Origin of the sequence: Escherichia sp. MOD1-EC7011 (assembly GCF_002965005.1) — a bacterium.
Lineage (GTDB): Bacteria > Pseudomonadota > Gammaproteobacteria > Enterobacterales > Enterobacteriaceae > Escherichia > Escherichia ruysiae.
In genome coordinates this window covers 57672-113847 of sequence record NZ_PTRD01000036.1, presented here as the reverse complement: position 1 = coordinate 113847, position 56176 = coordinate 57672, and the positions used below count along the sequence as shown (strand labels likewise).

Here is a 56176-nt window from a genome sequence, read left to right as displayed (position 1 = left end):
GCAAGAATCATCAATGGCTTTCCGGCGTCTCAATCATTCGTTTCAGCCAGGGCACCATCATCAGCATCACTACTGCAACGCCCAGCGTGACCAGACCAATCTTACCAAACACGTTGGTGTAGACAGGTAACGTCTCAAGCGGATCGGTAATGTTGTCTGGCACTGCGGTAAATGTTGCCACATAGCCGCCGAGTAAGAACGCGGCAGCCTGCGTCAGAAACCACATTCCCAGAATAAAGCCCATCAAATGCTGTGGCACCAGAGCAGCAACCATCGCCAGACCCAGGGCGCTAATAAACAGTTCACCCAGGCTCTGGAACAAGTAAACCAGCACGATAAACCACGGCGATGTCAGCCCCTGCGCATCAGCAAACCACATTCCCGCAGCGGCGGCAGTCAGAAATCCCAGCGAGCACATAAACATGCCGAGAGTAAATTTCATCGGCATCGAGAGGTCTTTGCCTTTGTTACCCAGATGCGTGTAAATGCCCGCCAGTATTGGGCTGGCGAGTACCACCCAGAACGGGTTAAGCGCCTGGAAGCTGACCGGGTTGATGGAAAAACCGAGAATTTCATGATGTACGTTGTTGATGGCAAAGAAGTTCAGCGACGTTGGCATCTGGGCATAGAGGATGTAAAACACCACCGCTTCGAGCATCAGGACAAAGGCGACAAACATTTTATTGCGCCCGGTTTTATCCAGCTTGAATGCCTGACGGAAGAAGATAATGGTGACGACGATGGAGAGGGCGATCAGCACCAGATTGGCGACTTCTACGTTGTGCATCAGCCATGCACAGACGAAGATCATCACTACGCTGCCAATCAACACGTACAACAGTTTGCCGAAGTTCAGTGGTCGGAAGTCAGGATCTGAACCAATATCTTGCACCATCCCGCGACAGGCGATGTAGACCAGTAGCGCGACAATCAGACCTGCCCCGCACAGGTTATAGGTTACGGAATAACCAAATCTATCGGCAATCACGGGTGCCAGCGACAACGCCACCAATGAACCAATATTGATCGACATGTAAAACAGTGTGAAAGCACCATCCAGACGCGGATCTTTCGGTGGATAGCATTTAGAAAGCAGGCTTGCCGGGTTGGCTTTAAACAAGCCGTTACCGACGGCAATAGTCCCCAGGGCGATGAAAATCAGATCAGGCTTAAGTAGTGACATTCCGGTCATGAAGTAGCCAATCGCCAGCACAATCGCCCCAAGAACAATGGTGCGTTTAGTCCCAAGCAGGTGGTCGCCGACATAGCCGCCAATGGAGATAAGTCCATAGACCAGCGCAGCAAAAGCGCCAAAGGTAACAAAGGCCTGCTCTTGTGAGAATCTGAGCTGTTTAACGAAGAAAACCGCCAGCACGCCTTGCACGCCGTAGTAGCCGAATCGCTCCCATAATTCGACAAAAAAGATCATGAAAAATGGGCGAGGTTGTTGCAGCATCCCAGTGGGTGTTGTTGTATTCATATTTATTAACCTTCCAATACCATCCTGAAAAGTATGAACGCGTAAGTGGTTGCACGCGAAAGATTTTACAGATGTCTAAGATTTTTAATATTGATGTGGTAAATAGTTATATGCACTATTTCGACAGAAAGTAACCAGCTAATCATGCTGGTTGTTTGAAGTAAGATGGTTTTACATTCTGATTTTTGAGATGCTGAAAATTTGGATAGCCCTGGGTATCTATGAGCCTGCTGGCCGCATCTGGAAAACAGGAGAGCGCAAAAGCAGAACGCCCGCATAAGCGGGCGTCGGGGGCAAGTCGGGAGGGGATGATTATTCTTCTTCGTCGCGCAGCGGAACAATCAGCATATCAACGTGAACGGTGTTGATAAGTTGACGCGCGGAAGACATCAGTTTGCTCCAGAAGTCCTGGTGATGACCACAAACAACCAGATCCATATCGTATTTCTTGATTGCATCCACCAGAACCTGACCCAGATCGCCGCTGCCGCTCAGGGTTTCAGTGATTGGGTAACCTGCGTTGGTAGAGAGCTCGGTCAGCGCGTGATGCGTCTCTTCGGAGATGCGTTTCTGCATATCACCCAGATTCACATCAATAAGCCCGGTGTATAGGTCAGAGTAGTTTACATCTACGTGGATCAGAGAAACCTTCGCATTGTAGGGGCGAGCCATAGAGACTGCTTTCTCTACCAGAACTTTGCTTTCCGGGGAGAGATCGACCGCGATGAGAATGTGTTTATAAGCCATAGTGTTACTCCTTCCATAAAGTTGTCGATGACTGGCCAGCTAGCGTTTCTTGTGCCGTTACGTCACCCGCGTCCTGCGAACTACGTGCGCGGGGCTAACCCAGCCGTAAAGATTCAGTGTTAAGACCATCCTTACCTTATAGCGACCCGGATGATCCGTCAATCCGCCTTGCTTACCAATCAGATAATCAAATTTTCGAGATGAATATATTGATAGTGGTTAACCTTATGGAAAAAAAACAAGCTGATCTCCTACACTATCTATAGAGCCGCTCGGATGTGTGTCACGACAAAAGCGGTTTCTCCAGGACCTGGTGTTAACTGATTGGCAGCGTATCGGGAGCGGTAGCCCCGGAGTGGAACTCCGTGGGCAGGTCGCCGGGGAGGAGGTATGATAAGCACCGTCGCATTATTTTGGGCTTTATGTGTCGTTTGCATTGTTAACATGGCGCGCTATTTCTCATCTCTACGCGCGTTGTTAGTGGTACTGCGTAATTGCGATCCATTGCTCTATCAATATGTAGATGGAGGGGGCTTTTTTACCTCACATGGCCAACCTAACAAACAGGTGCGTCTCGTCTGGTATATCTATGCTCAGAGGTATCGCGATCATCACGATGATGAGTTTATTCGTCGCTGCGAGCGTGTGCGTCGGCAGTTTATTCTGACCAGCGCATTGTGTGGTCTGGTCGTGGTAAGCCTGATTGCATTGATGATCTGGCATTAAGAACCACAGCAATAACGCATAAAAAAAGCGGGTCAGAAAACTGACCCGCTCGTGACTTATGACAAACGCAAAATTGCCTGATGCGCTACGCTTATCAGGCCTACATGATCTCTGCAATTTATTGAATTTGCATGTTTTTGTAGGCCGGATAAGGCGTTCACGCCGCATCCGGCATGAACAAAGCGCACTATGTCAACAATCTGAAGCGGGTCATTCAGTTGACCCGCTCGTTTTTCTGCGTGCGATTACAGGAACTGCAAGGAGATCCAGTACAGCCCGCCGGAGAGCAGTATCGCAGCCGGGAGGGTAAACACCCACGCCATCAGAATGCTGGTTACTGTTTTACGCTGTAAGCCGCCGCCATCAACAACCATCGTCCCCGCTACGGAAGAGGAGAGTACGTGAGTGGTGGAAACCGGCATCCCGGTATAACTCGCCAGGCCGATAGACACCGCAGCCGTCATCTGGGCAGACATTCCCTGAGCGTAGGTCATGCCTTTCTTACCGATTTTCTCACCGATAGTCGTTGCCACACGACGCCAGCCAATCATCGTACCGATACCTAATGCCAGCGCGACCGCCATGATGATCCACACCGGAGCGTACTCGATGGTACTCAGCATATCGGACTTCAGTTTCTTCAACAGACGCTGATCATCTGCTGTGACGCCAGGCATTTTCACCACTTTGTCGATGGTGTCAGATACGCACAGCATAATGCGGCGCATCTGGCTACGTTGGTCAAGCGACAGCTTGTCGTAGCTTTCCACGTCAGCAGTCAACATGCCTTTCAGGCGATTGAGCGCGTTAATGGTATTCGACGGATGGCAATGGAACTCCGCAGGTTGTGTTGCGCCTGCTTCCGGAGTCGGTACTAACTGATCAGCACCGGTCGCCTGTTTCAGCAGTGCAGGGTGTTGCTCAAAGTAAGCTTCCACGTTGTTGATTGCATCACGGGTACGAGTGATTTCGTAGCCTGAGGCATTCATATTAACCACGAAGCCCGCTGGTGCGACGCCAATCAGCACCAGCATAACCAGACCAATGCCTTTCTGACCATCGTTCGCACCGTGAGAAAACGCCACGCCGACAGCGGAAAGGATCAGCGCGATACGCGTCCAGAACGGCGGCTTTTTCTTACCGTCTTTCTTTTCACGCTCCGCTGGGGTCAGGTGGATACGGGCGCGTTTCTTAGTGCCGCTCCAGTAGCGACGCAGCAAGAAAATCAGACCGCCAGCAAACACCAGGCCGACAATAGGGGAAACGATCAGAGATGCGAAAATACTTAATACTTTCGGGATATTGAGTGCATCCACCACTGACGTACCGGTCATCAACGCATTGGTTAAACCAATACCGATGATTGCGCCGATCAGCGTATGGGAGCTGGATGCAGGCAAACCAAAGTACCAGGTACCCAGGTTCCAGATAATCGCCGCCAGCAACATAGAGAACACCATGGCGAGACCATGGGACGATCCCATATTAAGCAGCAAGTCTGTCGGCAGCATATGCACAATGGCATAGGCAACACTAAGACCACCCAGCAAAACACCCAGGAAGTTGAACACTGCCGCCATAACCACTGCGAGCTGAGAACGCATCGCGCGGGTATAGATGACAGTTGCCACAGCGTTGGCTGTGTCATGGAAACCATTAATGGCTTCGTAGAACAGCACAAAAGCCAGTGCAAGCAATAATAACAGCCCGGTATGCAAATCCAGGCCAGCAAACAAATGTAGCATAGGACGTTACGCCATTTTGAGGACATGAACGCGGCGCATTATCAGTGACTTTCGCGGCGCGGGCAAAGTGAAATATAGATTTTTTTGATTTGCCTCCTGTATGATTTTCGCTCAAAAAATAATTATCTTATATAATTCAGGTAAATACTTCCCCTAAGTAATATTGATGCTGGTGCGACCACTGAGGAATCTTTACAATTCACGCCCGTTTTTTCTAAGAGGAGCGCAACGTGGAAAGGTTTGATGCCATTATTATAGGCGCTGGTGCGGCTGGTATGTTCTGTTCTGCGCTGGCAGGTCAGGCGGGACGCAGAGTTTTGCTGATTGATAATGGTAAAAAACCGGGGCGCAAAATCCTCATGTCTGGTGGTGGACGCTGCAACTTTACCAACCTTTATGTCGAGCCTGGCGCCTATCTGAGCCAGAATCCGCATTTTTGTAAGTCTGCACTCGCGCGTTTTACCCAGTGGGATTTCATTGATCTGGTCAATAAACACGGCATCGCCTGGCACGAGAAAACGTTAGGGCAACTCTTCTGTGATGACTCTGCACAGCAGATTGTCGACATGCTGGTGGATGAGTGTGAAAAGGGTAATGTGACCTTAAGATTGCGCAGCGAAGTGCTGAGTGTGGCAAAGGATGAAACGGGGTTTACGCTTGAACTGAACGGTATGACCGTCGGCTGCGATAAACTGGTCATTGCCACCGGAGGCCTCTCGATGCCTGGTCTGGGCGCATCGCCGTTCGGTTATAAGATTGCCGAACAATTTGGCCTCAACGTGTTGCCCACCCGCGCTGGCCTGGTGCCATTCACTCTGCATAAACCGTTGCTGGAAGAGTTACAGGTGCTGGCAGGCGTGGCGGTGCCTTCGGTGATCACCGCTGAAAACGGCACCGTATTCCGCGAGAACTTACTCTTCACTCATCGTGGCTTATCCGGCCCTGCGGTATTACAGATTTCCAGCTACTGGCAGCCGGGAGAATTTGTCAGCATCAATCTGCTACCGGATGTGGATCTCGAAACCTTCCTTAATGAGCAGCGTAACGCACATCCAAACCAGAGCCTGAAGAACACCCTGGCGGTTCATCTGCCGAAACGGTTGGTTGAACGGTTACAACAACTCGGGCAAATCCCGGATGTCTCGCTAAAACAGCTCAACGTGCGTGATCAACAGGCGCTGATTACCACGTTAACCGAATGGCGTGTGCAGCCCAACGGCACCGAAGGCTATCGCACCGCCGAAGTGACGCTCGGCGGAGTGGACACCAACGAACTCTCTTCACGGACAATGGAAGCGCGCAAAGTGCCGGGGCTGTACTTCATTGGTGAAGTGATGGACGTCACCGGCTGGCTGGGGGGCTATAACTTCCAGTGGGCATGGTCGAGTGCGTGGGCTTGTGCGCAGGATTTGGCGGCAGAATAAGAAGCAAAATGCCCCCTCGTTTTCGCGGTGTAACCAGGGGGGATTAACCTGAATAAAGCCCAGATAAGACATTCGACACCTTATCTAAAGCCTTTTCTATTATTTTTTCGCAGAACCCGCTTCTAATATAGAAACGATTGAAAACAGCGTAAAACACACTGCACCTAAGCCCACCAAAACTCGCGAGGGAATAAAGTAAGCCATATCGATTTGCGCAATTTCAGCAAGGAACGCCGCGAGGAACAGGCAAAACAGACAGGTAAATACCGGTATCATTGGTATTCTGTTGGTTAACGAACAGGTGCGTCTCCAGACTAACGCCAACAGCCACACTTTGGAGAAAATGCTGTAGCAGATCATCCCCAGACAAATGAGAATAATGCCGGGTGCCAGACGGGCGCTTGCATCTGAACTGATTAATACGTAGATGCCCTGAATAACGGTAAGTGAACCGAGAAAAATAACCCAATAACACCAGAGCCAATGTTCTTTCGCTGAGAATGTGTTCCGCGTTTGATGAACAATAGTGGCGACCAGGCCAATAAGACAAGCGCAAATTGCCGTTAGCCCCAGGAATACATGGCCTGCAACATAATGCGCTGGAATATCTGCACTACGCAAAAGCGCAACTGACCAGAGGAAACCAAAGAGAGTCAGAAGTAGTGGCACGGCAATTAAGCAATTACCAATAAGCGAAGAATAAGCCTGAAGCGGAGTTCCATCGCTTTTACTCCCTGCTGCGTTTTTCGGGATGAGCAGAAAATGCCCGGAAGATGCCGCGACGGTTGATACGCAGGCGGCAATCATCCCAACACCAAAAATAACGTGCCCGGCAACAAATTCATCCGCCATCACATTATCACTTGCCAGCAGAGACCATCCCCAAATCATCGTTGCAACGGAACCTGCATAACCAATAATAGGAAATAGCGTGTTGTAGAATTTATTCACACCATGAGTTAACTGAGAGATGATAATAAATGCAGTAGTGAACAACGCCAGGCATATTGCAGAAAGAGAAATTAAAACATGCCCTGCAACGAAATATTCACTTTGCCCAGAACCTGCTAATACAAAATCACCTAACGCGATGCATATTATACCCATTATCAAAGGGATTAATTTAAACAACCATCCGATATATATATTCATCTCAATCTCCATATGCGTTTCCGCTAATGTCAGAAAGCGTGTAAGTAGTATTTTTAGTCAATTAAATATAACAATGAGATACCACTAATTGTAAAAAGTAACTTTACTATAACCGGATTTATTGTTCTGAGTATTGAATTTTATAGGCGAGTTAATGCTGGCAAATAAATATTTATCCTACAGCTAATTCTGAATGAATATCTTTTCCTTATTTTTCATCGTTGCTTAAAACGCTGCTTTTTCTCATCCACCCTCTTTTCGCAAAAATACCTTATTACCTTTCGGTAAGATATTTGTACACAAGAGAATAATAACACTGCGTGATAGTCCCCGTTCCTGTTAAGGATATCTTTGGTTAAAAACGTAATCGAAATGTAGAACATCGTGATGTATCACAAGCTGATTGTAATCAAATAGACAACATGAATATAACTGTTAGTATTTAATTGATTTAACTTATGAGTATGCGTGTTTCATTTACGGCCAGGAATGCTGATGATGACAACATTACTACCCGTTTTCACTAAGCCTTCCCCGTTGGCGCTCATCTTGCGGCGCCCTGGTCGTATATGCCGTTTCCTTCTCATCCCGGATGGAAGAATCCGCTGAACATCGTTCGCGGCTGCTGTAACACGCGTCGTTTACTTACAGGGATTATGGCGGGTCGATTATGGATAAGATTAAGCGCCATCTGGCGTGGTGGGTTGTCGGGTTACTGGCGGTTGCTGCCGTCCTGGCGTGGTGGTTATTGCGCCCGGCAGGTGTACCGGAGGGTTTTGCCGTCAGTAATGGTCGCATTGAAGCGACGGAAGTGGATATCGCCAGTAAAATTGCCGGACGTATTGACACCATTCTGGTGAAAGAGGGGCAGTTTGTCCGTGAAGGTGAAGTGCTGGCGAAGATGGACACTCGCGTGTTGCAGGAGCAGCGACTGGAAGCCATCGCGCAAATCAAAGAGGCGCAAAGTGCCGTTGCCGCCGCGCAGGCTTTGCTGGAACAGCGGCAAAGTGAAACTCGTGCCGCGCAGTCATTGGTTAATCAACGGCAAGCTGAACTGGACTCCGTTGCCAAACGTCATACGCGTTCCCGCTCGCTCGCCCATCGTGGAGCTATTTCTGCGTAACAACTGGATGACGACCGCGCCGCCGCCGAAAGCGCCCGTGCTGCGCTGGAATCGGCAAAAGCCCAGGTTTCGGCTTCTAAAGCCGCTATAGAAGCGGCTCGTACCAATATCATTCAGGCACAAACGCGTGTAGAAGCTGCGCAAGCCACTGAACGGCGCATTGCCGCAGATATCGATGACAGTGAACTAAAAGCCCCGCGCGATGGACGCGTGCAGTATCGGGTTGCTGAGCCAGGCGAAGTGCTGGCGGCAGGCGGTCGGGTGCTGAATATGGTCGATCTGAGCGACGTTTATATGACCTTCTTCCTGCCAACCGAACAGGCGGGTACGCTGAAACTAGGCGGCGAAGCTCGGCTGATCCTCAATGCCGCGCCAGATCTGCGTATTCCTGCGACCATCAGTTTTGTCGCCAGCGTCGCCCAGTTCACGCCAAAAACCGTCGAAACCAGCGATGAACGGCTGAAACTGATGTTCCGCGTCAAAGCGCGTATCCCACCGGAATTACTCCAGCAACATCTGGAATATGTCAAAACCGGTTTGCCGGGCGTGGCGTGGGTGCGGGTGAACGAAGAACGTCCGTGGCCTGAAGACCTGGTGGTGAGGTTGCCGCAATGACGCATCTGGAACTGGTTCCCGTTCCGCCTGTCGCGCAACTGGCGGGCGTGAGCCAGCATTATGGAAAAACCGTTGCGCTGAACAATATCACTCTCGATATTCCGGCACGCTGCATGGTCGGGCTGATTGGCCCGGACGGCGTCGGGAAGTCGAGTTTGTTATCGCTGATTTCCGGTGCCCGCGTCATTGAGCAGGGCAACGTGATCGTGCTGGGCGGCGATATGCGCGACCCGAAGCATCGCCGCGACGTCTGCCCGCGTATCGCCTGGATGCCGCAGGGGCTGGGAAAAAATCTCTACCACACCTTGTCGGTGTATGAAAACGTCGATTTTTTCGCCCGCCTGTTTGGCCACGACAAAGCGGAGCGGGAAGTCCGAATTAATGAGCTGCTGACCAGCACCGGGTTAGCACCGTTTCGCGATCGTCCGGCGGGAAAGCTCTCCGGCGGGATGAAGCAAAAACTTGGACTATGCTGTGCGTTAATCCACGACCCGGAATTGTTGATTCTTGATGAGCCAACGACGGGGGTTGACCCGCTCTCTCGCGCTCAGTTCTGGGATCTCATCGACAGTATTCGCCAGCGGCAGAGCAATATGAGCGTGCTGGTCGCCACCGCCTATATGGAAGAGGCCGAACGCTTCGACTGGCTGGTGGCGATGAATGCCGGAGAAGTGCTGGCGACCGGTAGCGCCGAAGAACTGCGTCAGCAAACGCAAAGCGCCACGCTGGAAGAAGCATTTATTAATCTGTTACCGCAAGCGCAACACCAGGCGCATCAGGCGGTAGTGATCCCACCGTATCAACCTGAAAACGCAGAGATTGCCATCGAAGCGCGCGATCTGACCATGCGTTTTGGTTCCTTCGTTGCCGTTGATCACGTCAATTTCCGCATTCCACGCGGGGAGATTTTTGGCTTCCTCGGTTCGAACGGCTGCGGTAAATCCACCACCATGAAAATGCTTACTGGGCTGCTGCCCGCCAGCGAAGGTGAGGCGTGGCTGTTTGGGCAACCGGTTGATCCAAAAGATATCGATACTCGCCGTCGGGTGGGCTATATGTCGCAGGCGTTTTCGCTCTATAACGAACTCACCGTGCGGCAAAACCTGGAGTTACATGCTCGTTTGTTTCACATCCCGGAAGCGGAAATTCCTGCGCGAGTTGCTGAAATGAGCGAGCGTTTTAAGCTCAATGACGTTGAAGATGTGCTGCCGGAGTCATTGCCGCTCGGCATTCGCCAACGGCTTTCGCTGGCGGTAGCGGTGATTCATCGCCCGGAGATGTTAATCCTCGATGAGCCTACTTCTGGCGTCGATCCGGTGGCGAGGGATATGTTCTGGCAGTTGATGGTCGATCTCTCGCGCCAGGACAAAGTGACTATCTTCATCTCCACCCACTTTATGAACGAAGCGGAACGTTGCGACCGTATCTCACTGATGCACGCCGGAAAAGTGCTCGCCAGCGGTACACCGCAGGAACTGGTTGAGAAACGCGGAGCCGCCAGTCTGGAAGAGGCATTTATCGCCTGTTTGCAGGAGGCGGCGGGGCAGAGCAACGAAGCCGAAGCACCGCCCGTGGTGCGCAACGCTACCCATGCGCCGCGTCAGGGATTTAGCCTGCGCCGTCTGTTTAGCTACAGCCGCCGCGAAGCACTGGAACTGCGCCGCGATCCGGTGCGTTCGACACTGGCGCTGATGGGAACGGTGATCCTGATGCTGATAATGGGTTACGGCATTAGTATGGATGTGGAAAACCTGCGCTTTGCGGTGCTCGACCGCGACCAGACCGTCAGTAGCCAGGCGTGGACGCTCAATCTCTCCGGTTCCCGTTACTTTATCGAACAACCACCGCTCACCAGTTATGACGAGCTGGATCGCCGGATGCGTGCGGGCGATATCACGGTGGCAATTGAGATCCCGCCCAATTTCGGGCGCGATATCGCGCGTGGTACGCCTGTGGAACTCGGCGTCTGGATCGACGGTGCGATGCCCAGCCGCGCCGAAACGGTAAAAGGTTACGTGCAGGCAATGCACCAGAGTTGGTTACAGGATGTGGCGAGCCGGCAATCGACGCCCGCCAGCCAAAGCGGACTGATGAATATTGAGACGCGCTATCGCTATAACCCGGACGTAAAAAGCCTGCCAGCGATTGTTCCGGCGGTGATCCCGCTTCTGCTGATGATGATCCCGTCAATGCTAAGCGCCCTTAGCGTGGTGCGGGAAAAAGAGTTGGGGTCGATTATCAACCTTTACGTGACCCCCACCACGCGTAGCGAATTTTTGCTCGGCAAACAGCTACCGTACATCGCGCTGGGGATGCTGAACTTTTTCCTGCTCTGCGCCTTGTCGGTGTTTGTGTTTGGCGTGCCGCATAAAGGCAGCTTCCTGACGCTCACCCTGGCGGCGTTGCTGTATATCATCATTGCCACCGGAATGGGGCTGCTGATCTCCACTTTTATGAAGAGCCAGATTGCCGCCATTTTCGGTACGGCGATTATCACGTTGATTCCGGCGACGCAGTTTTCCGGGATGATCGATCCGGTGGCATCGCTGGAAGGGCCGGGGCGTTGGATCGGCGAGGTTTATCCTACCAGTCATTTTCTGACTATCGCGCGCGGGACGTTCTCGAAGTCGCTGGATCTGACGGACTTGTGGCAACTTTTTATCCCGTTGCTGATAGCCATACCGCTGGTAATGGGCTTAAGCATCCTGCTGCTGAAAAAACAGGAGGGATGATGCGCCATTTACGCAATATTTTTAATCTGGGTATCAAAGAGTTGCGCAGCCTGCTTGGTGATAAAGCAATGCTGACGCTGATTGTCTTCTCGTTTACGGTGTCGGTGTACTCGTCAGCGACCGTCACGCCAGGATCGTTAAACCTGGCGCCGATCGCCATTGCCGATATGGATCAATCGCAGTTGTCGAACCGGATCGTTAACAGTTTCTACCGCCCGTGGTTTTTGCCGCCGGAGATGATCACCGCCGATGAGATGGATGCCGGACTGGATGCCGGGCGCTATACCTTTGCGGTAAATATTCCGCCTAATTTTCAGCGTGATGTTCTCGCTGGACGCCAGCCGGATATTCAGGTGAACGTCGATGCCACGCGCATGAGCCAGGCATTCACTGGCAACGGGTATATCCAGAATATTATCAACGGTGAAGTGAACAGCTTTGTCGCGCGCTACCGTGATAACAGCGAACCGTTGGTATCGCTGGAAACCCGGATGCGCTTTAACCCGAACCTCGATCCTGCGTGGTTTGGCGGGGTGATGGCGATCATCAACAACATTACCATGCTGGCGATTGTTTTGACCGGATCGGCGCTGATCCGCGAGCGTGAGCACGGCACGGTGGAACATTTACTGGTGATGCCGATAACGCCGTTTGAGATCATGATGGCGAAGGTCTGGTCGATGGGGCTGGTGGTGCTGGTGGTATCGGGATTATCGCTGGTGCTGATGGTAAAAGGCGTGCTGGGCGTACCGATAGAAGGCTCGATCCCGCTGTTTATGCTTGGCGTGGCGCTCAGTCTGTTTGCCACCACGTCAATCGGCATTTTCATGGGGACGATAGCGCGTTCAATGCCGCAACTGGGGCTGCTGGTGATTCTGGTGCTGCTGCCGCTGCAAATGCTTTCCGGTGGTTCCACGCCGCGCGAAAGTATGCCGCAGATGGTGCAGGACATTATGCTGACCATGCCGACGACACACTTTGTTAGCCTCGCGCAGGCCATTCTCTACCGTGGTGCCGGATTCGAAATCGTCTGGCCGCAGTTCCTGACGCTGATGGCAATTGGCGGCGCGTTTTTCACCATCGCGCTGCTGCGATTCAGAAAGACGATTGGAACAATGGCATAAGGAAGGGAAACTTGACTTCATATTGTGATGTCATACTATTGATGTCATAAAGTGAAGTCATAAGGACATGCCATGAGAACACAGGTACAGGCTTTACGGAAGAAACAAAAAAATACATTGGATCAAATATTTAAATCTCCTGTTCCTCAAGGGATTAAGTGGTCTGATATAGAGTCACTGGTTAAAGCATTAGGCGGAGAAATTAAGGAAGGAAGAGGCTCGCGTTGTAAGTTCATACTAAATATGAGCGTTGCGTGTTTCCATCGGCCTCATCCGTCGCCAGATACCGATAAAGGCGCTGTAGAAAGCGTGCGTGACTGGTTACTAAGTATAGGGGTAAAACCATGATCAAACTGAAGACGCCAAATTCTATGGAGATTGCCGGGCAACCTGCTGTAATTACCTATGTGCCAGAACTGAATGCATTTCGTGGCAAATTCCTGGGCTTGTCAGGTTATTGTGATTTTGTCTCTGACAGCATTCAGGGGCTGCAAAAAGAGGGGGAACTTTCCCTGCGAGAGTATCTTGAGGATTGTAAAGCTGCGGGTATTGAGCCTTATGCGCGTACAGAAAAGATTAAGACCTTTACGTTACGCTATCCAGAATCGCTGAGTGAACGCCTTAATAATGCGGCTGCGCAGCAACAAGTCTCTGTTAATACCTATATTATTGAAACGCTGAATGAGCGTTTGAATCATTTATAAATTTTAGCGGCGTTCATTACGCAGAACATCTGCCTTTACAGGATCTATCTATGCAACTGAACTTAATTTTATAAATTAAGTTCAGTTAATATCTTTTCTTTCCGCGTTTCAGAAATAACTCAATCTTCCTTCGGCAGGCACTGTAAATGCCCGTGTCGCACGCCGCGCTGGGCGATAACGTCATCGGCAAAATGTTGCACGTCACCCATGTCACCTTTCAGCACGGCGATTTCCAGACAGTCGTCGTGGTTGATGTGCACATGCAGAGTAGCAACCGAGAGGTCGTGGTGATGATGCTGGGTGGAGACAATACGGCTGGCTAAGTCGCGTTTTTCGTGTTCATACACATACGACAGCACTGCGAAACCTTGTGTGCCGTGCTGCTGGGTGGCCTCCTGCGCCAGGGAGCTGCGCAGAATATCGCGGATAGCTTCGGAACGGTTGTTATAGCCACGACGCTGGCTCAGGCTGTCCAGCGTCTCCAGTAAATCGTCATCAAGCGTGATGGTGACTCGTTGCATTTGCGTTAAACCTTTTCAGTGGCGCGACGGCGCACGGGGAATGCGGGTAATACCGCGTTTTGTAGCACACGTCCGGCGTCAGAGGAAAAAGTTAATTTCTCTCCCACCACCTGGGTTTCGACGATTTGTCCGTTGTCCATCACCATCACCCGCTGGCAAAAGCGTTCCACCAGGCGTAAGTCGTGGGTGATGAACAGGCAGGCGGTGCCAAACTGTTGTTGTAGCTTTTTCAGTAGACGAATGACGCCCGCTTGTAACACGAGATCAAGGTTAGAAACGGCTTCATCCAGAATCAGCAGTTTCGGTTCGACCGCCAGCGCGCGCGCCAGGCAGACGCGCTGGAGCTGACCGCCGCTTAATTGCGGTGGGCGTTTGTCGAGCACGCTGTCATCGAGATCTACCGCCTTCAGCATTTCACTGGCGCGCGCCAGTTGTTCGGCTTTTTTCAGCGATAGCAGGTGGCGCATCGGTTCTCGCAGGATCTCGCGCACGGTTTTGCGTGGGTTAACGGCGCTGATGGAGTCCTGAAACACCATCTGAATATCACGGCGGAACGCTTTACGTTGCGCGCGATTGAGTTTCGCCAGCGGTTCGCCACGCCAGCTAATATTCCCTTGTGAGGGCGACTCTAAGCCTACCAGCAGCCGCGCGAGGGTGCTTTTTCCGCAGCCACTGCGTCCCAGCAGGGCGACGGTTTCACCGCTTTTCAGGGTCAGAGAAACGTTATTGAGTACCGCCTGATGCTGGTGCTTACCGCTGAATCCACCGTGCGCATAGTGATGTGAAAGGTTGGAGACGTGAAGTAAAGTCATGATGCCAGCTCCATACCGTAGAGGGCGAGATGAGCGGAAACCAGGCTGCGCGTCACCGTATGTTTGGGGGCGTTAAACAGCGTTTCTACATCGCCCTGTTCAACAATCTTGCCGTGAGACATTACCGCCACATCGTCCGCCAGACGCGCTACTACGCCCATATCATGGGTGACCAGCAGCATCCCCGGCGCTTGTTTTTGCATAATGCTTTCCAGTAGATCGAGGATGCGCGCTTGCGCTACTACATCAAGGTCGGTGGTTGGTTCATCGGCGATGATAAACGGCGATTCGCACAGCACCGCCATCGCAATCATCATGCGCTGCAACATACCGCCGCTCATCTCGAACGGGTACAGCTTCAATACACGCGTGGCGTTTTCCAGCCCCACCGCTTCTATGGCAGCGGTAAGCGTGGCGTCATCGGCGGGTTTCCCCAGCGCCAGGCAGGTTTCCCGCGCGTGGGTCTGCATGGTGTGTAGCGGATTAAAGGCGCTGCGCGGGTTCTGCATGATGGTGGCAATTTTGATACCGCGTAGCGCGCAGGGCGAAACCGGTTTGCCATCGGCTAAAATTTCTCCCGCCGTCTGGCGAACGCCTGCGGGCAGAATGCCCAGAGCCGCCGCGCAGGTTAATGATTTCCCGCTGCCGCTACCACCGACTAACGCCAGCACGCGCCCGCGTTGCAGAGTTAATGATACTCCGTGTACCAGCGGCTGAGCGGCCTGTAGCGCGATATCGCGCAGTTCAATCTGTTGTGGCATTAGTGTGCGTGCTCCGTCACCAGATGAGGGTCCAGATGATCGCGCAGTGCGTCACCCACCAGGTTAAAGGCCATCACGCTGATAAACAGCGCCAGCCCCGGCCAGAACATTTGCAGCGGCTGGGTCCAGATATACTGACGTGCGTCGTTAATCATCACGCCCCATTCGGCGGTCGGCGCGGTCACGCCGAGGCCGAGGAAGGACATCCCCGCGACGTGCAGCATCATATGGCCGATATCCAGCGTTGCCAGCACCAGCAGCGAGGGGATCACCGCACCTGCCAGATGATCAACAAACACCCGCACATGGCCCGCGCCAGAAAGCCGTGATGCCAGCACAAACTCGCGCTGGCGCAGTGAAATCACCAGGCTGCGCACCATGCGTGCATACCACGCCCAGTGCGACAGGGCGATGGCGATAATCACGTTAGTCAGCCCGGTGCCGAGCACGCCGACCATAAAGAATGACAGAATCGAGGTCGGGAAGGTCATAAACATATCCGCGACGCGCATGGTGGCCTGATCAACGCGCCCGCCAATCAGCCCCGCGCTGCCGCCAATGACCAGCCCTAATGTCAGCACCAGCAGCAGGCAGGCCATTACCGAGCCGAGCGACACGCGGGTCGCCGCCATCAGCCGCGAGAAAATATCACGCCCTAAGTGATCGGTGCCCAGCCAGTGCTGCGCATCCGGCGAGAGCAGGCGCGACGGCAGATCAATCGCCTGTGGGTCATACGGCAGCCACCACTGGCTGGTGAGCGCAATCAGCGCCAGCAGGGCGATAATGATCAGCGCCAGGCGTACCGACCAGCGGGAAGAGAGGAAAAAGTTCACGCGTGCGCTCCTTCATGACGACGAATACGCGGGTCCAGCGCGGCGTTGAGTAAATCAACAATCAAATTACAGACCACAAAAACCACCACCATCATCAGCGTAAAGCATTGAATCACCGGATAGTCACGGTTAAAAATCGCCGACACCGCATAGCGTCCGACCCCCGGCCAGGCAAAGATGTTTTCGATAATCATCGTCCCGCCGATCAGTTCGCCGATGTGCATCCCCACGGCGGTGATCATCGGCAACGAGGCATTGCGCAGGATGTGACGGCGTTCGGTCTGTTTAGCGTTAAGCCCGCGCAGCCGTGCCCAGGTCACGTGACGCTGACCGGCGACGTCCAGCATACTGGCGCGCAGCAGTCGCGCGTTAATCGCCAGCGACATAAAGGCGATGGAAACCGCCGGCAAAATGATGTGCTGCCAGCCGCCGTAGCCCATCGCGGGTAGCCATTGCAGATACACCGAAAACGCCATCACCAGTAAAAACGCCAGCCAGAAGTTAGGCATTGAGACGCCAAGAAACGCGATGAAACGCACGGCGAAATCCGGCAGGCGGTCGCGATGGCGCGCCGCCCAGATACCGAGCGGCACGGAAGTGAGCAGAATTAACACCAGCGCCGCTCCTGCCAGTTCCAATGTTGCGGGCAGGAAGTTCAGCATATCGTCGAGCACCGGGCGTTGGCTGGCGAATGAGATACCAAAGTCAAGATGCAGCGCCTTCCACAACCAGGTGCCGTACTGGACGTACAGCGGCTGATCCAGTCCCAGCATGGTGCGGGTAGAGGCCAGCATCTCCGGCGTCGGCGGCAGGTTAGATAAACGCAAATAGTCGAGCGCCGGGTCGCCGGTGCCGAGGCGCAACATCAGAAAAATGATCACCGAGGCGGCGAGCACCATCGGGATCAGCAGCAGAAAGCGGCGTAATACGTAACGCAACATTAAGGTTTCACCGGTTTAATCTGTTCGAACGGAATTTCGGTGGCGATCGGCGCGTAGGGGATGTTGCCCAGTTCCGGTTTCGATACCACCATCATTGAGATGTAGCTGATAGGCAGGTAAACCGCCTCGTCATGCAGACGGGTCAGAATGTCGCGATACAGCGCCTGACGTTGCGTTTCGTCGTGGGTCGCCAGCACTTCGCCGATCTCTTTATCAATCAGCGGCTTGTCGGCTAAACCTTGCTGTGCCTGGAAGTCAGCGTGCGACGGTACGCGCATTGAACTCAGGAAGGCGTGTGGATCGTATGGCGCGCCCCAGGTGCGGTGGAAAATCATGCCAAAACGACCGTCGCGCTGACGAGCATAGATACTGCTCTCTTCTTCGCCAATCAGCGAGACATCTGCGCCAATCTGGCGCATATCAGCCTGAATGATTTCCGCCATCGATTTGCTTAACGCATCGGTGCCGATGAACGACAGTTCAATGCGCAGCGGCTGACCATTTTTCTCGCGGATGTCTTTGCCCGCAGGCAGCGTCCAGCCTGCTTTTTCCAGCAACTCTTTCGCTTTCTGCGGATCGTACTGGCGCGGTTTCAGACCGAGGTTGGCGTAGGGCACAGAAGGGGCAAACAGGGTGTCGGCGACCTGCTGGGTGCCATACAACGCGTTATCAATCAGCGATTTTTTGTTCACCGCGTAATTAAGAGCTTCACGTACTGCCAGCTCGTTGGTGGGGGCTTTGGCGGTATTGAGCGCCAGCATCACGGTTTCGATCGGCTGTGACAGTTGGGTGTGGTAAGCCGGGTTCTGGCTAAAGCGGGCGAAGGTATCGAGCGGTAATAACCCTTCGTTTCCGTACAGCAGGTCGATATCACCGGTTTCGAAAGCTACTGCGCGAGTGGTCGGATCCGGGATCACGTTGAAGGTGATCTTTTTAATCGCCGGCTTTTCGCCCCAGTAGTTTTCATTACGGACGAAGACATCGTACTGATTCAGTTTCGATTCCTGCAAAACCCACGGCCCGGTGCCAATTGCCGCTTTAATCCCGTTCATGGTTTCATGGTTTTTAAACTGCGAGGGGGCGATAAAGCGGAAAGGGCGGGGCAGAGCCAGTTCTTGCAGGAAAGGATAGTAGGCGCTTTTCAGGGTGATTTGCAGCTCCGTTTTACTGAGTGCTTTAACATCAACAATCTGGTTTGCCAGCTCCAGCCAGGCGTGACGTTGGCGGTTATCGAGCACTGCGCGGAAGTTTTCTGCCGCCGCCTCTGCATCAAATGGTTCACCGTTAGAGAATTTCACGTCATCGCGCAGGGTGAAGGTCCAGGTTTTGCCATCTTCCGAATGGATCCAGCTTTTTGCCAGCCACGGCATCACCGAACCATCTGCCTGGTATTTCACCAGCGGTTCATAAACCATGCTCTGGGCGAACATCTGGTTAGGCGTGTAAAGGTGCGGGTTTAGTGGCCCGACATTCACCGGCCAGGCGGTGGTGATTTCATCTGGCGCGGCAGCATGGACGATAAAAGACGCACAAGCCAGCAGCGTAAATAGAGTGCGGCGGAGTGTGGAGAACATAGTAGCCCCAATGGATAAATAGTTGGCGAAATAAGTATGGCGACGATTCGCTATGTTGAAATCTGGTAGTGACTCTGCATATGCGGTCTGGGTGCGGCCTGTTCCCCTCACCCTAACCCTCTCCCCAAAGGGGCGAGGGGATGGTCCGTGCGCTTTTGTGGCTGCAACTGCAATCGCCAATCATTGCACGGTGTGCCTCCTCTACCCGAAGGGCGAGGGGACGATCCGTGCGCTTTTGTGACTGCAACTGCAATCGCCACTCATTGCACGGTGTGCCCCCTCTCCCCAGAGGGGCGAGGGGATGGTCCGTGCGCTTTTGTGACTGCAACTGCAATCGCCAATCATTGCACGGTGTGCCCCCTCTACCCGAAGGGGCGAGGGGACGAGCCGTACGCTTTTGTGACTGCAACTGCAATCGCCAATCATTGCACGGTGTGCCTCCTCTACCCGAAGGGGCGAGGGGACGAGCCGTACGCTTTTGTGGCTGCAACTGCAATCGCCAATCATTGCACGGTGTGCCTCCTCTCCCCAAAGGGGCGAGGGGATGGTCCGTGCGCTTTTGTGACTGCAACTGCAATCGCCAATCATTGCACGGTGTGCCCCCTCTCCCTTTCAGGGAGAGGGTTGGGGTGAGGGTAAAATACGGTGATAATCCCACTACCTTCCCTAAAAACGGGGAAAACTGCGCCCGCTCATGTTGAGTCATCGATTTCAAGTATGACGATTTTAAGTATTCGTCATACTGATAACCTGTTCTGGATCAATAGATGGGCAGTCGGATGGGCGGATCAGTTAAGCGAATCGACCCATTGCACCGCGTCGGTGGTGAGCGTAAAGGGGGTAGGGGTGCAGATCGCCAGACTTAAATTTTCAAGCTGACAATGGCTGACAGACAGCGAGGACTGATAGGTGCTGTCTACGCTGACGATTTGCCAGGCGCTGCCGCCACGCTGTTTAACGATGGCTTCTTTGCGTGTCCAGATGCGCCAGAACATTTCCAGTTGCTGATCAGGATGCACGGCGTCCATTTCGGCATGTTCCCCGAGGCTAAACACCGTGTTTGCCAGCCAGTGCCAGTTGGCGCGCGGGCGAATCACTTCGATATCGCAGCCAACTTCGCCTTCATCGCTCAATAGCAGGGCGATATCGTCACCGCTATGACTTAAGTTGAACCATAGCGGGGTTTCCGGCGCGAATGCGGGTTTGCCCTGTTCACCGTAGATGATGTCCGGTAGCGGAGAAAGCACGTGTGAAAGCAATGCACGTCCCGCCAGCCAGCGTTCGCGTCGTGGACCTTGCGGTGCTTGATCGCGTAAAGCCGGTGGCAGTGGAACTGCGCTTAAGGTCGAAACTTTCCCCAGAACTATCCGATACATATCAGAGCCAACGTTTAATGGAAAAGGAAAGTGCGTATCGTATCACTTGTCGCCTCATCCCGGTAACCGACTTTTCGGTCGTCCCGGTCCCAGTAAAATCGCCAGTTTGCTGCCGCCTTTGGTGGTTTCCATCCAGATTTTACAGACGCTGGTTAATGGCACCGAAAGCAACATACCCACCGGACCGAGTAACCATCCCCAGACCAACAAAGAAAGAAATACCACCAGAGTGGACATTCCCAGTCGATGCCCCATCATCCGTGGCTCTAAAATATTGCCGATGACCATATGGACAACTAAAAACAGTGCACCGACCAGAATACATTCGTAAACGCCATTAAACAGCAACACCTGAATCATTGGCGGTACGGCGGAGATCACCGCGCCAATATTGGGAACGTAGTTGAGCAAAAACGCCAGTACCGCCCACATCAGCGCAAACTGTACGCCCATTAGCGCCAACCCCAGCCAGACGATGACGCCTGTCCATAAACTGAGCAGCGTCTTCAATGCAAGATAGTGCGAAACACCTTTTAAGGCGCGGTGTAGTCCGGCGATGTGAATCTGTGGATTATTCAACGCAAAACGCATTTTGTAAGGCACGTGGCGCACTTCAAACAGCATGAAAACTACGGTCATCACCAGCAGAAGCACGCTCGCCATTGCGCCGGAAAGCCCGGTCATCAGCGCCGTGGTGAAGGCGACAACTTTTTCCGAATCCATCCGCTGAAGCATTCGTTCGGGCGACATATGCAGATTAAGAAACGGTAACATCTCTTGTAATTTAAACAGCTTACGGGTCAGTTCCTTATTAAACTTCGGCAGCATAGAGATAAATTCGTTAAACGATGCCGCTAGTACGCCGACCAGCGCAGTAAGTGCTATCAGCATCACCACCACCACAATGGTAATGGCAACGGGGCGTTGTACTCCACGACGAATAAACCAGGTGACCAGCGGATTGAGGACAATGGCGAAAAAGAGCGCCAGTAGCAGTTGCACAATGATATCTGCCGCTGCGTGAATGCCGGCGAGAATCACTACCAGCGAGGCCAGCTTGAGCAGAATATGCATTCCTGTTTTATCCGGTTGAAGGGTTTCCATTGGGGCTTCCTTGTGACTTTTTGTATTAAGTGTAGCGGGAGTCACGCCAGCAATATTCTGATTCTTACTGCTGATTTTCACGCCAGCCCGTGGTAAAAATGAAACACTGTTGTAAAAATGTGGTGATCCTCATGCCCGAACCCGTTGCCGAACCCGCGCTAAACGGATTGCGTCTTAACCTGCGCATTGTCTCCATTGTCATGTTTAACTTCGCCAGCTACCTCACCATCGGGTTGCCGCTCGCCGTATTGCCGGGCTATGTCCATGATGTGATGGGATTTAGTGCCTTCTGGGCGGGTTTAGTTATCAGCCTGCAATATTTCGCTACTTTGCTGAGTCGTCCACATGCCGGGCGTTACGCCGATTTGCTGGGATCCAAAAAGATAGTCGTCTTCGGGTTGTGCGGCTGCTTTTTGAGCGGGCTGGGGTATCTGACAGCAGGATTAACCGCCAGCCTGCCCGTCATCAGTCTGTTATTACTTTGCCTGGGGCGCGTGATCCTCGGCATTGGGCAAAGTTTTGCCGGAACCGGATCGACACTGTGGGGCGTTGGCGTGGTTGGCTCGCTGCATATCGGGCGGGTAATTTCGTGGAACGGCATTGTCACTTACGGGGCGATGGCGATGGGCGCGCCGTTGGGCGTGCTGTTTTATCACTGGGGCGGGTTGCAGACGCTGGCATTAATCATTATGGCCGTGGCGCTGGTGGCCATTTTGTTGGCGATCCCGCGTCCGTCGGTGAAAGCCAGCAAAGGCAAGCCACTGCCGTTTCGCGCGGTGCTTGGGCGCGTCTGGCTGTACGGCATGGCGCTGGCACTGGCTTCTGCCGGGTTTGGCGTCATCGCCACCTTTATCACACTGTTTTATGATGCTAAGGGCTGGGACGGTGCGGCTTTCGCGTTGACGCTGTTTAGTTGTGCGTTTGTCGGTACGCGACTGTTATTCCCTAACGGCATTAATCGTATCGGCGGCTTAAACGTGGCGATGATCTGCTTTAGCGTTGAGATAATCGGCCTGTTATTGGTTGGCGTAGCTACCGTACCGTGGATGGCGAAAATCGGCGTCTTACTGGCGGGGGCGGGTTTTTCGCTTGTGTTCCCGGCACTGGGCGTGGTGGCGGTAAAAGCGGTGCCGCAGCAGAATCAGGGGGCGGCGCTGGCAACCTATACCGTTTTTATGGATTTATCGCTGGGTGTGACCGGGCCGCTGGCAGGGCTGGTAATGAGTTGGGCTGGCGTGCCGGTGATTTATCTGGCTGCGGCGGGGTTGGTAGCAATCGCGTTATTGCTGACGTGGCGATTAAAAAAACGGCCTCCGGAACACGTTCCTGAGACCGTCTCATCATCTTAAAACTTACTGAATAACCAGCGTATTAATGATGTTTTCTGCGGTGGTCTGCGCTTTTTGCTGATCGTCAGCAGGCAGCGTGATTTGCATGGTCAGCAGTTGATTACCCACGTTACCCAGAATGACGGAAGAGTACGCCGTCTGGCCTTTCGCGGAGATAATGCTGTCTAACTGCTGCATTTTGTGACCTTTCAGCTCAATAGATTTGTTGGTCACCACTTGCAGTTGCGGATCGCGGCTACGTTGCTGATCTTCCAGACGCTTCGCCAGCACACCCAGATCTTCTTTCGGGTCATCGCCCATGATGACGATGACTGCTTTCTGCCCGGTGGCGTCGGACCAGACGTGCATATTATTGGCTTGCGTCCCTAGCTTACCGCTCTGGTCGGTCATATCCGCTGGCAGCGAGAAACTTAGCTTGCCATCAAGCAGGTTGACGGGATTTGCGGCAGCGTTACTTTCCGCGACAGTGCCTTCCGCCGTAGCGTTAGTGTCTTTATCATCACAGGCCGCAAGCCCCATAACCAGCAGGCCAATTCCGACATATTTAACCAGATTGCGCATTGACTTCTTCCTTATCGATAAACGGCCATAACGGCTCATTCATCCATCTTATCACAACTCTGATAACGAACCTTTAACTGGCCTGCAAAGCGTTGATTTCGGATTTATCTGCCAGTCTTTTCAATAGCATATTGAGTAATACGCCATACATTGGCAGGAAGAAAACGATGCTGATTAACACTTTGAAACAGTAATCAACCAGCGCGATTTCCATCCAGTGCTCGGCCATAAAAGCATCCGGGCTGCGCCAGAAAGCAATGAAGAAGAAGGCCAGCGTATCGCTGACGTTACCAAACAGTGTGGAAGCCGTCGGAGCCAGCCACCAGCGATGACTCTGACGCAGGCGGTTAAAAACGTGCACGTCGAGGATCTGCCCCAGCGCGTAGGCCATAAAGCTGGCGGTAGCGATACGGGCGACAAACAGGTTGAAATGGGCGAGAACGCCGAATCCCTGCCATGAACCCATATAAAACAGTGATGAGATGACGTAGGAGATCAGCAACGCGGGGATCATCACCGCAAAGATGATGCGACGAGCCAGCGGTGCGCCAAAAATACGCACGGTCAGGTCGGTAGCAAGAAAAATAAACGGAAAGCTAAACGCGCCCCAGGTGGTATGAAAACCGAAAATAGAGACCGGAAGCTGTACCAGATAGTTACTGGAGGTGATCACCAACAGGTGAAATAACGATAACCAGAACAACGCCTTATAGCGTTGAGTTTGTGAGAAAACGTTCATATTGTACCTTTTTGATTAGCCATTGGGGTGAGGGAACCCAATACGTACGACACGTTATTTTATAGTGAGATAATAACGTGCTTACCCTTTTTTCGAGCCGCCGCATGATACTGCTTTGGCTTGACAATGCAATGGTTAATTTTCACGCAATCGTTAACCTGGTTTGCTAACGGACTCACAGGGCGTAAACTAGCGCCGTTTTTTTATGTGATGAGAAGAAAATGACCGATCTCTTTTCCAGCCCTGACCACACACTCGACGCACTTGGCCTGCGCTGCCCGGAACCGGTGATGATGGTGCGCAAAACGGTGCGCAATATGCAGCCAGGCGAAACGTTGCTGATTATTGCCGATGATCCGGCCACGACCCGCGATATTCCTGGGTTTTGTACCTTTATGGAACATGAACTGGTCGCCAAAGAGACGGATGGACTGCCTTATCGTTATTTGATTCGTAAAGGCGGTTAATGGGGGAAGATTGGCTTCGATGCCGCCTTTTCCCCTCACCCTCTCCCCAGAGGAGCGAGGGGATCGATCGCGTCCAATTTTGCGATCGGTTTGCAGGCTGTCCCCATTACTTTCTGCGCAACAATCTTAACGCATTCGCCGTCACCAGCACCGTTGCTCCCGTATCTGCCAGCACAGCCAGCCACAGGCCGGTTATTCCTAAAAGCGTGGTGACAAGGAAGATCCCTTTCAGCCCCAGCGCAATGGTGATGTTCTGGCGGATATTAGCGTGAGTGGCGCGTGCCAGTTCAATCATTTGCACCAGGCCGCGCAGGTGGTTATGGGTTAATGCTGCGTCGGCGGTTTCCAGCGCCACGTCTGTGCCACTGCCCATTGCAATCCCAATAGCTGCTGCTTTCATTGCTGGCGCGTCGTTAATACCGTCACCGACCATCGCCAGCGGCGCGTGTTGGTTCAGCTCGGTCACCGCTTTGACTTTATCTTCCGGTAGTAATCCGGCTTTAAATTCCAGCCCCAGGTCACCGGCAATCGCTGCCGCTGCGCGTGGATTATCGCCGGTGAGGATCACCCCTTTGACGCCCAGCGTGTTCAGTTCACTGATGGCAGTGGCGGCATCGGCGCGCAGGGTATCCTGCAACGCAATGACACCCAGCACGTCATCGTTACGCACTACCAGCACTACCGTTTGCCCGGCGCTTTCCAGTTCGTTAATCAAACCGGCAAATGCCTCGGCTGGATGTTTCCCGGCAGCGCATATCAGCACCCGCTCTCCGTTAACCAGTGCTTCAATGCCAGAGCCAACCAGCGCCCGCTGTGACTGGGCGGTGGGAATTGCGAGTTCAGCAACCTGTGCTTCGCGCACAATGGCCTGCGCCAGTGGATGCGTCGCGCCTTGCTCGACCGCCGCCGCCAGTGTCAGCAGTTCAGATTCGCTAACGCCCGTTGCCGGATGAATCGCGGTAACGCGCGGTTTACCGACGGTCAGCGTACCGGTTTTATCAAATGCGACCTGGGTGACACGACCTAACTGCTCCAGCGCCGCACCACCTTTAATTAACGCTCCACGACGTGCCGCTGCTGCCAGTCCGGAGGTAATCGCCGCAGGCGTGGAGATAACTAACGCACACGGGCAACCAATCAGCAGCAGCGTCAGGCCTTTATAAATCCACTCCTGCCAGCTTGCGGCAAATAGCAGTGGTGGCACCAGCGTTACCAGCAGGGCGACGGCCATAATTGCGGGTGTGTAGTTACGGCTAAAACGGTCGATAAATCGCTCAATGGGTGCGCGGCGTTCTTCAGCCTCTTCGATCAGCTTCAGAATGCGGTCAATGGCGCTGGCACCCGGTTCTGACAGCACTTCCAGCGTCACCAGACGGTCTACGCTGGTGGCGCCTGCAGGAACTTTATCGCCCGTTGCGCGCTCCACCGGAATGGATTCGCCGGTCAGGGCGCTTTCATCAAAACTGGCAAACGGTGAGAGCAGTTTACCGTCGGCAGGCAAACGCCCACCTGCCGCAACTTCAATCACATCGCCAGGGCGCAGGCTATTGATCGCCACTTCTTCCCGCTCACCGTTACGCAGGCGCGTGGCGGTTTCTGGCTTCAGCGCCATTAACGCGCTGACCCCTTGACGTGCGCGGCTGGCGGCCCAGCCTTCCAGTCGTTCGCCAATCAAAAACAGCAGCAACACCATCGCAGCTTCTGCCGTTGCGCCAATAAACAGCGCGCCAATGGCGGCTACGCTCATTAAGGTTTCAATGGCGAAGTAGCTGCCGGATTTGATCAGCCGTAATGCCTGACGAGCAATCGGGTACAGACCAACCAGCGTGGTCGCGATAAACGCCAGTTGACCGAACGGATGATTAAATTGCTCCAGCCCCCAACTGATTACCATCATCACAATAAGCGTAATCAGCGGCAGATTCTCTTTCAGGCGTGATTCTTGTGGTTCGTCGGTGGCCTGTTCATCGCGCAGGGAATAGCCTGCTTTTTGCACCGCCGATTCAACTTGCGCACGGATGTCATTGTCAGCATCCACCACCAGTTTTTCGGTGGCGAACAACACCTGCACCTGATTCACACCTGCAAGCTGGCGCACGGCATTTTCCACTTTGCGTGCGCAGGCGGCACAGTCCATGCCGCTGACTTTCCAGCTATAGCGGGTGCCGGAGACGTTTTCAGAGAGTGTTGGCGTGCTGGAACATGCGCCGTCGCAGCAACAGTCGTTGGCATTCTGTGCCGGGGTTAGCGGTTTGAACGCGGCAAATTGAGGGACTTTTTTGCCGTGATTGTCGGGAGTCGACATGGCATCCTCCGGTTAAGTTTTTTCTCATTAACCGAAGGATACACTCTGGAGTCGACTCCAGAGTCAAGTTTTATCAGAGATACAGCGAGCGGACGATGAGGAAGTGTCCTGCAAAGTAGCAAGCCGCAGCAATGGCGTTATCCGCACGGAAGCGGCGGCGATAGTGGCTACCCAGCCAGACAAAGTTACTGATAAACAGCAACGAAGCGCCCATAAAGGCCGAGAGTGCCGGAGCCGTCGGGCGGAAGAACCACAATTCACCTGCCAGCCACACCATCACCAGCGTCATACCGATAAAAGTACAGACAGGCCAACGGAACTCCTCCAGACGCGTCCAGATAATGGCCAGCAATAGCGCGCCCAGAACCAGCAGTACCAGTGGCAGAGGCCAGAAGAAAGAGAGCGTCATCTGGCTGGCGAAATAGATGGTGTACAACAGGTGTGAGAGGAAAAATGCGCCGATAGCGTACATCAGACGCTGACGTGGCAATAGCGTTAGTGCATCGCCCAGCAGTGAGGCACACAGCCCCGCCAGCACCAGATAGCTAATAGCGTCGAACATCGGCGCTTGCCACGCCAGCAATAGCAGGAGAAGAAGGGTTAACGGTTTAAATACCCAGCGTTGCCAGGTTGGCCCACGGTACGATGCATCCACAGATAGCCATGCGGAAAGACAGACAGCGATAAACGACCAAAGCATCTTAGTTCCTTGAATTCGTTATTTTTTCGTAAGCGGAATGCCTACGGTCTTGCTATTCAGTTTAGTGGCGAGGATGGACGGATGACAACACCATAACTGGCAGGGTATGCTTATTTCCGCATTTTCCGATGAGGGATAAAGATGAGCAAACCACCTCTTTTCTTTATTGTTATCATTGGCTTAATTATCGTCGCCGCATCGTTTCGTTTTATGCAACAGCGGCGGGAAAAAGCTGATAATGATATGGCACCGCTCCAGCAAAAGCTGGTGGTGGTGAGTAACAAGCGGGAAAAACCGATTAACGATCGACGTTCGCGCCAGCAGGAAGTGACTCCGGCAGGCACCAGTATGCGCTATGAGGCGAGCTTCAAACCGCAAAGCGGCGGACTGGAGCAGACGTTCCGCCTCGACGCCCAGCAGTACCATGCCCTGACAGTGGGCGATAAAGGTACACTGAGCTATAAAGGAACGCGCTTTGTCAGCTTTGTTGGCGACAAATAAGATTATTTTTTAACTTTAAATTTCTTCTGCCAGACCAGCAGTTCAAACACGCCGAAAAGGAAAATACGCACCTTTTCGGCGGTGGTCATCTGCGGGCCATCTTTCGGCAAGGTCGATTTTAACAGCGCCAGTTGCATACCATGCATCAGCACGGTAAAAATCAGCGCCACGTTAACGAAAATATTCAGCGGGCGTGGGAATGGTTGAAAAAGATTGAGGATCAAAAATCCCCAAACGTAGAGCATTAACAAACGTCCAATATTAATCAGCATCACTTTCTCCTTGTGTTTCACGCTGATACAGCCGATAAGCGACCTGACCAGCCACTTTTTCGCGATATAACGACCAGTTGGCAGGAACGGCGGGCAGGCCATTTTCTACTTCACTTTCAACATATACCCAGGCTTCATCAGCCAGCCAACCGTTGTTTTCCAGTAAATTAATGGTTTCTTCCAGCAAGCCACGGCGGAACGGAGGGTCAACAAACACAATATTATGCGGCGTTCCTTTTTGCATTAGAAAAGACATCGCATTGGTGTTCACGACTCGCGCATTGCCCGCTTTCAGCGTCGCGAGATTCTTGGTTAATTGCTGAGATACCGTGCGATCCATCTCAACCAGCGTAGCTTCCGCAGCGTAGCGTGACAAGGCTTCCAGCCCCAGCGCACCGCTACCTGCGAAGCAGTCCAGGCATTGCGCATCAACAATGACCGGCGCCAGCCAGTTAAACAGCGTTTCGCGCACGCGATCGGTGGTAGGACGTAGACCTGGGCTATCAGGAACCGGGAGTTTACGGCCTCGCCACTGCCCACCAATAATGCGGATTTGACCGCTGCCGGAATGATTCGGTTTTTTCATGGTAAATTGCTCAATCCGCCAGATAACACATACTTGCAGGCGGTGATGTGGATTAAGTTAAGTGGTAGACTATTTCATCATTTTTTTAGCTGCTATGTACATAGCGTTAACGCTGTGCCATGAAGCAACAGCGAGGAGTGTAGTCGCAGATGGCGAAAGAAAAAAAACGTGGCTTTTTTTCCTGGCTGGGCTTTGGTCAAAAAGAGCAGACCCCGGAAAAAGAGACAGAAACCCAAAACGAACAACCGGTTGTAGAAGAAATCGTCCAGGCGCAAGAGCCTGCGAAAGTTGCTGAACAACCCGTTGAAGAACAGCCACAGGCGCATACTGAAGCTGAGGCGGAAACTTTTGCTGCCGACGTTGTGGAAGTCACTGAACAGGTTGTTGAAAGTGAAAAAGCGCAACCTGAAGCGGTTGTCGAGCCGGAAGTTATTGCAGAACCGGAGCCGATAGTTGAAGAAACGCCAGCGTCGGTAGTTGAACCTGAAGTCACGCCAGAGCCAGTGGCTATCGAGCGTGAAGAGCTGCCGCTGCCAGAAGACGTTAAAGTCGAAGAAGTTTCGCCAGAAGAGTGGCAGGCCGAAGCGGAAACCGTGGAGATTGTCGAAGCGGCGGAAGAACAAGCAGCGAAAGAAGAAATCACCGACGAAGAGCTGGAAGCACAGGCGCTGGCTGCTGAAGCGGCAGAAGAGGCGGTGATGGTCGTTCCTCCGGCAGAAGAAGATCAGCCGGTGGAAGAGGTAGCCCAGGAGCAGGAAAAACCAACCAAAGAAGGTTTCTTCGCTCGCCTGAAACGCAGCCTTCTGAAAACTAAAGAAAACCTCGGTTCCGGATTTATCAGCCTGTTCCGTGGTAAAAAAATCGACGATGATCTGTTTGAAGAGCTGGAAGAGCAATTGCTCATCGCCGATGTGGGCGTGGAAACCACGCGCAAAATCATCACCAATCTGACTGAAGGCGCGACCCGCAAACAGCTTCGCGATGCTGAGGCGCTCTACGGTCTGCTGAAAGAAGAGATGGGTGAGATTCTGGCGAAGGTCGATGAACCGCTGAATGTCGAAGGTAAAACACCGTTCGTGATTCTGATGGTAGGCGTCAATGGCGTGGGTAAAACCACGACTATCGGTAAGCTGGCGCGTCAGTTTGAACAACAAGGTAAATCGGTCATGCTGGCGGCGGGCGATACTTTCCGTGCAGCAGCGGTTGAACAGCTTCAGGTCTGGGGGCAGCGCAACAATATTCCGGTGATTGCCCAGCATACCGGCGCGGATTCCGCCTCAGTTATCTTCGACGCTATTCAGGCCGCTAAGGCGCGTAATGTTGATGTCCTGATTGCCGATACCGCCGGACGCTTGCAGAACAAATCGCACCTGATGGAAGAGCTGAAGAAAATCGTCCGTGTGATGAAGAAACTCGACGTTGAAGCGCCGCATGAAGTTATGCTGACTATCGATGCCAGCACCGGGCAGAATGCGGTAAGCCAGGCCAAACTGTTCCATGAAGCCGTCGGCTTAACCGGCATCACGTTAACTAAACTGGACGGCACGGCGAAAGGCGGAGTAATTTTCTCGGTGGCTGACCAGTTTGGTATTCCTATTCGCTATATTGGTGTCGGCGAACGTATTGAGGATTTGCGTCCGTTTAAGGCGGACGACTTTATAGAGGCACTTTTTGCCCGAGAGGATTAACAATGATTCGCTTTGAACATGTCAGCAAGGCTTATCTCGGTGGGAGACAGGCGCTGCAGGGCGTTACGTTCCATATGCAGCCGGGTGAGATGGCGTTTCTGACCGGTCATTCCGGTGCAGGGAAAAGTACCCTCCTGAAGCTGATCTGTGGGATTGAGCGGCCCAGCGCCGGGAAAATCTGGTTTAGCGGCCATGACATCACGCGTCTGAAAAACCGTGAAGTTCCGTTTCTGCGCCGCCAGATTGGCATGATTTTCCAGGATCACCATCTACTGATGGATCGTACTGTCTACGATAATGTGGCGATCCCGTTGATTATCGCCGGTGCCAGCGGTGACGATATTCGTCGTCGTGTATCGGCGGCGCTGGATAAAGTCGGGCTACTGGACAAAGCGAAGAACTTTCCGATTCAGCTTTCTGGCGGTGAACAACAACGCGTTGGCATTGCCCGCGCGGTGGTTAACAAACCAGCGGTACTGCTGGCGGACGAACCGACCGGTAACCTTGACGACGCGCTGTCGGAAGGGATTTTACGTCTGTTTGAAGAGTTTAACCGCGTTGGGGTAACGGTATTGATGGCAACGCACGACATCAACCTGATTTCGCGGCGTTCCTATCGTATGCTCACCCTGAGCGATGGTCACTTGCATGGAGGCGTGGGCCATGAATAAGCGCGATGCAATCAATCATATCCGGCAGTTTGGCGGACGTCTGGATCGCTTCCGTAAATCGGTCGGCGGCTCTGGCGACGGCGGTCGTAACGCGCCGAAACGCGCGAAATCCTCGCCAAAACCGGTAAATCGCAAAACCAACGTTTTCAACGAACAGGTGCGCTATGCCTTCCACGGCGCATTGCAGGATCTGAAAAGCAAACCGTTCGCCACATTTTTAACGGTGATGGTTATCGCCATCTCCCTGACGCTGCCCAGCGTCTGTTATATGGTGTACAAAAACGTTAATCAGGCGGCGACGCAGTATTATCCGTCACCGCAAATCACCGTTTACCTGCAAAAAACGCTGGACGATGACGCCGCTGCGGGCGTGGTGGCACAGTTGCAGGCCGAACAGGGCGTGGAGAAAGTGAACTATCTTTCTCGTGAGGACGCGTTGGGCGAGTTCCGTAACTGGTCTGGTTTTGGCGGCGCGCTGGACATGCTGGAGGAAAACCCGCTTCCGGCTGTGGCGGTGGTGATCCCAAAACTCGATTTTCAGGGGACGGAGTCGCTGAATACGTTGCGTGATCGCATCACGCAAATTAACGGCATCGATGAAGTACGAATGGACGATAGCTGGTTTGCCCGTCTGACTGCACTGACTGGGCTGGTAGGGCGTGTTTCGGCGATGATCGGCGTGCTGATGGTGGCGGCAGTGTTCCTGGTTATCGGCAACAGCGTGCGTCTGAGCATATTTGCCCGCCGCGACTCCATCAACGTGCAGAAACTGATTGGCGCGACGGATGGTTTCATACTTCGCCCGTTCCTGTATGGTGGCGCGCTGCTGGGATTTTCTGGCGCATTACTGTCATTAATTTTGTCAGAAATTCTGGTGCTGCGTTTGTCATCGGCGGTTGCGGAAGTGGCGCAGGTATTCGGAACGAAGTTTGATATCAATGGTTTATCGTTCGATGAATGCCTGCTGCTGCTGCTGGTGTGTTCGATGATTGGCTGGGTGGCAGCATGGCTTGCCACGGTACAACATTTACGGCACTTTACGCCGGAATAATAAAATCGTGTTATACTCTTTCCCTGCAATGGGTTCCGTAGCAGGGAAAGAGACCCCGTTGTCTCTTCCCGGTATTTCATCTCTATGTCACATTTTGTGCGTAATTTATTCACAAGACAGCATTGAACTTGTGGATAAAATCACGGTCTGATAAAACTGTGAATGATAATCTCGTTGCTCTTAAGCTCTGGCACAGTTGTTGCTACCACTGAAGCGCCAGAAGATATCGATTGAGAGGATTTGAATGACTGACAAAATGCAAAGTTTAGCTTTAGCCCCTGTTGGCAACCTGGATTCTTACATCCGGGCAGCTAACGCGTGGCCGATGTTGTCGGCTGACGAGGAGCGGGCGCTGGCTGAAAAGCTGCATTACCATGGCGATCTGGAAGCAGCTAAAACGCTGATCCTGTCTCACCTGCGGTTTGTTGTTCATATTGCTCGTAATTATGCGGGCTATGGCCTGCCACAGGCGGATTTGATTCAGGAAGGTAACATCGGCCTGATGAAAGCAGTGCGCCGTTTCAACCCGGAAGTGGGTGTGCGCCTGGTCTCCTTCGCCGTTCACTGGATCAAAGCAGAGATCCACGAATACGTTTTGCGTAACTGGCGTATCGTCAAAGTTGCGACCACCAAAGCGCAGCGCAAACTGTTTTTTAATCTGCGTAAAACCAAGCAGCGTCTGGGCTGGTTTAACCAGGATGAAGTCGAAATGGTGGCTCGCGAACTGGGCGTAACCAGCAAAGACGTCCGTGAGATGGAATCGCGTATGGCGGCACAGGACATGACTTTTGACATGTCTTCCGACGACGATTCAGACAGCCAGCCGATGGCTCCGGTGCTCTATCTGCAGGATAAATCATCTAACTTTGCAGACGGCATTGAAGATGATAACTGGGAAGAGCAGGCGGCAAACCGTCTGACCGACGCGATGCAGGGTCTGGACGAGCGTAGCCAGGATATCATCCGCGCGCGCTGGCTGGACGAAGATAACAAATCTACGTTGCAGGAACTGGCTGACCGTTACGGCGTTTCCGCTGAACGTGTACGTCAGCTGGAAAAGAACGCGATGAAAAAACTTCGCGCTGCCATTGAAGCGTAATTTCCGCTATTAAGCAGAGAACCCTGGATGAGAGTCCGGGGTTTTTGTTTTTTGGGCCTCTACAATAATCAATTCCCCCCTCCGGCAAAACGCCAATCCCCACGCAGATTGTTAATAAACTGTCAAAATAGCTATTCCAATATCATAAAAATCGGGTATGTTTTAGCAGAGTATGCTGCTAAAGCACGGGTAGTCATGCATAAAACGAAATAAAGTGCTGAAAAACAACATCACAACACACGTAATAACCAGAAGAATGGGGATTCTCAGGATGAACATAAAGGGTAAAGCGTTACTGGCAGGATGTATCGCGCTGGCATTCAGCAATATGGCTCTGGCAGAAGATATTAAAGTCGCGGTCGTGGGCGCAATGTCTGGTCCGGTGGCACAGTATGGTGACCAGGAGTTTACTGGCGCAGAACAGGCGGTTGCGGATATCAACGCCAAAGGCGGCGTTAAAGGCAACAAACTGCAAATCGTAAAATATGACGATGCCTGTGACCCGAAACAGGCCGTCGCGGTGGCGAACAAAGTGGTTAACGACGGCATTAAATATGTCATTGGTCACCTCTGTTCTTCATCAACACAGCCAGCGTCTGACATTTATGAAGACGAAGGCATTTTAATGATCACCCCAGCGGCAACCGCGCCAGAGCTGACTGCCCGTGGCTATCAGCTGATCCTGCGCACCACCGGTCTGGACTCCGACCAGGGGCCGACGGCGGCAAAATATATTCTTGAGAAAGTGAAACCGCAGCGTATTGCTATCGTTCACGACAAACAACAGTACGGCGAAGGTCTGGCGCGTGCGGTGCAGGACGGCCTGAAGAAAGGCAATGCTAACGTAGTGTTCTTTGATGGCATCACCGCCGGGGAAAAAGATTTCTCGACGCTGGTGGCACGCCTGAAGAAAGAGAATATCGACTTCGTTTACTACGGCGGTTATCACCCGGAAATGGGGCAGATCCTGCGTCAGGCGCGCGCGGCGGGGCTGAAAACTCAGTTTATGGGGCCGGAAGGTGTGGCTAACGTCTCGCTGTCTAATATCGCGGGCGAGTCAGCGGAAGGACTGCTGGTGACCAAGCCGAAGAACTACGATCAGGTTCCGGCGAACAAACCGATTGTTGACGCGATCAAAGCGAAAAAACAGGATCCAAGCGGCGCATTCGTCTGGACCACCTACGCGGCGTTGCAATCTTTGCAGGCGGGGCTGAATCAGTCTGACGATCCGGCGGAGATCGCCAAATACCTGAAAGCGAACTCGGTTGATACGGTGATGGGGCCACTGACCTGGGATGAGAAAGGTGACCTGAAAGGCTTTGAGTTCGGTGTGTTTGACTGGCACGCCAACGGCACGGCGACCGGTGCGAAGTAACAGATAGATAAATGAAAATGCCCGATGAGCTGAACCGCCATCGGGTTTTTTTGTGTTTGTCGAAATGGTTGTAGAAAGATTAAACAATCCAGGATATGCTTAATGTACGGTAGAATTCCGTACATATTTATAAGTAGCAGGAGAGTTTACATGTCTGCTGTTAAAAAGCAGCGTATCGATCTGCGTTTAACTGACGATGACAAAAGTCTAATTGAGGAAGCGGCGGCGATATCTAATCAGTCCGTCAGCCAATTTATGTTGAATAGTGCCTCGCAGCGGGCTACAGAAGTGATTGAACAGCATCGGCGAGTGATCCTTAATGAGGAGTCCTGGACGCGGGTGATGGATGCGCTGAGTAATCCGCCGTCACCAGGTGAAAAGTTAAAACGTGCGGCAAAACGTCTTCAGGGAATGTAATAATTTATGGATGATCTGACGATAGAGATTCTGACCTATGATGCAGATTATGATCTACAGCGATTCGACTGCGGCGAGGAAGCCTTAAATCTCTTTCTGACGACACATCTGGTTCGTCAGCATCGCAATAAAATTCTGCGAGCGTACATCCTTCGTGCCAACACGCCAGAACGTCAGGTCCTGGGATATTACACATTATCCGGCAGTTGTTTTGAACGAGCCGCATTGCCCTCGAAATCGAAACAGAAAAAAATTCCCTACAAAAATATTCCCAGCGTCACTCTTGGGCGTCTGGCAATTGATCGTTCAATACAGGGGCAGGGATGGGGAGCAACACTGGTTGCTCATGCCATGAAAGTCGTCTGGTCAGCCTCTTTAGCGGTAGGTATTCACGGTCTTTTTGTCGAGGCGCTGAATGAAAAAGCCCATACGTTTTATCAGTCGCTGGGCTTTATCCCGTTGGTCGGAGAAAACGAAAATGCGTTATTTTTCCCAACCAAATCCATAGAACTGCTTTTTACACAGAGCGATTAACGCTTCTCCCAACCGCCCTGCTGTGCCGTAAACCCCTGTGCTTGCATAAACGCTGTCATCACGCCGCGATCTTCCACGCCAGCATCCGCCATCCACCAGTATGAAACGCCGGGATTATCACGTAACACTTCTTCCAGCAGATATTGCCCTACGCCGCGTCGGCGGGTGACTTCCCGTACACGCAGGGAATCCATCGCTCCCTCGGTGCCGCTTAAGGTTACTCGCACGGCAGCGAGCAGGCGCTCGTTAAAACGCGCGGCGTAAATACGGTGGGAATCGTCAACCTGTAAAGAGGAAGGAGAATACTCCGGCCAGATCTTTTGCAGGTCAATTCGATCCTGGTCGCTAAAGTTTTCTAATCGAATGATGGTCAGCTTCATGGGGAACCCGTACAAATCACAAAAGTGGAACCAGTGTAGCGAAATAATTTAATCGGAGGCTTTCTCTTTTTTATTTCTTTTGGCAGGTGATTAATTTTTTTTCAGCAATAATTACAAATTAAAAACATTATAGAATGAAAATTGTCCAGCATAATCCCCTGAATGGTAGTGAATTATTCCGCCCTTTGTACCGTTATTTTATGCTGACAACGGCGCTTTTTTCTGTTTATCTATCAATTAATTCAGAATATTATCTGTTCTTAATCGACTGAAAAATAGAGATTTTAATCGATATCATCACAAAAAACTGCGCTAAACCCTTAATCGGACAGGCAAAAACAGCGCAGTATAAAAAAGAACAGTCTGATTTGTTAACACATAAAAAACAAAGCAACACAACATTACGAGTGGGGATTTTTGACTATGAAACGGAATGCGAAAACTATCATCGCAGGGATGATTGCACTGGCAATTTCACACACTGCTTTAGCCGACGATATTAAAGTTGCCGTTGTCGGCGCGATGTCCGGCCCGATTGCCCAGTGGGGTGATATGGAATTTAACGGCGCGCGTCAGGCGATTAAAGACATTAATGCCAAAGAGGGAATTAAGGGCGATAAGTTGGTTGGCGTGGAATATGACGACGCCTGCGACCCAAAACAAGCCGTTGCGGTCGCCAACAAAATCGTTAACGACGGCATTAAATACGTTATTGGCCATCTGTGTTCCTCTTCTACCCAACCTGCGTCAGATATCTATGAAGATGAAGGTATCCTGATGATCTCGCCGGGGGCGACTAACCCGGAGCTGACTCAACGCGGTTATCAACACATCATGCGTACTGCCGGGCTGGACTCTTCCCAGGGGCCAACGGCGGCAAAATACATTGTTGAGACGGTGAAGCCTCAGCGCATCGCCATCATTCACGACAAACAACAGTATGGCGAAGGGCTGGCGCGTTCGGTGCAGGACGGGCTGAAAGCGGCTAACGCCAACGTCGTCTTCTTCGACGGCATTACCGCTGGCGAGAAAGATTTCTCCGCGCTGATCGCCCGCCTGAAAAAAGAAAACATCGACTTTGTTTACTACGGTGGTTACTACCCGGAAATGGGGCAGATGCTGCGCCAGGCGCGTTCCGTTGGCCTGAATACTCAGTTTATGGGGCCGGAAGGTGTAGGTAATGCGTCGCTGTCGAACATTGCCGGCGATGCCGCCGAAGGCATGTTGGTCACCATGCCAAAACGCTATGACCAGGATCCGGCAAACAAAGGCATCGTTGATGCGCTGAAAGCGGACAAGAAAGATCCGTCTGGGCCTTATGTCTGGATCACCTACGCGGCGGTGCAATCTCTGGCAACTGCCCTTGAGCGTACCGGCAGCGATGAGCCGCTGACACTGGTGAAAGATTTAAAAGCTAACGGTGCAAACACCGTGATTGGGCCGCTGAACTGGGATGAAAAAGGCGATCTGAAGGGATTTGATTTTGGTGTCTTCCAGTGGCACGCCGACGGTTCATCCACGGCAGCCAAGTGATCATCCCACCGTCCGTGAAATGCGGGCGGGTTTAGAAAGGTTACCTTATGTCTGAGCAGTTTTTGTATTTCTTACAGCAGATGTTTAACGGCGTCACGCTGGGCAGTACCTACGCGCTGATAGCCATCGGCTACACCATGGTTTACGGCATTATCGGCATGATCAACTTCGCCCACGGCGAGGTTTACATGATTGGCAGCTACGTCTCCTTTATGATCATCGCTGCACTGATGATGATGGGCATTGATACCGGCTGGCTACTGGTAGCGGCGGGATTTGTCGGCGCAATCGTCATTGCCAGCGCCTACGGCTGGAGTATCGAACGGGTGGCTTACCGCCCGGTGCGCAACTCTAAGCGCCTGATTGCCCTCATTTCTGCAATCGGCATGTCCATCTTCCTGCAAAACTACGTCAGCCTGACCGAAGGTTCGCGCGACGTGGCGCTGCCCAGCCTGTTTAACGGTCAGTGGGTGGTGGGGCATAGCGAAAACTTCTCTGCCTCTATTACTACCATGCAGGCGGTGATCTGGATTGTTACCTTCCTCGCCATGCTGGCGCTGACGATTTTCATTCGCTATTCCCGCATGGGGCGCGCGTGTCGTGCCTGCGCGGAAGATCTGAAAATGGCGAGCCTGCTTGGCATCAACACCGACCGGGTGATTGCGCTGACTTTTGTGATTGGCGCGGCGATGGCGGCGGTGGCGGGCGTTCTGCTCGGTCAGTTCTACGGCGTGATTAACCCCTATATCGGCTTTATGGCCGGGATGAAAGCCTTTACCGCAGCGGTGCTCGGTGGGATTGGCAGTATTCCGGGGGCGATGATTGGCGGGTTGATTCTGGGGATTGCGGAGGCGCTCTCTTCGGCTTATTTGAGTACGGAATATAAAGATGTGGTCTCATTTGCCTTATTGATTCTGGTTCTGCTGGTGATGCCGACAGGTATTCTGGGTCGCCCGGAGGTAGAGAAAGTATGAAACCGATGCATATTGCAATGGCGCTGCTTTCTGCCGCTATGTTCTTTGTTCTGGCGGGCATCTTTATGGGCGTGCAACTGGAACTGGATGGCACCAAACTGGTGGTTGACAGTGCTTCAGACATCCGTTGGCAGTGGGTATTTATCGGCACGGCGGTGGTCTTTTTCTTCCAGCTTGTGCGACCCGCTTTCCAGAAAGGGCTAAAAAGCGTTTCAGGGCCGAAGTTTATTCTGCCAGCGATTGATGGTTCCACGGTGAAGCAAAAGCTGTTCCTCGTGGCGCTGCTGGTGCTTGCGGTAGCGTGGCCGTTTATGGTGTCACGTGGGACGGTGGATATTGCCACTCTGACCATGATCTACATTATCCTCGGCCTCGGGCTGAACGTGGTGGTAGGGCTTTCTGGTTTGCTGGTGCTCGGTTACGGCGGCTTTTACGCCATCGGCGCTTACACCTTTGCGCTGCTCAATCACTATTACGGTCTTGGCTTCTGGACTTGCCTGCCGATTGCCGGATTAATGGCAGCGGCGGCGGGCTTCCTGCTCGGTTTTCCGGTGCTGCGTCTGCGCGGTGACTATCTGGCGATCGTTACCCTCGGTTTCGGCGAAATTGTGCGCATATTGCTGCTCAATAACACCGAAATTACCGGTGGTCCGAACGGTATCAGCCAGATCCCTAAACCGACCTTCTTCGGCCTTGAGTTCAGCCGTACCGCCCGCGAAGGCGGCTGGGATACGTTCAGTAATTTCTTTGGCCTGAAATACGATCCCTCCGATCGCGTCATCTTCCTCTACCTGGTGGCCTTGCTGCTGGTAGTGTTCTCTTTGTTCGTCATTAACCGCCTGCTGCGGATGCCGCTGGGGCGTGCGTGGGAAGCGTTGCGTGAAGACGAGATCGCCTGCCGTTCGCTGGGCTTAAGCCCACGTCGTATCAAGCTGACCGCCTTTACCATCAGCGCCGCGTTTGCGGGTTTTGCCGGAACGCTGTTTGCTGCGCGCCAGGGCTTTGTCAGCCCGGAATCCTTCACCTTTGCCGAATCGGCATTTGTGCTGGCGATAGTGGTGCTCGGTGGCATGGGGTCGCAGTTCGCGGTGATCCTGGCGGCAATTTTGCTGGTGGTGTCGCGCGAGTTGATGCGTGATTTCAACGAATACAGCATGTTAATGCTCGGTGGTTTGATGGTGCTGATGATGATCTGGCGTCCGCAGGGCTTGCTGCCCATGACGCGCCCGCAACTGAAGCTGAAAAACGGCGAAACGAAAGGAGAGCAGGCATGAATCAGCCATTATTATCTGTTAACGGCCTGATGATGCGCTTCGGCGGCCTGCTGGCGGTGAATAACGTCAATCTCGAACTGTACCCGCAGGAGATCGTCTCGTTAATCGGCCCTAACGGTGCCGGAAAAACCACGGTCTTTAACTGCCTGACCGGATTCTACAAACCCACTGGCGGCGCCATTTTACTGCGCGATCAGCATCTGGAAGGTTTGGCGGGTCAGCAAATCGCCCGTATGGGGGTGGTGCGTACTTTTCAGCACGTGCGTCTGTTCCGCGAAATGACGGTGATTGAAAACCTGTTGGTGGCGCAGCATCAGCAACTGAAAACCGGGCTGTTCTCTGGCCTGTTGAAAACGCCTTCTTTCCGTCGCGCCCAAAGTGAGGCGCTCGATCGAGCCGCAACCTGGCTTGAGCGCATTGGTTTGCTGGAACACGCTAACCGTCAGGCGAGTAACCTGGCCTACGGTGACCAGCGTCGCCTGGAGATTGCCCGCTGCATGGTGACGCAGCCGGAGATTTTAATGCTCGACGAACCGGCGGCAGGTCTTAATCCGAAAGAGACCAAAGAGCTGGATGAGTTGATTGCCGAACTGCGTAACCATCACAACACCACTATCTTGTTGATTGAACACGATATGAAGCTGGTGATGGGGATTTCAGACAGAATTTACGTGGTCAATCAGGGGACGCCGCTGGCAAACGGCACGCCGGAGCAAATCCGTAATAACCCGGACGTGATCCGTGCCTATTTAGGTGAGGCATAAGATGGAAAAAGTCATGTTGTCCTTTGACAAAGTCAGCGCCCACTACGGCAAAATCCAGGCGCTGCATGAGGTGAGCCTGCATATCAATCAGGGCGAGATTGTCACCCTCATTGGCGCGAACGGGGCGGGGAAAACCACCTTGCTCGGCACATTATGCGGCGACCCGCGCGCCACCAGCGGGCGAATTGTGTTTGATGATAAAGACATTACCGACTGGCAGACGGCGAAAATCATGCGTGAAGCGGTAGCGATTGTCCCGGAAGGGCGTCGTGTCTTCTCACGAATGACGGTGGAAGAGAACCTGGCAATGGGCGGCTTCTTTGCCGAACGCGACCAGTTTCAGGAGCGTATAAAGTGGGTGTATGAGCTGTTCCCGCGTCTGCATGAGCGCCGTATTCAGCGGGCGGGCACCATGTCCGGCGGTGAACAGCAGATGCTGGCGATTGGTCGTGCGCTGATGAGCAACCCGCGTTTGTTGTTGCTTGATGAGCCATCGCTCGGCCTTGCGCCGATTATCATCCAGCAAATTTTCGACACCATCGAGCAGCTGCGCGAGCAGGGGATGACTATCTTCCTCGTCGAGCAGAACGCCAACCAGGCGCTAAAGCTGGCGGATCGCGGCTACGTGCTGGAAAACGGCCATGTGGTGCTCTCCGATACCGGCGACGCGCTGCTGGCGAACGAAGCGGTGAGAAGCGCGTATTTAGGCGGGTAATAACACGTTGATTGATAAGGAGTCAAAAGACTCCTTTGAGACAGCTGACAAATGTAAAAATGCCTGATGCGCTGCGCTTATCAGGCCTACTGGGTGAGTGGCAATATGTTGAATTTGCACGAGCTTGTAGGCCTGATAAGGCGTTTACGCTGCATCCGGCATGAAACGATGAGCAATCTGTAGAGTTTGATTCAGACCTTCTATATTTTCCCGCTTATCCGTGTCCCATCTCCCATTTTCCCTCACCCGCGCCGTCACTGCCTTGTCATCTTTCTGACACCTTACTATCTTACAAATGTAACAAAAAAGTTATTTTTCTGTAATTCGAGCATGTCATGTTACCCCGCGAGCATAAAACGCGTGAATTCGCGCATTCGGTACAACAAGAGAGATAAACGATGAAACCGTTACATTATACAGCTTCAGCACTGGCGCTCGGACTGGCGTTAATGGGGAATGCACAGGCAGTGACGACCATTCCGTTCTGGCATTCTATGGAAGGGGAACTGGGTAAAGAGGTGGATTCTCTGGCTCAACGTTTTAACGCCGAAAACCCGGATTACAAAATTGTACCGACCTACAAAGGCAACTACGAACAGAATTTAAGCGCGGGGATTGCCGCATTTCGTACCGGCAACGCGCCGGCTATTTTGCAGGTTTATGAAGTTGGCACCGCTACCATGATGGCGTCGAAAGCCATTAAACCGGTATATGACGTGTTTAAAGAGGCGGGGATTAACTTCGATGAGTCGCAGTTTGTGCCGACGGTTTCAGGTTACTACTCCGACAGCAAAACCGGCCACTTACTCTCCCAGCCGTTCAACAGCTCGACTCCCGTTCTCTATTACAACAAAGACGCTTTCAAGAAAGCGGGGTTAGACCCGGAACAGCCGCCGAAAACCTGGCAGGATCTGGCGGACTATGCCGCGAAACTGAAAGCCTCCGGTATGAAGTGCGGCTACGCCAGCGGCTGGCAGGGCTGGATCCAACTGGAAAATTTTAGCGCCTGGAACGGTCTACCGTTTGCCAGCAAAAACAACGGCTTTGACGGCATAGATGCGGTGCTGGAGTTCAACAAGCCGGAGCAGGTGAAACACATCGCCATGCTCGAGGAGATGAACAAGAAGGGCGACTTCAGCTATGTCGGGCGTAAGGATGAATCCACCGAGAAGTTCTATAACGGTGATTGCGCGATGACCACCGCCTCTTCCGGTTCTCTTGCCAACATTCGCGAGTACGCCAAATTCAACTACGGCGTAGGCATGATGCCTTACGACGCCGATGCGAAAGATGCGCCACAAAATGCCATTATCGGCGGAGCCAGCCTGTGGGTGATGCAGGGCAAAGATAAAGAAACGTATACCGGCGTGGCGAAGTTCCTCGACTTCCTCGCGAAGCCAGAAAACGCTGCTGAATGGCATCAGAAAACCGGTTATCTGCCGATCACCAAAGCGGCGTATGACCTGACCCGTGAGCAGGGCTTTTACGAGAAAAACCCAGGGGCGGATACCGCGACGCGTCAGATGCTGAACAAACCGCCGTTGCCGTTCACCAAAGGGCTGCGTCTGGGCAACATGCCGCAGATCCGCGTGATTGTGGATGAAGAGCTGGAGAGCGTGTGGACCGGCAAGAAGACGCCACAGCAGGCGCTGGATACTGCCGTTGAGCGTGGGAATCAGTTACTGCGCCGCTTTGAGCAGTCTACGAAGTCTTAATTCTCTTACCCTCACCCTAACCCTCTCCCTAAGGGAGAGGGGACCGATCGGCGTGGTGGAAAAGTGCCGTGTCGGTTTGTCACTTCGTACTGAAGGCGAAGGGAACCACCCGGCGTGGTAGAGCGAAGTTGACTCAATGGCAAAACGCCGCACCGCCTTTCTCCCTCGCCCCTTTGGGGAGAGGGTCGGGGTGAGGGGAACACAACACGAAGAGTTTATTTATGTCATCATCCCGTCCGGTGTTCCGCTCGCGCTGGCTGCCCTATCTGCTGGTCGCGCCGCAGCTCATCATCACCGTTATCTTTTTTATCTGGCCTGCGGGCGAAGCGTTGTGGTACTCGCTACAAAGCGTCGATCCGTTTGGTTTCTCCAGCCAGTTTGTCGGTCTGGATAACTTCGTCACGCTGTTTCATGACAGCTACTATCTCGACTCCTTCTGGACGACGATAAAATTCAGCACCTTTGTCACCGTCAGTGGTTTGCTGGTGTCGCTGTTCTTTGCGGCGTTGGTGGAGTACATCGTGCGCGGCAGCCGTTTCTATCAAACCTTAATGCTGCTGCCTTACGCTGTGGCACCCGCCGTTGCCGCCGTATTGTGGATCTTCCTGTTTAACCCCGGTCGCGGGCTGATTACCCATTTTCTCGCCGAGTTCGGCTACGACTGGAACCACGCGCAAAACAGCGGTCAGGCGATGTTCCTGGTGGTGTTTGCCTCGGTGTGGAAGCAAATCAGCTACAACTTTCTGTTCTTCTATGCCGCGCTGCAATCCATTCCCCGTTCGTTGATCGAAGCCGCAGCCATCGACGGTGCAGGGCCGATTCGCCGCTTCTTTAAGATTGCTCTGCCGCTTATCGCTCCGGTGAGTTTCTTCCTGCTGGTGGTGAACCTGGTGTACGCCTTCTTCGACACCTTCCCGGTGATCGACGCCGCCACGTCCGGCGGGCCGGTTCAGGCTACCACGACGCTGATTTATAAGATCTACCGCGAAGGCTTTACCGGGCTGGATCTGGCTTCGTCTGCCGCGCAGTCGGTGGTGTTGATGTTCCTCGTCATCGTGCTGACGGTGGTGCAGTTCCGCTATGTTGAAAGCAAGGTGCGTTACCAATGATTGAGAACCGTCCGTGGCTGACGATATTCAGCCATACCATGCTGATCCTCGGGATCGCGGTGATCCTCTTCCCGCTGTACGTGGCGTTTGTCGCGGCAACGCTGGATAAACAAGCCGTCTACGCCGCGCCGATGACGCTAATTCCTGGCACACATCTGCTGGAAAACATCCACAACATCTGGGTGAACGGGGTAGGCACGAATAGCGCGCCGTTCTGGCGGATGTTGCTTAACAGCTTCGTGATGGCGTTCAGCATTACGCTCGGCAAAATTACCGTCTCGATGCTTTCGGCATTTGCTATTGTCTGGTTTCGTTTTCCGCTGCGTAACCTCTTCTTCTGGATGATTTTTATCACCCTGATGCTGCCGGTTGAAGTGCGTATTTTCCCGACGGTAGAAGTCATTGCCAATCTGAAGATGCTCGACAGCTATGCAGGTTTAACGCTGCCGCTGATGGCCTCGGCGACCGCCACCTTCCTGTTCCGCCAGTTCTTTATGACGCTGCCGGATGAGCTGGTGGAAGCCGCGCGGATCGACGGCGCGTCGCCAATGCGCTTCTTTTGCGACATTGTTTTTCCGTTGTCGAAAACCAATCTGGCGGCGCTGTTTGTGATCACCTTTATCTACGGCTGGAACCAGTATCTGTGGCCGCTGCTGATTATTACCGACGTTGATCTCGGCACTACCGTTGCAGGGATCAAAGGGATGATTGCCACAGGCGAAGGCACCACGGAATGGAACTCGGTGATGGCGGCGATGTTGTTAACTCTGATCCCACCAGTAGTGATTGTTTTAGTGATGCAGCGTGCCTTCGTGCGCGGCCTGGTCGATAGTGAGAAATAAGATGGCAGGACTGAAATTACAGGCAGTAACCAAAAGCTGGGATGGCAAAACCCAGGTCATTAAACCGCTGACCCTTGATGTGGCGGATGGCGAATTTATCGTGATGGTCGGGCCGTCTGGCTGCGGGAAATCCACGCTGCTGCGCATGGTTGCCGGGCTGGAGCGGGTAACGGAAGGCGATATCTGGATCAACAATGAGCGTGTGACCGAAATGGAGCCGAAAGATCGTGGGATTGCGATGGTGTTCCAGAACTACGCGCTTTATCCGCATATGAGCGTCGAAGAAAACATGGCGTGGGGGCTGAAAATTCGCGGCATGGGCAAGCAGCAAATTGCCGAGCGCGTTCAAGAAGCGGCACGCATTCTGGAACTGGACGGCCTGCTTAAGCGCCGCCCGCGTGAGCTTTCCGGCGGGCAGCGCCAGCGCGTGGCAATGGGGCGCGCGATTGTGCGCGATCCGGCGGTATTTTTGTTTGATGAGCCGCTCTCGAACCTTGATGCCAAGCTGCGCGTGCAGATGCGCCTTGAGTTGCAGCAATTGCACCGTCGCCTGAAAACGACTTCACTCTACGTTACTCACGATCAGGTTGAGGCGATGACCCTCGCCCAGCGAGTAATGGTGATGAACGGCGGCGTTGCCGAACAGATTGGCACGCCAGTTGAAGTGTACGAAAAGCCCGCCAGCCTGTTTGTGGCGAGTTTTATCGGCAGCCCGGCGATGAACCTGCTGACAGGCCGCGTGAATAACGAAGGCACGTACTTCGAACTGGACGGCGGTATCGCGCTGCCGCTAAACGGTAGCTACCGGCAGTATGCCGGACGTAAAATGACCCTCGGTATTCGCCCGGAACATATTGCGTTAAGCTCGCAGGCAGAAGGCGGCGTGCCGCTGGTGATGGACACGCTGGAGATCCTCGGTGCAGATAACCTGGCGCACGGACGCTGGGGCGAACAGAAGCTGGTGGTAAGACTGGCGCATCAGGAGCGCCCGATGGCAGGCAGTACGCTGTGGCTGCATCTGCCGGAAAATCAGCTACATCTTTTTGATGGTGAAACAGGACAACGAGTATGAGTAACTGGCCTTATCCCCGCATCGTCGCCCATCGTGGCGGCGGTAAACTGGCGCCGGAAAACACCCTGGCGGCAATCGATGTGGGGGCAAAATACGGTCATAAGATGATCGAATTTGACGCGAAGTTATCGAAAGATGGCGAGATCTTCTTGCTCCATGACGACAATCTCGAACGTACCAGCAACGGCTGGGGCGTCGCGGGTGAACTGAACTGGCAGGATTTACTGCGCGTGGATGCGGGCAGTTGGTACAGCAAAATGTTTAAAGGTGAGCCGCTACCGTTGCTTTCGCAGGTGGCGGAACGCTGTCGTGAACACGGGATGATGGCGAATATCGAAATCAAACCCACCACTGGCACTGGACCATTAACGGGCAAAATGGTGGCGCTGGCGTCGCGTGAACTTTGGACTGCTATGACGCCGCCGCTGCTGTCATCGTTTGAGATTGATGCTTTAGAAGCTGCACAACAGGCTGCACCGGAACTGCCGCGCGGTTTGTTGCTTGATGAGTGGCGCGACGACTGGCGAGAACTGACTATGCGGCTGGGCTGCGTCTCTATTCATCTCAATCATAAGTTGCTCGATAAAGCGCGAGTGAGGCAGTTGAAAGACGCCGGATTACGGATTCTGGTGTATACCGTCAACAAACCCCAGCGCGCGGCAGAGTTGCTGCGCTGGGGCGTGGATTGCATTTGTACCGATGCGATTGACGTGATTGATCCGAACTTTACGGCCCAATAGTTTTCAACGGAATATCAGGCTGCGGCGTGCTGGGTTGATTCAGCATGTCGCCGTTTCTCCTCTCCGGCAGCATATGCTGCTGATTCAGCGAGTTATCCGGATTACGGTTGCTGTTTAACATCCCGCCGTTGGTGTTGGGCAGCATTTGCTGCCGGGCGGGATTTAGCTCCCCCGGCTGCGACTGCAATACCCGCTGCGAGTTACTGTTAATCTGATTTTCTAAATGTTGCTGCTGTAATTGCGTCTGCGTTTTCAGTTGCTGATTCAGCATCCCTTTTTGCTGGATTTGCTGGGTCTGCATCTGGGTTTGCATCCGTTGCTGACTGGGGATCTGATACCCCGACTGGTTAGGGTTGTTCAGAGTATTAATGGGCTGTGCAAAGCCGACGAACGGCAGGAGTGCCGTCAAAAGCAGAAGTCGTTTCATCGCGTATCCTCCTCTGAAGATATCCTTTAAGTTTACTCGCTTCCCGGCAAAACGATGATTAATTCAGAGTTATATACCAGGCTTAGCTGGGGTTGCCCCACACATAACTGGAGAATAACGATGATAAAACCGACGTTTTTACGCCGGGTGGCCATTGCTGCTCTGCTCTCAGGAAGTTGTTTTAGTGTTGTTGCCGCGCCACCTGCGCCGCCGCCGGTCTCGTATGGCGTGGAGGAAGATGTCTTCCATCCGGTGCGCGCGAAGCAGGGGATGGTGGCGTCTGTCGATGCCACTGCCACCCAAGTGGGAGTAGATATTCTAAAGGAGGGCGGGAATGCCGTTGATGCCGCCGTGGCGGTGGGCTACGCGCTGGCGGTAACGCATCCGCAGGCGGGGAATCTGGGCGGCGGTGGTTTTATGCTGATCCGCACTAAGGATGGCAATACAACCGCTATCGATTTCCGCGAAATGGCACCCGCCAAAGCGACCCGCGATATGTTTCTCGATGACCAGGGCAATCCGGACAGCAAAAAATCACTCACTTCGCATCTGGCCTCCGGTACGCCTGGCACGGTCGCAGGCTTCTCGCTGGCGCTGGAGAAGTACGGCACTATGCCGCTGAACAAAGTGGTGCAACCGGCGTTTAAACTGGCGCGTGATGGTTTTATCGTTAACGACGCGCTGGCCGACGATCTCAAAACCTACGGCAGTGAAGTGCTGCCGAATCACGAAAACAGCAAGGCTATCTTCTGGAAAGAGGGCGAGCCGCTGAAAAAGGGCGACAAGCTGGTGCAGGCGAACCTGGCAAAGAGCCTGGAGATGATTGCCGAAAACGGCCCGGACGAATTCTACAAAGGCACGATAGCGGAACAGATTGCCCAGGAGATGCAGAAAAACGGCGGCTTAATTACCAAAGAGGATTTAGCGGCGTATAAAGCGGTCGAACGCACACCAATAAGCGGCGATTATCGCGGGTATCAGGTTTACTCCATGCCACCGCCATCCTCCGGCGGGATTCACATCGTGCAGATCCTCAATATCCTGGAAAACTTCGATATGAAGAAATACGGCTTTGGCAGTGCCGACGCGATGCAAATCATGGCTGAAGCTGAGAAATACGCCTACGCCGACCGCTCGGAATATCTTGGCGACCCGGATTTTGTCAAAGTTCCGTGGCAGGCGCTGACCAATAAAGCCTATGCCAAATCCATTGCCGATCAAATTGATATCAACAAAGCGAAACCGTCCAGCGAAATTCGCCCAGGCAAACTTGCGCCTTATGAGAGCAATCAAACAACCCATTACTCAGTGGTGGATAAAGACGGTAACGCGGTGGCGGTGACCTATACGCTGAACACCACCTTCGGTACGGGTATTGTCGCGGGCGAGAGCGGTATTCTGCTTAATAACCAGATGGATGATTTCTCCGCCAAACCGGGTGTGCCGAACGTTTACGGGCTGGTGGGCGGTGATGCTAACGCCGTCGGGCCGAACAAACGTCCGCTGTCGTCGATGTCACCAACCATTGTGGTGAAAGACGGTAAAACTTGGCTGGTTACCGGTAGCCCAGGCGGGAGCCGGATTATCACCACCGTGCTGCAAATGGTGGTGAACAGCATCGATTATGGAATGAACGTTGCCGAAGCGACCAATGCGCCGCGTTTCCACCATCAGTGGTTACCGGACGAGCTGCGCGTCGAGAAAGGATTTAGCCCGGATACGCTCAAGCTGCTGGAAGAAAAAGGTCAGAAAGTGGCGCTGAAAGAGGCGATGGGCAGTACACAAAGCATTATGGTTGGGCCGGACGGTGAGTTGTATGGGGCATCCGACCCGCGCTCGGTGGATGATTTAACGGCGGGGTATTAATATCTTAAGCCCTCTCCCGGTAGGTGAGGGCTTAAATGACCAACTTAGATTGCAAATTCTTTACTTCACCCGCGCCATAAAATACGCATCGACATATTCACCATTTCGCAACGCGTACTTTTTACCAGTTCCTTCAATCTCAAAACCGTATTTTTTATAGACCTTAATTGCCGGGGCGTTATCGACAAACACGGTTAGTTCAATACGATCTACCCGCAGCCAGTTGTCGCACATTTCAGTCATCTCTCGCATCAGGGCGCTGGCGACGCCGCGATTGTGCCAGCGGGAGTCGACGCAGATACCAAAATCGGCAACATGACTGCGGCGCGGGCGTTGCTGCACGTCAATGGTGAGATGACCCACGACGGTTCCATCAATACAGGCGACTAACTGTTTGATGCCGGGACGATCGGCGAGTCGCTCCTGCCACATATGATCGGAAGGATGAGGCACCTGTAGCGTGTTGTAATACACCTCCGGCTGGGCGTGGATTTGCCGAATGGCCTCGTAATCGCGCGTTTCAGCGTGGCGTATCACTATCTCACTCATTCCTCTGTCCTCTTTGGGGTAAATGTCCCTTTCAACATCATTGACTTTCAAATGCGAGTCAAATGCATTTTTTTGCAAAAAGTGTTGGACAAGTGCGAATGAGAATGATTATTATTGTCTCGCAATCAGGAAGACCCTCGCGGAGAACCTGAAAGCACGACATTGCTCACATTGCTTCCAGTATTACTTAGCCAGCCGGGTGCTGGCTTTTTTTTGCTTTCGTTCCTGCCAGGCTGACTTGCTATTTTGCCCACGGGAAGTGCTCGTGTTGAGACAAATGCAAAATTGCCTGATGCGCTACGCTTATCAGCCTACAAACCTGTGCCCGAACCGTAGGTCGGATAAGGCGTTCACGCCGCATCCGGCATGATCAAAGTGCACTTTGCCAACAATCTGACGTACTGAAGCACAGGCATAGGAACCACGTCCGCTTTGCGTTAAGGTGTAACTAACCACCTTATAAAAGGACGAAATCATGGTCATTAACTGCGCCTTTATTGGCTTCGGCAAAAGCACCACCCGTTACCATCTGCCGTATGTACTTAACCGCAAGGATAGCTGGCATGTCGCGCATATTTTCCGCCGCCATGCGAAGCCGGAAGAACAGGCTCCTGTCTACTCGCATATCCATTTCACCAGCGATCTCGACGAAGTATTAAACGATCCTGACGTTAAGCTGGTTGTCGTCTGCACTCACTCTGATAGCCACTTCGAGTACGCGAAGCGCGCGCTGGAAGCCGGGAAAAATGTGCTGGTTGAAAAACCGTTCACCCCTACGCTTGCGCAGGCGAAAGAGCTGTTTGCGCTGGCAAAAAGCAAAGGGCTGACCGTCACGCCGTATCAGAATCGCCGCTTTGATTCTTGCTTCCTGACGGCGAAAAAAGCGATTGAAAGCGGCAAGCTGGGGGAGATTGTTGAAGTGGAAAGCCATTTTGACTACTACCGCCCGGTGGCAGAAACTAAACCAGGGCTGCCGCAAGATGGTGCATTTTATGGCCTTGGCGTGCATACCCTCGACCAGATTATCTCGCTGTTCGGTCGCCCGGATCATGTGGCTTACGACATTCGCAGCCTGCGTAATAAAGCCAATCCGGACGACACCTTTGAAGCGCAGTTGTTTTATGGTGATTTGAAAGCCATCGTCAAAACCAGCCATCTGGTGAAAATCGATTATCCGAAATTTATCGTTCACGGTAAGAAAGGTACATTTATTAAATACGGTATCGACCAGCAGGAAACCAGCCTGAAGGCTAATATTATGCCGGGCGAACCGGGATTCGCAGCGGATGATTCGGTCGGTGTGCTGGAGTATGTCAATGACGAGGGCGTGACGGTAAGAGAAGAGATGACGCCGGAGGTGGGAGATTACGGACGCGTCTACGATGCGCTGCATCAAACCATCACCACCGGTGCACCAAATTACGTCAAGGAATCTGAAGTTCTTACTAATCTGGAAATCCTTGAACGCGGTTTTGAACAAGTCTCTCCCTCCACAGTGACTCTCGCGAAGTAAGTTTGATGGCTCCTCGAATAGTTCAATTTTTTTGAACAGAGGGGTCAATTTTCACCCTCTATCATCCCAGGCGGATCGGGTCCACACTAAGCCCATCGAAAACATTCAGGGGGTGAATACAAATGATCTACTTACGCAAAGCAAATGAACGTGGTCATGCAAATCATGGCTGGCTGGACTCCTGGCACACTTTCTCTTTTGCCAACTATTACGATCCGAATTTTATGGGCTTCTCCGCGCTGCGCGTGATTAACGACGACGTGATTGAAGCAGGGCAGGGCTTCGGCACTCACCCACATAAAGATATGGAAATTTTGACCTACGTGCTGGAAGGTACTGTTGAGCATCAGGACAGCATGGGCAATAAAGAGCATGTTCCGGCGGGCGAGTTTCAGATAATGAGTGCGGGTACGGGTATTCGTCACTCAGAGTACAACCCCAGCAGCACCGAGCGTCTGCATCTGTATCAGATCTGGATCATGCCAGAAGAAAATGGGATTACGCCGCGTTATGAACAGCGTCGCTTTGATGCCGTGCAGGGCAAACAGCTGGTTCTTTCGCCGGATGCGCGTGATGGTTCGCTGAAAGTGTATCAGGATATGGAACTTTACCGCTGGGCGCTGGTAAAAGATGAGCAGTCGATACATCAGATTGCCGCTGAACGCCGCGTCTGGATCCAGGTAGTAAAAGGCAATGTCACCATTAACGGTGTCAAAGCCTCTACCAGCGATGGTCTGGCAATCTGGGATGAGCAGGCAATCTCCGTCCACGCCGATAGCGACAGTGAAATCCTGCTGTTCGATTTACCGCCAGTCTAAATTTATCTCACAAACCTTCCTGAGGAATCAGGAAGGTTGTGATGCGTCCGTGGTAAACTAAAGGAATCTATCCCTTTTGTACCCTTCAGGACGATGAAAAAGAAAAGACCCGTACTTCAGGATGTGGCTGACCGTGTAGGCGTGACCAAAATGACGGTCAGCCGTTTTTTACGCAACCCGGAGCAGGTCTCCGTCGCCTTACGCGGCAAGATTGCCGCCGCTCTTGATGAACTGGGTTATATTCCCAACCGCGCGCCCGATATCCTCTCAAATGCTACCAGCCGGGCAATTGGTGTCCTGTTACCTTCTCTCACCAACCAGGTTTTCGCGGAAGTATTACGCGGCATCGAAAGCGTCACCGACGCGCACGGTTATCAGACTATGCTGGCGCACTACGGTTATAAACCGGAAATGGAGCAAGAACGTCTCGAATCGATGCTCTCCTGGAATATCGACGGGCTGATCCTCACCGAACGTACCCACACGCCGCGCACCTTAAAGATGATTGAAGTGGCAGGTATTCCGGTGGTGGAACTGATGGACAGTAAATCACCGTGCCTCGATATCGCCGTCGGTTTTGATAACTTTGAAGCGGCACGCCAGATGACCACCGCCATTATTGCTCGCGGGCATCGTCACATTGCCTATCTCGGCGCACGTCTCGACGAACGTACTATCATCAAACAGAAGGGATACGAACAGGCGATGCTGGATGCAGGCCTGGTGCCATATAGCGTGATGGTTGAACAATCTTCTTCTTACTCTTCAGGTATTGAACTGATTCGCCAGGCGCGGAGGGAATATCCGCAGTTGGATGGCGTATTCTGTACCAACGATGACCTGGCTGTCGGCGCGGCGTTTGAATGTCAGCGTTTGGGGCTGAAAATTCCTGACGATATGGCGATTGCCGGTTTCCACGGTCACGATATTGGTCAGGTGATGGAGCCACGGCTGGCGAGTGTGCTGACACCGCGTGAGCGGATGGGCAGCATTGGCGCTGAACGCCTGCTGGCGCGTATTCGTGGCGAAGCAGTGACACCGAAAATGTTAGATTTAGGTTTCACCTTGTCACCGGGCGGATCTATTTAAGCTCACAAATTTGAAGTAGCTCACACTTATACACTTAAGGCACGGATGGATATTGCTTCTGATTTTGTCCGGCTGGACAATGTTACCGATAACAGTTACCCGTAACATTTTTAATTCTTGTATTGTGGGGGCACCACTTTGAGCACGACTAACCATGATCACCACATTTACGTCTTGATGGGCGTATCGGGCAGCGGCAAATCTGCGGTCGCCAGTGAAGTGGCGCATCAACTTCATGCCGCGTTTCTTGATGGCGATTTCCTCCATCCGCGTCGCAATATCGAAAAAATGGCGTCCGGTGAACCGTTGAATGATGACGATCGCAAACCGTGGTTACAGGCACTGAACGACGCCGCGTTTGCCATGCAGCGCACCAATAAAGTGTCGCTGATCGTCTGTTCTGCACTGAAAAAGCACTATCGCGACCTGCTACGCGCGGGTAATCCGAATCTCTCCTTCATCTACCTGAAAGGCGATTTTGATGTGATTGAAAGCCGCCTGAAAGCGCGTAAAGGCCATTTCTTTAAAACCCAAATGCTGGTGACGCAGTTTGAAACGCTGCAGGAACCGGGTGCGGACGAAACCGATGTACTGGTGGTGGATATCGATCAGCCACTGGAAGGTGTTGTGGCAAGCACCATTGAGGTTATTAAAAAAGGCAAATAAGTAGTGAGTACATTAACGCTTGTTTTAACAGCAGTAGGGTCTGTTTTACTGCTGCTGTTTTTAGTCATGAAGGCGCGTATGCACGCCTTCCTGGCTTTGATGGTGGTGTCTATGGGGGCTGGCCTTTTTTCCGGTATGCCGCTCGATAAAATCGCAGCGACGATGGAAAAAGGGATGGGAGGCACCCTCGGCTTCCTGGCGGTGGTTGTCGCTCTGGGAGCCATGTTTGGCAAGATCTTACATGAAACCGGCGCAGTCGATCAGATTGCCGTCAAAATGCTCAAATCCTTCGGCCACAGCCGCGCTCATTATGCCATTGGCCTTGCTGGGCTGGTTTGTGCGCTACCGCTGTTCTTTGAAGTGGCGATTGTTCTGCTGATTAGCGTTGCTTTCTCAATGGCGCGCCATACTGGCACGAACCTGGTGAAACTGGTTATCCCGTTATTCGCCGGTGTGGCGGCAGCGGCGGCGTTCTTACTGCCGGGGCCAGCGCCAATGCTGCTGGCATCGCAGATGAACGCCGACTTTGGCTGGATGATCTTGATTGGCCTGTGTGCGGCAATTCCGGGAATGATTATTGCCGGGCCGCTGTGGGGTAATTTCATCAGCCGCTACGTGGAACTGCATATTCCTGACGACATCAGCGAACCGCATCTCGGCGAAGGAAAAATGCCATCTTTCGGATTCAGCCTGTCGCTGATCCTGCTGCCGCTGGTGCTGGTAGGTCTTAAAACCATTGCCGCGCGTTTTGTGCCGGAAGGCTCTACCGCTTATGAATGGTTCGAGTTTATCGGTCATCCGTTTACCGCGATTCTGGTTGCTTGTCTGGTGGCGATTTATGGTCTGGCGATGCGTCAGGGTATGCCGAAAGACAAAGTGATGGAGATTTGCGGTCACGCGCTGCAACCGGCGGGAATCATTCTGCTGGTGATTGGTGCAGGTGGCGTGTTCAAACAGGTACTGGTTGATTCTGGCGTAGGTCCGGCACTGGGCGAAGCGTTAACCGGGATGGGGCTGCCGATTGCGATCACCTGCTTCGTGCTGGCCGCTGCAGTGCGCATCATTCAGGGTTCTGCCACCGTTGCCTGCTTAACGGCGGTGGGACTGGTGATGCCGGTTATTGAACAACTGAACTACTCCGGTGCGCAAATGGCGGCGTTGTCGATTTGTATCGCCGGTGGTTCGATTGTTGTCAGCCACGTTAACGACGCTGGTTTCTGGTTGTTCGGTAAATTTACCGGCGCGACCGAAGCCGAAACGCTGAAAACCTGGACCATGATGGAAACCATCCTTGGCACTGTCGGTGCTATCGTCGGGATGATTGCGTTCCAGCTGTTGAGTTAAGTTTGTTCGCCCGGTAGTTCTGACGCTACCGGGCTCCTTTCGAGAAATTATCCCCGTCACCCCTTCATCCACATCCGAACGCCGTCGAGGAACATCTGGGTTGCCATCATCACCAGAATCAATCCCATCAGGCGTTCCAGTGCATTCACCCCTTTCTCGCCCAGCAGACGTAAAAATAGCGATGACTGCAGCAGGATGACAAATGTGCCGCCCCAGGCCAGCAGCAGGGCAATCACCAGATGCCCCATCTGATTGGGGTACTGATGAGACAGCAACATCAGCGTGGCGAGAATCGTCGGCCCGGCGACCAGTGGAATGGCTAATGGCACGATAAACGGCTCTTCACCAGCCGGAAGCCCGCTGCTGTTTCCCGAGGCGCTGGGGAAAATCATCTTAATGGCGATCAGAAACAGAATGATGCCGCCAGAAATGGAGACGGTTTCCGCCCGTAGGCTAAGAAATGCCAGAATTTTCTCACCCGCAAACAGGAACACCAGCATCACCAGGAGAGCAATAAGCAACTCTCGCACCATGATTGCCCGACGTCTTTTCGGTTCAGTATGTTTCAGTACGGACATGAAAATAGGTAGGTTTCCGAGCGGATCCATAATCAAGATCAATAAAACTGCTGCAGAAATGATTTCATTCATAACTCAAGTTCCCTGATAATTGCGTTGGACTTTCTGCGTGCTATGAAAGCAGGATAAGTCGCATTACTGATTGCTTCGCTATCATTGATTAATTTCACTTGCGACTTTGGCTGCTTTTTGTATGGTGAAAGATGTGCCACGAGGACACCGGCACATATATACAGCACACATCTTTGCAGGAAAAAAACGCTTATGAAAAATGTTGGTTTTATCGGCTGGCGCGGTATGGTCGGCTCCGTTCTCATGCAACGCATGGTTGAAGAGCGCGACTTCGACGCCATTCGCCCTGTCTTCTTTTCGACTTCCCAGCCTGGTCAGGCTGCACCG

The 56176-nt window shown here is 52.9% G+C and carries 56 protein-coding genes and 2 pseudogenes (1 of these 58 running past the window's edge); 35 read left to right on the top strand and 23 right to left on the bottom strand.

Annotated elements, in window-relative coordinates; translation table 11 throughout:
* Positions 1-10: 10 nt before the first annotated feature.
* Together dtpB and uspA are read right to left on the bottom strand one after the other, a co-directional pair.
* Positions 11-1480 carry a dipeptide/tripeptide permease DtpB gene (gene dtpB / locus A7098_RS18115; protein WP_105281215.1) on the bottom strand — a complete coding sequence of 490 codons (1470 nt, stop codon included), beginning with the start codon at positions 1478-1480 and terminating at the stop codon, positions 11-13.
* A 312-nt stretch (positions 1481-1792) separates the two neighbouring features.
* Positions 1793-2227 (bottom strand): universal stress protein UspA, encoded by a 435-nt coding sequence (gene uspA / locus A7098_RS18105; protein ID WP_000323571.1) that lies wholly within the window; start codon positions 2225-2227, stop codon positions 1793-1795.
* Positions 2228-2617: 390 nt separating this feature from the next.
* Between uspA and uspB the strand changes: the two genes are divergently transcribed.
* On the top strand, positions 2618-2953 hold the full coding sequence (gene uspB / locus A7098_RS18100; RefSeq protein ID WP_000626187.1) for a universal stress protein UspB: 336 nt from the start codon (positions 2618-2620) through the stop codon (positions 2951-2953).
* Between the two features lie 74 nt (positions 2954-3027).
* On the opposite strand, the pseudogene A7098_RS24290 reads toward uspB, so the two are convergent.
* A pseudogene (locus A7098_RS24290) lies at positions 3028-3126 on the bottom strand (hypothetical protein); the annotation flags it as partial.
* 72 nt (positions 3127-3198) lie between these two features.
* A complete protein-coding gene (pitA, locus tag A7098_RS18095; protein WP_000902771.1) occupies positions 3199-4698 on the bottom strand; it encodes an inorganic phosphate transporter PitA in 1500 nt (499 codons plus the stop codon).
* Between the two features lie 230 nt (positions 4699-4928).
* On the opposite strand from pitA, the gene A7098_RS18090 reads away from it, so the two are divergent.
* Positions 4929-6122, top strand: coding sequence for an NAD(P)/FAD-dependent oxidoreductase (locus A7098_RS18090; protein WP_105281214.1), 1194 nt, complete (start codon positions 4929-4931; stop codon positions 6120-6122).
* 99 nt (positions 6123-6221) lie between these two features.
* On the opposite strand, the gene A7098_RS18085 is transcribed toward A7098_RS18090, so the two are convergent.
* Entirely contained in the window at positions 6222-7274 is a 1053-nt protein-coding gene (locus A7098_RS18085; RefSeq protein ID WP_105281230.1) for a DUF2776 family protein, read from the bottom strand.
* 495 nt (positions 7275-7769) lie between these two features.
* On the opposite strand from A7098_RS18085, the gene A7098_RS24285 reads away from it, so the two are divergent.
* From A7098_RS24285 to A7098_RS18060, 6 genes and pseudogenes are all read left to right on the top strand, one after another.
* Positions 7770-7883, top strand: coding sequence for a hypothetical protein (locus A7098_RS24285; protein ID WP_212976463.1), 114 nt, complete (start codon positions 7770-7772; stop codon positions 7881-7883).
* Between the two features lie 61 nt (positions 7884-7944).
* Positions 7945-9012 (top strand): annotated as a pseudogene (locus A7098_RS18080) (HlyD family secretion protein).
* Entirely contained in the window at positions 9009-11744 is a 2736-nt protein-coding gene (rbbA, locus tag A7098_RS18075; protein WP_105281213.1) for a ribosome-associated ATPase/putative transporter RbbA, read from the top strand. The pseudogene A7098_RS18080 and the gene rbbA overlap by 4 nt, the downstream one beginning before the upstream one ends.
* The gene (locus tag A7098_RS18070) at positions 11744-12868 is read left to right on the top strand and encodes an ABC transporter permease (RefSeq protein ID WP_105281212.1); all 1125 of its coding nucleotides are present in this window, start codon (positions 11744-11746) and stop codon (positions 12866-12868) included. The genes rbbA and A7098_RS18070 overlap by 1 nt, the downstream gene beginning before the upstream one ends.
* A 72-nt stretch (positions 12869-12940) precedes the next feature.
* The gene (locus tag A7098_RS18065) at positions 12941-13216 is read left to right on the top strand and encodes a type II toxin-antitoxin system HicA family toxin (RefSeq protein WP_001260301.1); all 276 of its coding nucleotides are present in this window, start codon (positions 12941-12943) and stop codon (positions 13214-13216) included.
* Entirely contained in the window at positions 13213-13572 is a 360-nt protein-coding gene (locus tag A7098_RS18060; RefSeq protein ID WP_000593555.1) for a type II toxin-antitoxin system HicB family antitoxin, read from the top strand. Before A7098_RS18065 ends, A7098_RS18060 begins: the two co-directional genes overlap by 4 nt.
* Positions 13573-13691: 119 nt before the next feature.
* Here A7098_RS18060 and nikR read toward each other — a convergent pair whose 3' ends face one another.
* The 8 genes from nikR to A7098_RS18020 form a co-directional block, all read right to left on the bottom strand.
* Complete coding sequence (gene nikR, locus A7098_RS18055; protein ID WP_105281211.1) at positions 13692-14093, bottom strand: nickel-responsive transcriptional regulator NikR; 402 nt, start codon at positions 14091-14093, stop codon at positions 13692-13694.
* A 5-nt stretch (positions 14094-14098) separates the two neighbouring features.
* Entirely contained in the window at positions 14099-14905 is an 807-nt protein-coding gene (nikE, locus tag A7098_RS18050; RefSeq protein WP_032226703.1) for a nickel import ATP-binding protein NikE, read from the bottom strand.
* Entirely contained in the window at positions 14902-15666 is a 765-nt protein-coding gene (gene nikD / locus A7098_RS18045; RefSeq protein ID WP_105281210.1) for a nickel import ATP-binding protein NikD, read from the bottom strand. Before nikD ends, nikE begins: the two co-directional genes overlap by 4 nt.
* Positions 15666-16499: a nickel ABC transporter permease subunit NikC gene (gene nikC, locus A7098_RS18040; protein WP_001008963.1), complete on the bottom strand. Its 834-nt coding sequence runs from the start codon at positions 16497-16499 to the stop codon at positions 15666-15668. The genes nikD and nikC overlap by 1 nt, the downstream gene beginning before the upstream one ends.
* A complete protein-coding gene (nikB, locus tag A7098_RS18035; protein ID WP_000947066.1) occupies positions 16496-17440 on the bottom strand; it encodes a nickel ABC transporter permease subunit NikB in 945 nt (314 codons plus the stop codon). Before nikB ends, nikC begins: the two co-directional genes overlap by 4 nt.
* A complete protein-coding gene (nikA, locus tag A7098_RS18030; protein WP_105281209.1) occupies positions 17440-19014 on the bottom strand; it encodes a nickel ABC transporter substrate-binding protein in 1575 nt (524 codons plus the stop codon). The genes nikB and nikA overlap by 1 nt, the downstream gene beginning before the upstream one ends.
* A gap of 788 nt (positions 19015-19802) precedes the next feature.
* Complete coding sequence (acpT, locus tag A7098_RS18025) at positions 19803-20390, bottom strand: 4'-phosphopantetheinyl transferase AcpT (protein ID WP_000285798.1); 588 nt, start codon at positions 20388-20390, stop codon at positions 19803-19805.
* A 54-nt stretch (positions 20391-20444) separates the two neighbouring features.
* Positions 20445-21494 (bottom strand): AI-2E family transporter, encoded by a 1050-nt coding sequence (locus A7098_RS18020; RefSeq protein WP_032226699.1) that lies wholly within the window; start codon positions 21492-21494, stop codon positions 20445-20447.
* A gap of 98 nt (positions 21495-21592) precedes the next feature.
* On the opposite strand from A7098_RS18020, the gene A7098_RS18015 reads away from it, so the two are divergent.
* On the top strand, positions 21593-22843 hold the full coding sequence (locus tag A7098_RS18015) for an MFS transporter (RefSeq protein WP_123056769.1): 1251 nt from the start codon (positions 21593-21595) through the stop codon (positions 22841-22843).
* A gap of 3 nt (positions 22844-22846) precedes the next feature.
* On the opposite strand, the gene dcrB is transcribed toward A7098_RS18015, so the two are convergent.
* Together dcrB and A7098_RS18005 are read right to left on the bottom strand one after the other, a co-directional pair.
* A complete protein-coding gene (gene dcrB / locus A7098_RS18010) occupies positions 22847-23404 on the bottom strand; it encodes a phage sensitivity protein DcrB (protein ID WP_001245287.1) in 558 nt (185 codons plus the stop codon).
* 73 nt (positions 23405-23477) lie between these two features.
* Positions 23478-24143: a 7-cyano-7-deazaguanine/7-aminomethyl-7-deazaguanine transporter gene (locus tag A7098_RS18005; protein WP_105281207.1), complete on the bottom strand. Its 666-nt coding sequence runs from the start codon at positions 24141-24143 to the stop codon at positions 23478-23480.
* A gap of 221 nt (positions 24144-24364) precedes the next feature.
* Here A7098_RS18005 and tusA point away from each other — a divergent pair, with 221 nt between their 5' ends.
* Entirely contained in the window at positions 24365-24610 is a 246-nt protein-coding gene (gene tusA / locus A7098_RS17995; protein ID WP_000130621.1) for a sulfurtransferase TusA, read from the top strand.
* A gap of 106 nt (positions 24611-24716) precedes the next feature.
* Here tusA and zntA read toward each other — a convergent pair whose 3' ends face one another.
* Complete coding sequence (zntA, locus tag A7098_RS17990) at positions 24717-26915, bottom strand: Zn(II)/Cd(II)/Pb(II) translocating P-type ATPase ZntA (RefSeq protein WP_105281206.1); 2199 nt, start codon at positions 26913-26915, stop codon at positions 24717-24719.
* A gap of 73 nt (positions 26916-26988) precedes the next feature.
* Positions 26989-27615 carry a lysoplasmalogenase gene (locus tag A7098_RS17985; RefSeq protein ID WP_000964714.1) on the bottom strand — a complete coding sequence of 209 codons (627 nt, stop codon included), beginning with the start codon at positions 27613-27615 and terminating at the stop codon, positions 26989-26991.
* A 141-nt stretch (positions 27616-27756) separates the two neighbouring features.
* Between A7098_RS17985 and A7098_RS17980 the strand changes: the two genes are divergently transcribed.
* The gene (locus A7098_RS17980) at positions 27757-28116 is read left to right on the top strand and encodes a DUF2500 domain-containing protein (RefSeq protein ID WP_000042879.1); all 360 of its coding nucleotides are present in this window, start codon (positions 27757-27759) and stop codon (positions 28114-28116) included.
* Between the two features lie 2 nt (positions 28117-28118).
* Here A7098_RS17980 and A7098_RS17975 read toward each other — a convergent pair whose 3' ends face one another.
* On the bottom strand, positions 28119-28388 hold the full coding sequence (locus A7098_RS17975; protein WP_105281205.1) for a DUF1145 family protein: 270 nt from the start codon (positions 28386-28388) through the stop codon (positions 28119-28121).
* Entirely contained in the window at positions 28378-28974 is a 597-nt protein-coding gene (gene rsmD / locus A7098_RS17970; protein WP_032226695.1) for a 16S rRNA (guanine(966)-N(2))-methyltransferase, read from the bottom strand. Before rsmD ends, A7098_RS17975 begins: the two co-directional genes overlap by 11 nt.
* A gap of 149 nt (positions 28975-29123) precedes the next feature.
* Between rsmD and ftsY the strand changes: the two genes are divergently transcribed.
* The 7 genes from ftsY to ataT all read left to right on the top strand — a co-directional run bounded on the left by ftsY (position 29124) and on the right by ataT (position 35809).
* Positions 29124-30662 carry a signal recognition particle-docking protein FtsY gene (gene ftsY, locus A7098_RS17965; protein ID WP_001040606.1) on the top strand — a complete coding sequence of 513 codons (1539 nt, stop codon included), beginning with the start codon at positions 29124-29126 and terminating at the stop codon, positions 30660-30662.
* Between the two features lie 2 nt (positions 30663-30664).
* Positions 30665-31333, top strand: a complete 669-nt coding sequence (ftsE, locus tag A7098_RS17960) for a cell division ATP-binding protein FtsE (protein WP_000617723.1) — start codon at positions 30665-30667, stop codon at positions 31331-31333.
* Positions 31326-32384: a permease-like cell division protein FtsX gene (gene ftsX / locus A7098_RS17955; RefSeq protein ID WP_001042009.1), complete on the top strand. Its 1059-nt coding sequence runs from the start codon at positions 31326-31328 to the stop codon at positions 32382-32384. Before ftsE ends, ftsX begins: the two co-directional genes overlap by 8 nt.
* A gap of 244 nt (positions 32385-32628) precedes the next feature.
* The gene (rpoH, locus tag A7098_RS17950) at positions 32629-33483 is read left to right on the top strand and encodes an RNA polymerase sigma factor RpoH (protein WP_000130220.1); all 855 of its coding nucleotides are present in this window, start codon (positions 32629-32631) and stop codon (positions 33481-33483) included.
* 271 nt (positions 33484-33754) lie between these two features.
* Positions 33755-34858, top strand: a complete 1104-nt coding sequence (gene livJ, locus A7098_RS17940) for a branched chain amino acid ABC transporter substrate-binding protein LivJ (RefSeq protein WP_105281204.1) — start codon at positions 33755-33757, stop codon at positions 34856-34858.
* Between the two features lie 150 nt (positions 34859-35008).
* Positions 35009-35275: a type II toxin-antitoxin system antitoxin AtaR gene (gene ataR, locus A7098_RS17935; RefSeq protein ID WP_105281203.1), complete on the top strand. Its 267-nt coding sequence runs from the start codon at positions 35009-35011 to the stop codon at positions 35273-35275.
* A 6-nt stretch (positions 35276-35281) separates the two neighbouring features.
* Entirely contained in the window at positions 35282-35809 is a 528-nt protein-coding gene (gene ataT / locus A7098_RS17930; protein WP_105281202.1) for a type II toxin-antitoxin system toxin acetyltransferase AtaT, read from the top strand.
* On the opposite strand, the gene panM is transcribed toward ataT, so the two are convergent.
* Entirely contained in the window at positions 35806-36189 is a 384-nt protein-coding gene (gene panM / locus A7098_RS17925) for an aspartate 1-decarboxylase autocleavage activator PanM (protein WP_105281201.1), read from the bottom strand. The genes ataT and panM overlap by 4 nt on opposite strands.
* A 423-nt stretch (positions 36190-36612) precedes the next feature.
* Between panM and livK the strand changes: the two genes are divergently transcribed.
* The 10 genes from livK to ugpQ all read left to right on the top strand — a co-directional run bounded on the left by livK (position 36613) and on the right by ugpQ (position 46927).
* A complete protein-coding gene (gene livK / locus A7098_RS17920; RefSeq protein ID WP_105281200.1) occupies positions 36613-37722 on the top strand; it encodes a high-affinity branched-chain amino acid ABC transporter substrate-binding protein LivK in 1110 nt (369 codons plus the stop codon).
* Positions 37723-37769: 47 nt separating this feature from the next.
* Entirely contained in the window at positions 37770-38696 is a 927-nt protein-coding gene (livH, locus tag A7098_RS17915) for a high-affinity branched-chain amino acid ABC transporter permease LivH (RefSeq protein ID WP_001295111.1), read from the top strand.
* On the top strand, positions 38693-39970 hold the full coding sequence (gene livM / locus A7098_RS17910; RefSeq protein ID WP_000803774.1) for a branched chain amino acid ABC transporter permease LivM: 1278 nt from the start codon (positions 38693-38695) through the stop codon (positions 39968-39970). Before livH ends, livM begins: the two co-directional genes overlap by 4 nt.
* Positions 39967-40734, top strand: coding sequence for a high-affinity branched-chain amino acid ABC transporter ATP-binding protein LivG (livG, locus tag A7098_RS17905; protein WP_105281199.1), 768 nt, complete (start codon positions 39967-39969; stop codon positions 40732-40734). Before livM ends, livG begins: the two co-directional genes overlap by 4 nt.
* Position 40735: 1 nt before the next feature.
* A complete protein-coding gene (gene livF, locus A7098_RS17900; RefSeq protein ID WP_000416891.1) occupies positions 40736-41449 on the top strand; it encodes a high-affinity branched-chain amino acid ABC transporter ATP-binding protein LivF in 714 nt (237 codons plus the stop codon).
* Positions 41450-41847: 398 nt separating this feature from the next.
* A complete protein-coding gene (ugpB, locus tag A7098_RS17895) occupies positions 41848-43164 on the top strand; it encodes a sn-glycerol-3-phosphate ABC transporter substrate-binding protein UgpB (RefSeq protein ID WP_105281198.1) in 1317 nt (438 codons plus the stop codon).
* A gap of 221 nt (positions 43165-43385) precedes the next feature.
* Positions 43386-44273: a sn-glycerol-3-phosphate ABC transporter permease UgpA gene (gene ugpA / locus A7098_RS17890; protein ID WP_000099289.1), complete on the top strand. Its 888-nt coding sequence runs from the start codon at positions 43386-43388 to the stop codon at positions 44271-44273.
* Positions 44270-45115, top strand: coding sequence for a sn-glycerol-3-phosphate ABC transporter permease UgpE (gene ugpE, locus A7098_RS17885; protein ID WP_000572164.1), 846 nt, complete (start codon positions 44270-44272; stop codon positions 45113-45115). Before ugpA ends, ugpE begins: the two co-directional genes overlap by 4 nt.
* 1 nt (position 45116) lies before the next feature.
* Positions 45117-46187 carry a sn-glycerol 3-phosphate ABC transporter ATP binding protein UgpC gene (gene ugpC, locus A7098_RS17880; protein ID WP_105281197.1) on the top strand — a complete coding sequence of 357 codons (1071 nt, stop codon included), beginning with the start codon at positions 45117-45119 and terminating at the stop codon, positions 46185-46187.
* Positions 46184-46927: a glycerophosphodiester phosphodiesterase gene (gene ugpQ / locus A7098_RS17875; RefSeq protein WP_105281196.1), complete on the top strand. Its 744-nt coding sequence runs from the start codon at positions 46184-46186 to the stop codon at positions 46925-46927. Before ugpC ends, ugpQ begins: the two co-directional genes overlap by 4 nt.
* Here the strand turns inward: ugpQ and A7098_RS17870 are convergent.
* Complete coding sequence (locus A7098_RS17870; RefSeq protein ID WP_000826139.1) at positions 46914-47354, bottom strand: DUF2756 family protein; 441 nt, start codon at positions 47352-47354, stop codon at positions 46914-46916. The two genes, ugpQ and A7098_RS17870, sit on opposite strands and share 14 nt — an antisense overlap.
* 120 nt (positions 47355-47474) lie before the next feature.
* On the opposite strand from A7098_RS17870, the gene ggt reads away from it, so the two are divergent.
* On the top strand, positions 47475-49220 hold the full coding sequence (gene ggt / locus A7098_RS17865; RefSeq protein ID WP_105281195.1) for a gamma-glutamyltransferase: 1746 nt from the start codon (positions 47475-47477) through the stop codon (positions 49218-49220).
* Positions 49221-49280: 60 nt separating this feature from the next.
* Here ggt and yhhY read toward each other — a convergent pair whose 3' ends face one another.
* A complete protein-coding gene (yhhY, locus tag A7098_RS17860) occupies positions 49281-49769 on the bottom strand; it encodes an N-acetyltransferase (RefSeq protein ID WP_032226681.1) in 489 nt (162 codons plus the stop codon).
* A gap of 475 nt (positions 49770-50244) precedes the next feature.
* Here yhhY and A7098_RS17855 point away from each other — a divergent pair, with 475 nt between their 5' ends.
* The 5 genes from A7098_RS17855 (at position 50245) to gntU (ending at position 55199) form a co-directional block, all read left to right on the top strand.
* Positions 50245-51282, top strand: a complete 1038-nt coding sequence (locus A7098_RS17855) for an oxidoreductase (protein ID WP_032226680.1) — start codon at positions 50245-50247, stop codon at positions 51280-51282.
* 122 nt (positions 51283-51404) lie between these two features.
* On the top strand, positions 51405-52100 hold the full coding sequence (yhhW, locus tag A7098_RS17850) for a quercetin 2,3-dioxygenase (RefSeq protein WP_000639800.1): 696 nt from the start codon (positions 51405-51407) through the stop codon (positions 52098-52100).
* Positions 52101-52193: 93 nt separating this feature from the next.
* A complete protein-coding gene (gene gntR, locus A7098_RS17845; protein WP_000730250.1) occupies positions 52194-53189 on the top strand; it encodes a gluconate operon transcriptional repressor GntR in 996 nt (331 codons plus the stop codon).
* A gap of 138 nt (positions 53190-53327) precedes the next feature.
* Positions 53328-53855, top strand: a complete 528-nt coding sequence (gntK, locus tag A7098_RS17840) for a gluconokinase (RefSeq protein WP_000108328.1) — start codon at positions 53328-53330, stop codon at positions 53853-53855.
* Positions 53856-53858: 3 nt separating this feature from the next.
* Entirely contained in the window at positions 53859-55199 is a 1341-nt protein-coding gene (gene gntU / locus A7098_RS17835; protein ID WP_000105942.1) for a gluconate transporter, read from the top strand.
* Between the two features lie 56 nt (positions 55200-55255).
* Here gntU and yhgN read toward each other — a convergent pair whose 3' ends face one another.
* The gene (gene yhgN, locus A7098_RS17830; RefSeq protein ID WP_001002547.1) at positions 55256-55849 is read right to left on the bottom strand and encodes an NAAT family transporter YhgN; all 594 of its coding nucleotides are present in this window, start codon (positions 55847-55849) and stop codon (positions 55256-55258) included.
* A gap of 192 nt (positions 55850-56041) precedes the next feature.
* Here yhgN and asd point away from each other — a divergent pair, with 192 nt between their 5' ends.
* A protein-coding gene (gene asd, locus A7098_RS17825; protein WP_105281194.1) for an aspartate-semialdehyde dehydrogenase crosses the window boundary here: on the top strand, positions 56042-56176 show its 5' end (the start). It continues 969 nt past the right edge of the window; the window shows 135 of its 1104 coding nt (coding positions 1-135); the start codon lies at positions 56042-56044; the stop codon falls past the right edge of the window.

What these genes read in the sequence shown, in the direction of transcription:
- dtpB (WP_105281215.1), bottom strand. Translation starts at nt 1,480, where the DNA reads ATGAATACAACAACACCCACTGGGATGCTGCAACAACCTCGCCCATTT.
- uspA (WP_000323571.1), bottom strand. Translation starts at nt 2,227, where the DNA reads ATGGCTTATAAACACATTCTCATCGCGGTCGATCTCTCCCCGGAAAGC.
- uspB (WP_000626187.1), top strand. Translation starts at nt 2,618, where the DNA reads ATGATAAGCACCGTCGCATTATTTTGGGCTTTATGTGTCGTTTGCATT.
- pitA (WP_000902771.1), bottom strand. Translation starts at nt 4,698, where the DNA reads ATGCTACATTTGTTTGCTGGCCTGGATTTGCATACCGGGCTGTTATTA.
- A7098_RS18085 (WP_105281230.1), bottom strand. Translation starts at nt 7,274, where the DNA reads ATGAATATATATATCGGATGGTTGTTTAAATTAATCCCTTTGATAATG.
- A7098_RS24285 (WP_212976463.1), top strand. Translation starts at nt 7,770, where the DNA reads ATGATGACAACATTACTACCCGTTTTCACTAAGCCTTCCCCGTTGGCG.
- rbbA (WP_105281213.1), top strand. Translation starts at nt 9,009, where the DNA reads ATGACGCATCTGGAACTGGTTCCCGTTCCGCCTGTCGCGCAACTGGCG.
- A7098_RS18070 (WP_105281212.1), top strand. Translation starts at nt 11,744, where the DNA reads ATGCGCCATTTACGCAATATTTTTAATCTGGGTATCAAAGAGTTGCGC.
- A7098_RS18065 (WP_001260301.1), top strand. Translation starts at nt 12,941, where the DNA reads ATGAGAACACAGGTACAGGCTTTACGGAAGAAACAAAAAAATACATTG.
- A7098_RS18060 (WP_000593555.1), top strand. Translation starts at nt 13,213, where the DNA reads ATGATCAAACTGAAGACGCCAAATTCTATGGAGATTGCCGGGCAACCT.
- nikR (WP_105281211.1), bottom strand. Translation starts at nt 14,093, where the DNA reads ATGCAACGAGTCACCATCACGCTTGATGACGATTTACTGGAGACGCTG.
- nikE (WP_032226703.1), bottom strand. Translation starts at nt 14,905, where the DNA reads ATGACTTTACTTCACGTCTCCAACCTTTCACATCACTATGCGCACGGT.
- nikD (WP_105281210.1), bottom strand. Translation starts at nt 15,666, where the DNA reads ATGCCACAACAGATTGAACTGCGCGATATCGCGCTACAGGCCGCTCAG.
- nikB (WP_000947066.1), bottom strand. Translation starts at nt 17,440, where the DNA reads ATGTTGCGTTACGTATTACGCCGCTTTCTGCTGCTGATCCCGATGGTG.
- nikA (WP_105281209.1), bottom strand. Translation starts at nt 19,014, where the DNA reads ATGTTCTCCACACTCCGCCGCACTCTATTTACGCTGCTGGCTTGTGCG.
- acpT (WP_000285798.1), bottom strand. Translation starts at nt 20,390, where the DNA reads ATGTATCGGATAGTTCTGGGGAAAGTTTCGACCTTAAGCGCAGTTCCA.
- A7098_RS18020 (WP_032226699.1), bottom strand. Translation starts at nt 21,494, where the DNA reads ATGGAAACCCTTCAACCGGATAAAACAGGAATGCATATTCTGCTCAAG.
- A7098_RS18015 (WP_123056769.1), top strand. Translation starts at nt 21,593, where the DNA reads ATGAAACACTGTTGTAAAAATGTGGTGATCCTCATGCCCGAACCCGTT.
- dcrB (WP_001245287.1), bottom strand. Translation starts at nt 23,404, where the DNA reads ATGCGCAATCTGGTTAAATATGTCGGAATTGGCCTGCTGGTTATGGGG.
- A7098_RS18005 (WP_105281207.1), bottom strand. Translation starts at nt 24,143, where the DNA reads ATGAACGTTTTCTCACAAACTCAACGCTATAAGGCGTTGTTCTGGTTA.
- tusA (WP_000130621.1), top strand. Translation starts at nt 24,365, where the DNA reads ATGACCGATCTCTTTTCCAGCCCTGACCACACACTCGACGCACTTGGC.
- zntA (WP_105281206.1), bottom strand. Translation starts at nt 26,915, where the DNA reads ATGTCGACTCCCGACAATCACGGCAAAAAAGTCCCTCAATTTGCCGCG.
- A7098_RS17985 (WP_000964714.1), bottom strand. Translation starts at nt 27,615, where the DNA reads ATGCTTTGGTCGTTTATCGCTGTCTGTCTTTCCGCATGGCTATCTGTG.
- A7098_RS17980 (WP_000042879.1), top strand. Translation starts at nt 27,757, where the DNA reads ATGAGCAAACCACCTCTTTTCTTTATTGTTATCATTGGCTTAATTATC.
- A7098_RS17975 (WP_105281205.1), bottom strand. Translation starts at nt 28,388, where the DNA reads ATGCTGATTAATATTGGACGTTTGTTAATGCTCTACGTTTGGGGATTT.
- rsmD (WP_032226695.1), bottom strand. Translation starts at nt 28,974, where the DNA reads ATGAAAAAACCGAATCATTCCGGCAGCGGTCAAATCCGCATTATTGGT.
- ftsY (WP_001040606.1), top strand. Translation starts at nt 29,124, where the DNA reads ATGGCGAAAGAAAAAAAACGTGGCTTTTTTTCCTGGCTGGGCTTTGGT.
- ftsE (WP_000617723.1), top strand. Translation starts at nt 30,665, where the DNA reads ATGATTCGCTTTGAACATGTCAGCAAGGCTTATCTCGGTGGGAGACAG.
- ftsX (WP_001042009.1), top strand. Translation starts at nt 31,326, where the DNA reads ATGAATAAGCGCGATGCAATCAATCATATCCGGCAGTTTGGCGGACGT.
- rpoH (WP_000130220.1), top strand. Translation starts at nt 32,629, where the DNA reads ATGACTGACAAAATGCAAAGTTTAGCTTTAGCCCCTGTTGGCAACCTG.
- livJ (WP_105281204.1), top strand. Translation starts at nt 33,755, where the DNA reads ATGAACATAAAGGGTAAAGCGTTACTGGCAGGATGTATCGCGCTGGCA.
- ataR (WP_105281203.1), top strand. Translation starts at nt 35,009, where the DNA reads ATGTCTGCTGTTAAAAAGCAGCGTATCGATCTGCGTTTAACTGACGAT.
- ataT (WP_105281202.1), top strand. Translation starts at nt 35,282, where the DNA reads ATGGATGATCTGACGATAGAGATTCTGACCTATGATGCAGATTATGAT.
- panM (WP_105281201.1), bottom strand. Translation starts at nt 36,189, where the DNA reads ATGAAGCTGACCATCATTCGATTAGAAAACTTTAGCGACCAGGATCGA.
- livK (WP_105281200.1), top strand. Translation starts at nt 36,613, where the DNA reads ATGAAACGGAATGCGAAAACTATCATCGCAGGGATGATTGCACTGGCA.
- livH (WP_001295111.1), top strand. Translation starts at nt 37,770, where the DNA reads ATGTCTGAGCAGTTTTTGTATTTCTTACAGCAGATGTTTAACGGCGTC.
- livM (WP_000803774.1), top strand. Translation starts at nt 38,693, where the DNA reads ATGAAACCGATGCATATTGCAATGGCGCTGCTTTCTGCCGCTATGTTC.
- livG (WP_105281199.1), top strand. Translation starts at nt 39,967, where the DNA reads ATGAATCAGCCATTATTATCTGTTAACGGCCTGATGATGCGCTTCGGC.
- livF (WP_000416891.1), top strand. Translation starts at nt 40,736, where the DNA reads ATGGAAAAAGTCATGTTGTCCTTTGACAAAGTCAGCGCCCACTACGGC.
- ugpB (WP_105281198.1), top strand. Translation starts at nt 41,848, where the DNA reads ATGAAACCGTTACATTATACAGCTTCAGCACTGGCGCTCGGACTGGCG.
- ugpA (WP_000099289.1), top strand. Translation starts at nt 43,386, where the DNA reads ATGTCATCATCCCGTCCGGTGTTCCGCTCGCGCTGGCTGCCCTATCTG.
- ugpE (WP_000572164.1), top strand. Translation starts at nt 44,270, where the DNA reads ATGATTGAGAACCGTCCGTGGCTGACGATATTCAGCCATACCATGCTG.
- ugpC (WP_105281197.1), top strand. Translation starts at nt 45,117, where the DNA reads ATGGCAGGACTGAAATTACAGGCAGTAACCAAAAGCTGGGATGGCAAA.
- ugpQ (WP_105281196.1), top strand. Translation starts at nt 46,184, where the DNA reads ATGAGTAACTGGCCTTATCCCCGCATCGTCGCCCATCGTGGCGGCGGT.
- A7098_RS17870 (WP_000826139.1), bottom strand. Translation starts at nt 47,354, where the DNA reads ATGAAACGACTTCTGCTTTTGACGGCACTCCTGCCGTTCGTCGGCTTT.
- ggt (WP_105281195.1), top strand. Translation starts at nt 47,475, where the DNA reads ATGATAAAACCGACGTTTTTACGCCGGGTGGCCATTGCTGCTCTGCTC.
- yhhY (WP_032226681.1), bottom strand. Translation starts at nt 49,769, where the DNA reads ATGAGTGAGATAGTGATACGCCACGCTGAAACGCGCGATTACGAGGCC.
- A7098_RS17855 (WP_032226680.1), top strand. Translation starts at nt 50,245, where the DNA reads ATGGTCATTAACTGCGCCTTTATTGGCTTCGGCAAAAGCACCACCCGT.
- yhhW (WP_000639800.1), top strand. Translation starts at nt 51,405, where the DNA reads ATGATCTACTTACGCAAAGCAAATGAACGTGGTCATGCAAATCATGGC.
- gntR (WP_000730250.1), top strand. Translation starts at nt 52,194, where the DNA reads ATGAAAAAGAAAAGACCCGTACTTCAGGATGTGGCTGACCGTGTAGGC.
- yhgN (WP_001002547.1), bottom strand. Translation starts at nt 55,849, where the DNA reads ATGAATGAAATCATTTCTGCAGCAGTTTTATTGATCTTGATTATGGAT.